The organism is Polycladomyces abyssicola, from assembly GCF_018326425.1.
GTDB classification, from domain to species: domain Bacteria; phylum Bacillota; class Bacilli; order Thermoactinomycetales; family JIR-001; genus Polycladomyces; species Polycladomyces abyssicola.
In genome coordinates this window covers 2,489,512-2,547,182 of record NZ_AP024601.1, presented here as the reverse complement: position 1 = coordinate 2,547,182, position 57,671 = coordinate 2,489,512, and the positions used below count along the sequence as shown (strand labels likewise).

The following is a 57,671-nucleotide window of genomic DNA, read 5'->3' as shown; positions in this document are numbered from 1 at the left end:
CCATCCAACAAGCACGCGATTTGGCCAAACGCTTCTAAGTACAATGGAACAGGGAAATTTGCACACCCCCCTCTCAACCCCCAATTTGGACGACCGCCCAAACGGGCGGTTTTTTCCTTTTATTGTCCACCACATCATTTGTTCCCCCTGATGGGACACTATTTACAGGGGGTGGAAACATGGCTCGAAAACGGAGAAGGCGATTGTTGGTGCCCGAGTCGCGACCGGCCCTGGAGCGGTTGAAAGCCCAAGTGATGAGCAGAGAATTGGATGTAGGACCGCTGTCGCCCGACCAGGTCAAAATGGAAGTGGCCAAACAAGTCGGTGTGCCCCTCAAACCCGGTGACAATGGGGATTTGAAAACGTCGGATGCCGGCAAAATCGGCGGCACCATCGGAGGCCTCATGGTACGGGAAATGGTCAAACTGGCGCAGGAGCAGCTGGCGCGCCAACGATCCCAGCCCTGAGCGACGGCCCAAATGGGCCGTCCAATCTGTTTCATGATTGTTAAAGATCGATCAATTTTTCACGAGATATTGATGAGACACGAGACGGATCGGACCGTTTTTGTCATAATGATAGAGGAGTGGGATTGAGGAGGGCGCCAAATGGAACGTGTGTTGCTACTGTCGATGGGATTTGGTGCCGGGCACAACTCAGCGGCACAAGCATTGTTGCATGTGATGGAAGAGCGAAATGCGCGAGTGATGTACGTCGATTTGTTGGACTGGATACCGACGAAGGCACATCCTCTCCTCCAAACCGGGTATCACCGTATGTTGAACCGGTTCCCGGCAGTGTATCACTATCTGTATGATTGGACACATCAGTCCCGTTGGTTTCGTTATGTTTCCGGTGAAGCGATCAAGCGGGCGGGGTGGATGATCCGGCGCCAACTGGTACGGCGACTGTCCCAATTCCGTCCGACAAAAGTGGTGGCGACTCATCCGTTCGCATTGATGTGGTTGTCTTCCCACTGGCGTCGCATCCCTTCATTCTGCGTGGTGACCGATTATGAACTTCACCCCATTTGGCTGTCGAGTACACCTGATGTGTTGTGTACGGCCAGCGGGATCTCGGTTCCTCCACAGGCGCAACGGCGTTTGTGGCAATCTGCCACCAGGATTATCGAGACAGGTATTCCCGTGAGACGGGAATTTCTCCAAAACGCGCCGAAACAAGAGGCACGACGTTTGTTGGGATTGAGCCCGGATTGTCCGGTAGTGTTGGTGATGGGCGGCGGGGAAGGGATGGGACCGGTTCGCGAAACCGTGCGGGAATTGGAGAACGCAGGCCCCATTTGCCAAGTCGTGGTGCTGACCGGAAAAAATGAGGCCCTGATGTATGAGCTGACCCGTCATTCTCTGCCACCCCACATTCGTGTTGAGGGGTTCCGACCCGATGTTCCCTTGTTCATGGATGCGGCAGACTTGTTGATCACCAAGCCGGGCGGACTCACCATAACGGAAGCGATGGTCAAACGTTTACCCATGTTACTGTTAAACGCATTGCCGGGGCAGGAAGAGGCCAACCGACGATACCTGCTGCGCCATCGAGTGGCGGAAACAGTTCAGTTCGGTCGTTTGTCGCAACAGATGAAGCGTTGGTTGGAGTCACCGGCCCGTCGGGAACATGCTGCCCAAGTCATGTCGAAACTGGCATCCGGAAATGCAGCAGATCGGATCGCTGATGAAGTTTTGCAACCAACACGTCACCGGGCGTTGCGATGATCTTCCCGCAAAATGGATTGCAAGCATCCGTTTTTGATGCATATGCTGGGAGGAGAGGAGTGGTTGGATGCGTTTGGTGACGTATGTGATCAAAGAAGACGTCTTGAACATCCGGTCAGAAGTGCATGGGGATGCCCGGATCGGTTGGGTGCAGGATGGGTACGTTTGGGATATCGGTTTTGCTCAGGAATGGGCCATATTGGAAAAAGGCATTCCGTTCCCCCGTGCGCTTCCGACAGATATGGTCGCGTTCCTGGAAACAGGGGCGAATGGGCTTGTATGGTTGCGTCAAGTGATCGATGCTTGCCGGGGTACACAGCCTGATCAAGTGAAAGTGGAGGGGGAACCGGTGGCATTGTCGCTTGCGGAAGTCCGCTTGCTCCCGCCAGTGCCCAGACCGCCCAGTTTTCGCGATTTCTACGCATTTGAACAACATGTCAAAACGGCGCGGGCGCGACGCGGCCTCGACATGATCCCTGAATGGTATCATTTTCCTGTTTTTTATTTTTCCAATCATCAGACCATATTGGCGCATGAGCAACCTGTTTCCCGCCCGAGCGGCACACAATGTTTGGATTATGAGTTGGAAGTGGCGTGCATCATCGGAAAAAAGGGACGCAACATCCCACGGGAGTCAGCGAGGGAGTATATCGCGGGATTGTGCATTCTCAACGATTGGAGCGCAAGGGATGTTCAGCTTGAGGAAATGAAAGTCGGTTTGGGACCGGCCAAAGGGAAAGATTTTGCCACTTCGTTGGGACCGTGGTTAGTCACCCTTGATGAGCTGGAAGACCGAAGAAACGGTGATCATTGGGATTTGGCGATGACTGCCCGGGTCAACGGGGTTGAATTGTCCCACGGCAATCTCCGGGATTTGCATTTTTCCTTTTCAGAGATGATCGAGCGGGCTTCCCAGGATGTTTTTTTGTATCCTGGAGATGTAATCGGGTCCGGCACAGTCGGAACCGGGTGTATTTTGGAACTGGGTACGGAGGTTCATCGCTGGTTGGAGCCGGGTGATGTGATAGAGCTGGAAGTTGAGCGTTTGGGCGTGCTTCGCAACCGCATCGTGGAGCGGTGTGATTGATGTCCGGTTTCCCGTGGAACCGGACATTTTTCTACTGGTAACGGACAAATTTCGCCTGTATGACGACGTATGTCCGATATTGTTCAAAAAAAAAGGGTTTGACAAACGTATTTTTTTTGTTAGATAATAGTGACTAATTAAATAGGAATCAACCACTGACTCGTTATCGAGAGAGGCGGAGGGACTGGCCCGATGAAGCCCGGCAACCATGTTCGGCCCCTGCGTTGTAGGCAGGGTACGGGCATAAGGTGCCAATTCCTGCAGTACCTTCGGGTGCTGAGAGATAAGGAGCAGGGTGGCGTGGATACATGTCCCCTCTTCTTATCTTTGGAAGAGGGTTTTGAATTTTTAAAGGGGGGAGCAGGCGATGAAGCGTGTCAATGTTGCGTTGTTGGGACTGGGAACGGTGGGAACGGGAACATACAAAATGCTCCAGTCCAATCAGGACGTGATTGCACGCAAAACGGGCACGCTGTTTGAAGTGCGCCGCATTCTGGTGCGGGATCTAACCAAGAAACGAAAGGTGGAAGGCGTGAAACATCTCCTGACCACCCGTTTCGAGGATGTATTGGACGCGGGGGTACAAGTGGTGATTGAAGCGATGGGCGGAATCGAACCCACGCGCACCTATGTGATGAAAGCGATTGAAGCGGGATGTCACGTTGTGACCGCCAATAAGGAGCTGATCGCCAAACACGGAGTAGAGCTGGAGCAGTTGGCGCGAGGAAAGGGCGTTCAATTGTTGTATGAAGCCAGTGTGGGCGGTGGCATCCCCGTTTTGGGTACCTTGCAGCATTTGCTGAAAGCCAACCGCATTCATAAGGTTTCCGGTATTGTCAACGGTACCTGTAATTATATTTTGACGCAAATGTCCGAATATGGGCGTTCGTTTGACTCTGTTCTTGCGGAGGCGCAGGAAAAAGGATACGCTGAAGCCGATCCGACCGCAGATGTGGAAGGCTTCGATTCGGCTCACAAACTGGCGATTCTCTGTCGGTTGGCTTTCGGGGTGGATGTGGCGGTGGATGACATTCCGCGGAAAGGGATCACGGACATCACGGTCGCCGAATTGGAGATCGCCCGTCGATTGGGATATTCGATCAAATTGCTCGCCCAAGCGGAACAATACGGTGAAGAAGGACCGGTAGCATTGCAAGTAGCGCCCACCCTGGTGCCGCTTTCCCATCCGCTTTCCGGCGTTCGCGGTGTATACAACGCCATCCATGTGGAAGGGGATGTCGTGCAGGATGTGACGTTGGTGGGTCAGGGTGCGGGCGAACAACCCACCGGCAGTGCGGTGGTGGAAGACTTGTGTAATGTGTATCGTCTGCCTGCTTTGCGCGCCGCCTCCCTGCGTCGTCCGATGATTTTGCCGGCGGGTGAAGAAAGCGGTATTCAGTTCCTCCTGATCGAGACGGAGGAAGTGTTGGCTGCCGACGTGGCGGACAAGTGGAAAGCGGATCTCCTCGATACAGGCATTCAAGTGCTGGATGCGCTCATCTATCCGGATCATGGCCGTAGCCATGCCGCTTTCCTCGTTCGCAACTGGGAGCCGCGGCTGGTTTCGGTACTGCCGGTAGAATGGGAAGTGTCTATCAAACGGATCATCACACGCCCGGTGTTGGCGGCTTCTGTTGCGCAAGAAGAAAAAGAAGTGGTGAGTGCGGGTTCCGTCAGCTGATGTGAGGGGATAATGCTTCGCATCAGGGCACGATTTCGGAAGCGGGTTTGTGAAATATGATATCAACTTACTGACCGCCTTCCTGCGTTTTCGGGAAGGCGGTTTTTGGTGTCCGGGAAATTCGGGTACAATGAGAGGGATATCGTTTGAACTCGGGTAGGAAGGTATGAATGATGAAAAAGACAGAAACGATGATTCGCTTGAAAAAGGGGGAAACCATCCAGCTCCCCATCCGTCGTTTGGGCATCAACGGAGAGGGAGTCGGATTTTATCAAAAACAAGTGGTGTTCGTCGACGGGGCCATCCCGGGCGAAGTAGTGGTGGCCCGTGTGGAACAAGTGGAACGACGGTTTGCCAAAGCCCGTCTGCTTCGGATTCGGAAACGATCTCCTCACCGGATTCAACCGCCGTGTCCGGTTTATGCCGATTGCGGTGGTTGCCAACTGCAGCATATTGATTATCCGATGCAGTTGAAGTTGAAAAAGGAATTGGTGGAAGAAACGTTTGCCCGCTACACTTCCTTGCGGGAATTGCCGATCGAAGAGACGGTGGGGATGGACGAACCGTGGCGATATCGCAACAAGGCCCAACTGCCGGTGCAGTTACGGGGGAAAAAGGTGGTGATGGGCATGTATTCTGCCCGTTCCCACCGGTTGGTGGATATGAGGGAGTGCGGGGTACAGCATCCCGAGACCAACCGCATCCTGGAAACAGCGCGCAAAACGGTCGAAGAGCTTGGCATCCCCATCTATGATGAAAATAAACATACGGGTGTGTTGCGCCATTTGGTGGCCCGCTTTGGATTTCAGACGGAAGAAGCCCAATTGGTGCTGGTGTGCCGGACCGACGAATTACCGCGAGAGCGAGAGCTGGTGGAACGTCTGGTTCGTCGCTTGCCTCAGGTGAAAAGCATCGTGCTCAACGTCAACCCGAAGCGCACCTCTCTTGTGTTTGGTGAGAAAACCCGCGTCTTGTGGGGCAAGGAAACAGTGGATGAGCAACTGAATAAAAAAGTGTACGCGTTGTCGGCGACGGCATTTTTCCAGCTCAACCCGATCCAGACCGTGAAACTGTACGACTTGGTGAAGGAAGCCGCCGAGCTGACGGGGAGAGAAACTGTCATCGACGCCTATTGCGGGGTAGGGACCATCGGCTTGTGGTTGGCGGATCGTGCCGCCCGCATCATCGGGATGGACACGATTTCGTCGGCTGTCGAGGATGCACGGCGCAATGCGAAGCGGAACGGGATCGACCATGCCGAGTATCATGTCGGCAGGGCGGAAGACTTGTTGCCCCGTTGGGTGAAAGCGGGGTTACGGCCAGATGTAGTCGTGGTCGACCCACCGCGGACCGGTCTGGGTCAGCCATTGATCGACATGCTGAAGGAAGTGCGCGTGCCGCGGTTGGTGTATGTGTCCTGTAATCCGTCCACTCTGGCCAAAGATTGCGCACAATTGCTGCAAGGGGGATACGAACTGAAACTGTTGGTCCCGGTCGATATGTTTCCCCAGACCGCTCACGTGGAAACGGTTTGTACCCTGTCTGGCACCAAAGAAAAGTGATTTGTAGTGGAACATTCATCATCGGATATGGTGAAAGTGATCGCAGTCGCCCGTCCGAGCGACTGCGGGAGGTATTCGCAATGGTAGGCAAGCGGCCCGCAGGGATGTGATTTCCCAATACGGGCCGCTTGTCCACTTTTTATCGTTTTCTCAACGGATCTCCAGCTTATTCGTCCACCGGATATCTCGGTCCTGTTTTAACCGGATGTACGCCGTCCCCTTGGACCCCGGGTCGATTTGTGCGGTCAAGGTGATTTCGGCATGTCCTTTGCTGTCCGACTTCAGTTGGAACGGGGCGCTGTAACCGTAAGTACTCGGCCAAGAACCGTCCGCATTACGGAACTTGGCTACTTGTTTCCCGCCTTCCAAATAGAGGCCGAGTCGGTATCCGTTGGCGGTAGTGCCTGGTTGCAAGCCGTCAGCCATCACGCGGATGGTCACCGTTTTCCCGGCGGGAATGGGGTTGGGATGTTCTGCTATGTACCGTACATCCCCGGAGGGCGGAGAGGGTTCACCCGAATCAGTTGCACCGTAGGAACCCGGTTTGAAGGTGGAGGGATCCCACCATTTGTATCCATTTGCAGGCGGCTCCCATGGCTCTTTCTCCGGTTCGGTGCTCTTGGCCGGTTGTTCCCATTCATACAAACGGGTCGGTTGATCCAGTTTCAATCCCGGTACTTCCGAAAGACGGGTGTAGTTTTCCTTTTTGGCCAACCAATTCACCAGATTGACCAACAACACGGCATCATCTTGTTCGTGGAAACCGTCATGCGTTTTTTTGGGTGCACCTGTCTCTTCGTTGCGGTATTTGGGCGTATCGTCTTCCACGGGAGACGAATCGCCGATAAAGGCGGCCTTTCCTTTCCCTGCTTTGGCTACGGCCACCATCGGACCTTCGGGGATGCCACCCCCGTTATAGACGCCTTGGTCGACAGCATGTGGCCATTTGGCGTTGGTACGGGGCAAATAAACGATCCCCTTTGCTTTTTGCGGATCGAGAATGGCGACGGTTGATCCGGCATGCATCGCAAAGGTCTGAACGTCTTTCGTGATCCCGAATGATTGATCCGGCGGCACGATCTGATTGGCCGTCACATCGCCGATCGCGTTGTAGCGGAAACGGACACCGAAATGCTGGGCCAACCAGTCAGTACTGATGACATTCTGCATCGGGGGAGATTTGGCTTCTTCTGGACTCATCCCCTTTGTCGGGCTGTTCCAGGCGCCGCGTCGGTAACCGTTGAACGCTTCGGACGGATCCCAACGGTTTTTGTTTCTGTCGGCATTGTAATGGTCGGAGATGAACAGGATGCTGCCGCCATTTTGGACATATTGCCACAGGGCGGTCTGCTCCGATTGTTTGTAGGGATTATTGGCTTCTCCGATGACGAATACGTCGTATGGGCGCAAGTCATCGTAGGTGAGCGGGTCTTTTTTGCGCAATTCCTTCACTTCATAGCCTTCATCCGCCAATGCTTGGGCGAAGTCAGAAAAACCCCCGTCGATGACCCAGTCAGCCGATCCGGCTGTTTGTTCATGTGTGTTGTCAAACAACACTTTCTTCCCATTCGGCTTGTCGGGTACGATCACTGGGGCTTCATCCTTGGGTTTCACTTTTGGTTGGTGGCTGCTGCATCCGGTGGCCATCAGTATCCAGGGAACAAACAAGCCCAGCAGGACCATGGTGGAAACGAGCACTTTCGCCATTTTGCTCTTGAGCATGAAGGCACCTCCGAGATGGGGATAATCTCATTTTATCACTTATTTTGGAATTTTTCATGCACTTCTTGTCCATCTGTCTTTCTGCATAAAAAATCCCGCGGTTCAGCTCAAATGATATAGCTGAACCGCGGGATGAGAGAAGAACCTTCCTCCATACGTTCTGTCTACGTTCAAAGAGAGATCAATGGTTTTCCGAGATACGTTCCTGTCTGCTTGATCATCTCATCAGGCCGCTATGCCAACAGTGTCGTATACAGCAGGTATGCGTTCAACCCCGCGATAACGAATGCGATCGTCCACGCAACGAATTTCAACCATGTCGGGTTGGCGAATTCACCCATCTTCTTCTTGTCGCTCGTAAACTGGACCAGCGGAAATACGGCGAAAGAAAGTTGCAGGGACAGGATTACCTGACTCAGAATCAACATTTTCATCGTCCCGTTTTCCCCATACAGCGCGGTGACGATGACGGCAGGTACAATGGCGATCAGACGCGTGATCAGCCGGCGCAGCCACGGGGCAAGACGGATATTCAGAAATCCTTCCATGACGATTTGTCCGGCCAATGTACCGGTCAGTGTGGAGTTTTGTCCCGAAGCCAGCAGTGCCACCCCGAACAGCACACTGGCGATGGAAGTGCCCAACAGCGGTGTAAGCAGGTGATATGCTTGCTCAATTCCGGCCACTTCCACGTTGCCGGAACGGTGGAATGTCGCCGCGGACAAAATCAGAATCGATGCGTTGATCAAAAGTGCAAAAAACAGTGCTACCGTGGAGTCGATCGTTGTGTACTTGATCGCTTCCCGCTTGCCTTTCGTTGTTTGGTCAAACTGACGTGTCTGCACGACCGACGAGTGCAGATACAAGTTGTGAGGCATCACCGTCGCGCCGAGAATGCCGATGGCAATGTACAGCATTTCCGGGTTTTGGATGATTTGCGGATTCGGAACGAATCCTTTTGCCACACCCATCCAATCCGGTTTGGCCATCACCAGTTCCACGGCAAAGCAGATGCCGATGACGACCAACAATGAGATGACGATTGATTCGATATAACGAAATCCTTTACTTTGCAGAAGCAGGATCAACAGCACATCCAATACGGTGATCATCACTCCGTAGAGGAGTGGGATCCCGAACAGCAGGTTCAACGCGATTGCCGAACCGATCACTTCCGCCAGGTCACAGGCGGCGATGGCCAACTCGCACAAGATCCACAAGGTGATGGCCACTGGTTTGCTGTAGTGGTCCCGACACGCTTGGGCCAAGTCGCGACCGGTCACAATGCCCAGCTTCCCGGCCAAAGATTGCAGGATCATCGCCATCACATTGGACATCAGGATGACAGCCAGCAGGGTGTAATTAAACAATGAGCCCCCTGCGATATCGGTAGCCCAGTTTCCGGGGTCCATATATCCGACAGCCACCAGATAACCGGGACCTGCAAACGCAAGGAATTTTCGGAGCCACGATCCCTTTTTCGGGATGGGCAAAGAGCGGTATACTTCAGGTAATGTCGGCTGTTGTCGTGCCCGTCGCCATCCTTCGGCGTCTGTGGTGTGTGGTGCTGTCATGGCCATGATCCGATCACCTCTTTCTCTTAACTAACAAAGATGGTTGAAAGCGATTTTTTTGCACTAGGTCAACTTTTGTCGAAAAAAATATAGGTCCAATCTCATTTCACCATAATATTTGTCATGGGCAATAAAGTTGCCCTGATCTAAATTATATATGATTCTTTGACCATAGGGAAGGGGAAGATGGATGGAATTGATTTTTCTGGGTACGGGAGCCGGTGTCCCGGCCAAGGAACGCAATGTGTCGGCGACAGCGTTGAAATGGACGGAACGAAAAGGAAGAACATGGCTGTTTGACTGCGGGGAAGCGACACAACATCAAATCCTTCATTCACCGGTGAAATTGGGGAAAGTGGATCACATCTGGATTACCCATCTTCACGGGGACCATCTTTTCGGCCTGCCGGGTGTGCTGGGCAGCCGCTCTTTTCAGGAAGCGGAAACACCGCTTACCCTGTTCGGTCCGGAAGGGTTGCGTCGATTTGTGGATACGGTACTGACGGTAAGTCAGACACATTTACGATATGAATGTGAAGTGAGGGAGGTGACATCCGGCGTTGTTTATGAGGATGATGACGTGCGGGTGATCTGTGCGGAGTTGGATCATGGCATCCCTTGTTTCGGCTATCGCATCGAGGAAAAGGATCGTCCGGGTTCGTTGCGGACGGATTTGCTTCAGGCATTGGGTGTTCCGCCGGGTCCGTTGTATCGTAGGCTGAAAGCGGGAGAGGATGTACGGCTGCCCGACGGTCGTATGATACGGGCACGAGAGGTGTTGGGACCACCCAAAAGGGGAAGGATCGTGACGATTCTGGGCGACACCCGTCCGACGGAAGCGGCGGTACGGCTGGCATCGCAGGCGGATGTACTGGTACATGAAGCTACATATCGGGCACGGGAAGCGGCCCTGGCAGTAAAGCACGGGCATGCCACCACAGTGGACGCTGCGCGTACGGCTGAACGTGCGGGTGTCCGCACACTGATTCTCAACCATATCAGCCCACGATACGGTGTGGAGGACGAACCGGAGTTGCTGGCCGAAGCCAGAGCCATCTTCCCGGAGACCTACGTCGCCAGGGACGGTTGGTGCTACTCGGTTATCTCACGCGATTGAAACAGGGGGAAACAGAGAGTCGGGAGACGACTTTGCATCAGGTGACGGAACTCCACTCATGCACCCAAACCTCCATCGAAGGAACCCAACGCATGCCCGGGTGTAACGAGAGGATGTACTCTCGGTAGGCGTCCAGATCCGAAAATCCTTCGGATCGGGCGTCGGTGTCTGTCATCTCCCCCAGTTTCTGACGATATACGGCGGTGATGGAAAATCGCCGCCCCCGCAATTCGAGTATTTCCCCGAGATCGGCGTACCGGCCGTTTCTCCTGGCCGCGCGCTTCTCACCGCTCAGTACTTTTTCAATATCCGCCTCGCGTGTGACCAGTCGATCAATGGAGCAGGTTTTGGGCGGCAGGGGATGGGTCATCCCGGACACTCCTTTCAAAGCTCGTACAGTTCTGTGTACTTCTTTGTTAAATAGTCCATATACGGCTCGATAGACAGCGATTCGCCCGTCACCCGTTGTACCAGTTCGTCCGCGGTGTATTTCTTGCCGTGTTGGTAAATGTTTTCTTTCAACCATTGATGCAACGTGCCGAATTCCCCTCGGGCGATCTCTTCTTCAATGTGGGGGTTCGCCCGTTTGGCCGCTGCATAAAACTGCCCGCTTAAAATGTTGCCCAGCGTGTAACATTGGAATGCACCGCCGATCGTATCCGCATACCAATGAACATCCTGCATGACGCCCATGCTGTCCGTCGCGGGCACGATCCCCAAATCGCTCCGATATCGTTCGCGCCACGCATCCGGTAAATTCCGAACAGCCAACCGTCCTTCCAGCATGGCAAGCTCCAAATCGAATCGCAGTATGACATGCAGGTTATAGGTGACTTCGTCTGCATCCGTCCGGATCAGCGAACGTTCCACTTTGTTGATGGCACGGTAAAATGTTTCTTCGTCCACGTCACCCAGCTGGGAAGGGAACACCTTCTGCAGACGCGGATAAAAATGACGCCAGAAGGGGCGACTCCGACCGACGATGTTTTCCCACAGGCGGGACTGGCTTTCATGAACGCCGGAGGAGGTTCCGTTGGCCAACGGCGTTCCTTCGTATTTTTTTGAGATGCCCAATTCATACATCGCATGTCCGGCCTCGTGAATCGTGCTGAACAGGGCTTCGGTCAGATCGTTTTCTTTGACGCGCGTGGTGATTCGTACATCCCCCAATGAAAATTTGGTCATGAAAGGATGGGGCGATTTGTCTTGGCGCCCCCGGCGGAAATCAAAACCCAACTGACGAATCACGAGTTCGCCGAACGCCAGTTGGTCCCGCTCCGGAAAGTGCTGGCGGACGCAAGTGTCGTTGACGGGCTCTTGCTCCGTGATCGCTTGTACGAGCGGGACGAGCCGTTTGCGGAGTTCCCCGAACAACGCTTGAAGCTTCTTTGCCGTCATCCCTTCGTCCACATAATCGATCAGCGGGTCGGCGATGTGCTCGTAACCGGGGAAGAAGCTGGCCAGTTCTCGGCTGTACTCCAGCGTTTGTTCCAAATACGGGCGGACGAGAGAAAAGTCGTCAGCCGCTTTTGCCTTCACCCACACATTGTACGTGGTGGCTGTATGGTTGGAGAATTTGGCGATGAAAGAAGCGGGAACTTTGACGGCACGTTCATATTCCCGACGGGCGACACGGATCAGAGCGGCGTCGTCGGAATCCGGAGGCAAACTTTGCTCATATGATTTCAAATCGTCCAACAAACGGCCCAAACGGTCGTCGGTCAATTTTTCATGCGCCAATTGGTGCAACGTGGCGATCTGCCGTCCCCGTGCTTCTGCTCCTCCTTCGGGCATGTAGGTCGATTGATCCCATGACAATAAGGCAGCCGCCGCGTGCAAATCGTTGATTTCCGTCAACCTCTTTTTTAGTTCTTGCAGACGTGCTTCCATTTTGTCTCTCCTTTTCTTTCACGTAACATGCAATCAGACCAAAATGTTACAATTGATACGGGAAATCAGAATCGATTATGTACGGGATGCAATGAACCAAGACGGGATTCATTCCTGAATATACCCGCTACTCCTCATTTTAACATGATATTGAAAACGTGAATATAACCGATTGGATTCATCATGGCGCAAGGGAGCGGGAGAAGTGGAAAAAACACTGTTCTTACACGGTCGTGTGATCACCATGGATGCTGGGCGGGAATCGGCAGAAGCTGTCTACGTCGAGAACGGACGGATCGTGGATGTGGGAACCAGTGAGGATTTGCTGTTGCATTGGGGAAGAGCAGATGTACGTCGCGTCGATTGGCAGGGGGCGACGGTCTATCCCGGTTGGGTGGACAGCCATGTGCATCTGGCGGCGTACGGGATGCTGCGCCATCAATTGGATCTGAGCGGAACGACGAGCAAAAGGGAAATGCTTTGTCTGTTGCGTGAAATCGCCTCGCGCACACCTGTGGGGAAGTGGATCGTCGGGGTCAATTGGGATGAGAACAGATGGGAGGAAAAGGAAGTACCGCATCGGGAGGAGTTGGACGCCGTTTCCTTGCGGCATCCCATTTTTTTGACCCGAATCTGTCACCATGCACATGTGTCCAATACGATTGCATTCCAAGTCGCAGGTGTGGGATTGGAGCCGGATGATCCGAAGGAAGGCAAATACGGTCGGTACCCCGACGGCAAGGTAAACGGGATGATCTACGAGAACGCATCACGTCCGTTTTTCGCGGCCATACCGGAACCGACAGTCGAACAAAAGCGTTCCTATATCCGTGAGGCGGTGAAAGAAGCGCTGGCCCTCGGGTTGACCGCTGCCCACACGGAAGATTTGCGTGTGATGGGCAGTGTGTGTGAACTGTTGCGGGAATATCGCGGTCTGGTTGAAGCAGGGGTGTGGTTCCGTACACATCATTTGCTTTATCATCCTCATTTGGACGAAGCGGTGGAGTTGAGGTTCCGAGCCGGGACGGGGGATGAATGGACTGATGTGGGAGCGGTCAAAATCTTTGCCGATGGTGCGATTGGGGCACGAACTGCCTGGTTGTCGGAGCCTTATGCGGATGCTCCAGAGACTGCAGGTGCACCGGTTCACTCGGAAGACGAGTTGGCCGAATGGGTGAGCCGGGCACGCAAAGCCGGCTTTCCTGTCGCCGTCCATGCGATTGGAGACCGGGCTGTTGAACAGGTGATCAACACTTGGGAGCGGCATCCCTCGCCAAAGGAAACGCGATATCGGGATCGGTTGATCCACGCCCAAGTGTTACGGCCTGACTTGTTGTCGCGCATGCGCGGATTGCCGATTGTGGCTGACATCCAACCCCGGTTTGTGGCCAGCGATTTTCCCTGGGTGCAGGAGCGTTTGGGAACGGCACGCCTTTCGTATGCCTATGCGTGGAAGTCGTTGCTTGATGCGGGTGTTGTATGCGCCGGTGGGAGCGATGCACCAATCGAACCCTTGAATCCGTTACTGGGCATCCACGCCGCGGTCACCCGTCGCCATCCGGAGGGGTTCCCACACCCAGGGTATGAACCCGAACAAAGACTCTCCGTCAAGGACGCGTTGCGTCTGTGGACGGAAGGAAGCGCATTTGCCGAGGGAAAGGAAATGGAACGGGGGTCGATCAGACCGGGGAAATGGGCCGATTTTACCGTGTTGGATCGGGCCCTTTCCGATACGGAACCGGATGAGATCCTGAAGGCACGGGTGGTCATGACCGTGGTAAACGGAAAGGTGGCATATCTGGCGGAGTGACTGCTTTGGGTTCTGCTTATTCCCTTGTCCCCAAAAAACGGAGCTAGCAAGACATTTTTCTGCTTACATCGAGCGTTCTATTTGTCTTTGCATTCACATAGAATAACCGCGAGGTGATTGCATGCCGGTTCGAGCCAATAGTGATGAAGTGAAATTGTTGGCGCGTCTGATGCGGGCGGAAGCGGAAGAGGACGGCGAGATGGGAATGTTGTTGGTAGGAAATGTCGGCGTCAACCGGGTGATGGGTGATTGTCTGGATTTTGAGGATCTCCGGTCGATCAGGGCGATGGTGTTCCAATCGCCCGGAGGTTTTGAAGCCGTACAGCGGCCGTACTTTTATCAAGCGGCCAGAGATCGAGACATTCGTCTCGCCCGCAGGGTCATCCGGGGCGAGCGTTATGATCCGGCTTCCCATGCGCTGTGGTTTTTCAAACCGGTCGGTCCATGTCCCCCGCGATGGTTCAACCAGCCCCATAGCGGGAGGTACAAAAGCCATTGCTTTTACATCCCCGTACCCGCGTCTTGTCCGGATGTATACTGAGGAGAGGAGGAAAAGCGGTGTATTGGCCTTATTACAATCCATACGGAAACGGTTCCCTGTCGGTTCAAGGATGGGATGACGTATCGGTATCACAGCAGAGACAACGTGTGTATTCGGAAGACCTGCTCAGCCGCAATATCGGGAAAACAGTGACGGTGTATCTTACTTTTGAAAATAATCCCCAGTGGACCGCAAAAAAAATCACCGGCACGCTGCGCGGTGTCGGCCGGGATTTCATCGTGGTCCGTGATCGGCAAACCGGTAAAGATCACATGTTGCTCAACATCAAAATCGATTTTGTGGTGTTTGACGATCGACCCGCCGCTTTGGCTGGTGAATAGCAAAAAAAGGCGGCCCGATCAGGTGGGCCGACTTTGATCAAGCGGAGTCCGTTTTTCCGGTACTACCAGGGGAAGCGGATTTTTTTTGCAGTTCATTCCAACACGTAAGCAAGTGCGTCCAGTGCTTGGTCCACTGTTTCCACGGTCACTTGTGCCCGCTGGGATAGCTCTTTCAACGGATGATGCAGGCTTTCGGGGCGAACCAAAATGAGCGGTTTTCCCATCTGGATGGCCATGGCCGCGTCCATCGCCGTGTTCCATTGCCGGTATTTCTCACCAAACAGCGCGATGACCACATCCGCTTTCTGCATCCAGATCCGCGTCCGCAGGTTGTTCAGTTCGGATGCGGCATGATCCCGGTACACTGCGTTGGGTTGTTTCCCTTTGATCAGTTCGCCGATCGCGTCCGAGCGGTCATGATCTTCTTGCGGCCCTTTAAAAATGATCGGCAGGCCGCGCTCTTCCGCTTTTTTTCGAAGCTGTTCGCGCCAATCGTCGTGAATTTGCCCCGCGAGATAGACCAAGAGTTCCAATTTCCATCTCCTCCTTTTGAGGTCGTGTCTTGATCCATATCGTGTGTATTGCCTTGACGCCACTGTAGTAGCTTCTCTCCCATTGTATCAAAAAGAGACAAACATGCAGTGGCCGTCTTCCGTACACTCGGAGTTTTCTCACAGGTAGCCTGTTCCTATTAAAAAAATATTTTTGAAAAACGGTTGACAATAACGGCAAATCGGAGTATCATGACAACAAATCAGTTTAGTTTACTAATCAGAGTGGTTAACTCGGTTTTAATCATATTTCTGCTTACCCATCCAGAGAGGTGGAGGGACTCGGCCCTATGAAGCCTCGGCAACCAGTTCTGCCTTTAAGCCCTTATAGCGGAACCCGGTGCCAATTCCGGAGAGAACCACGTGTTCTCGAAGATGGGGAGAAAAAGGCGTTATCGAGAAAAACCGCCCCTTTTCTCCCGCCGGGAAAAGGGGTTTTTTACATCAAAGGGGGAGCGATCATGGCGCAACAACAACAGTGGAAATGGGCGAAAGATGTTGACCGTCTGAATGAAGTGGAAAAGTTGAAATTGGAGAAAGACGGTCTGGATGTCATTTCCGATATCATCGAGAAATACGCCAAAAACGGATTTGAGTCAATCCCGGAGGAGGAATTTGCCCGTTTCAAATGGGCGGGATTATACCTGCAACGCCCCAAATCTGATGGTTATTTCATGATGCGGGTGCGGATTCCGACGGGGATATTGAATTCCCGGCAGGTTCGTGTGTTGGCCGAAGTGGCTCGTGATTACGGGCGAGGTCTCATCGACGTGACCACACGGCAGGCGGTGCAGTATCACTGGCTGCGTATCGAGAATATCCCGGATATTTTCCGCCGGTTGAACGAAGTGGGTTTGTACTCGTACGAAGCATGCGGCGACTGTCCGCGCAACATTGTCGGCAATCCGTTGGCGGGAATCGATCCGTATGAGCTGATCGATACGCGTCCGATCGTTGCAGAACTGGAAAAGACATTCTTGCTGAACAAAGAATTTTCCAATTTGCCGAGGAAATACAAAATATCTGTCTCCGCCAACATTCACAATGCGGGGCACGCACAAATCAATGATGTCGCCTTCACTCCCGCGATCAAGGAGATCGACGGAGAACGGGTAGTCGGATTCCACGTGTGGGTGGGCGGCGGATTGTCCAACCGGCCGCATCTGGCTCAGCAGTTGGATATCTTTGTGCGCCCGGAACAGGTGGTGGATGTGGCGGTCGGCATTACCAAAGTGTTCCGGGATTACGGTTATCGTGAAAAACGGCACCGTGCCCGTCTGAAGTTCTTGGTCGCCGATTGGGGACCGGAGAAGTTTTTGGAAGTGTTGACCGAACTGATCGGTCCCTATCCGTCGCGCGGGGAAGATCAGCTGAAAGAGTGGAACGGCGGGTACTTCACGGGTGTGCATCCGCAAAAACAGGAAGGGCTGTGCTACGTGGGGCTCAATATTCCCGTTGGCCGGACCTCCGCGGAAGAGTTTTTCCAACTGGCCGATCTGGCCGATCAATACGGCTCAGGGTCCGTGCGTACGGTGAACACCCAAAACGTGATCATCCCTGACATACCGCGGGAGCAGGTGGACGCTCTGTTGAAAGAACCATTGTTGGAACGGCTGACACCCTATCCGAAAACATTTGTCGGACATGCCGTTTCCTGCACCGGTAATGAATTCTGCAACTTGGCGCTGACCGAAACCAAACAGTTGATGCACCGTACTGTGGAGTATCTGGATTCCCGTATTGACCTCGATGTGCCGATCCGCTTGCATGTGAACGGTTGCCCCAATTCCTGCGGCCAGCAACAAATCGCCGATATCGGGCTGTTGGGCGGCAAATTGAAAACGTCAGCAGGCATGGTGGAGGCATACACCGTGTCGGTTGGCGGACATTTGAACGGGAAAGGTCGCTTCAACACCCAGCTTAAGGGTCGGGTGGAAGCAAATGATGTTCCGCGTGTGTTGGAATCGTTGGTGCTGTTTTACAAAAACGAACGGCAACCCGGTGAGTTGTTTTCCGAGTTCGTGGACCGCGTAGGGGTGGCTGCCTTCCAAGAGCGACTGGACGAAGCGCTGGCGAAGGCGGGAACGCAATGAGTGTACGTAAGACGAAGCAGCGGAACGACAGTGTGGATCCCGCCCTGTTTTTGTACCGGTTATCGGTTGTGATGGAAGCGGGGGAAACACATACGATTGTCGTGCTGGCAGAAGACGACGAAACGGCCTTTAGCGCTGCCGAAAAGGAATGGGAACGGCATTTTCTCGTTCCGCCAAAGGTTGCGGAATGGGCGTTGGAGGAAAAGCGGCGGGCAAAATCGGGAAGCGGCTATGTGATCAGCGGAAATGAATCGGAAAATTCGTCTAATGTGTGACCAATTGCGTCCGGAATGAATATGCATTGTGCAGGAGGGAACATCAATGGGCAATCAAACTGTACAGACGGAAGAAAAAGTGTGGTCACCGGAAGCGTGCAAAGCGGCGGCGGAAGAATTACGGAATTCTCATCCTTCAGACATTCTGGCATGGGCCGTTCAGCAGTTCGGCCCGTCGGATTTGACTTTGGCGTGCAGCTTCGGTTATGAAGATGTGGCGCTTGTGGACATGTTGGTCAAATTAAACCCCGATGTGGATATTTTCTACTTGGACACCGGTCTCTTGTTCCGGGAAACTTACGAAACCCGGGATCGTCTGGCGGAGAGGTATCAAAAGGATTTCATCCGCGTCGCCACAGATCTTACGTTGGAACAACAGGCGCGGGAGTGGGGGGATCAGTTATGGGCACGCGATCCCAACCAGTGTTGTTACCTTCGGAAAGTGGCACCGCTTGAAAAGCAGTTGAACTCCTATCGTGCGTGGATTACCGGTATCCGCCGGGAACAGTCACCCACCCGTGCCAATGCCGAAGTGGTGGAATGGGACACCAAGTTCCAATTGGTCAAGATTAATCCGTTGGCATTTTGGACTTCCGAGCAAGTGTGGTCATACATCAAAGAAAACGAGGTGCCATACAATCCGCTCCATGATCGCCATTACCCCAGCCTCGGCTGTGAACCGTGCACCCGGCCGGTCAAACCGGGGGAAGATCCGCGAGCCGGTCGCTGGGCGGGATTTATGAAAACGGAGTGCGGATTGCATAAGTAAAATGTTGGAGATCGGTATTGTTTTCACGGGTTTTTTGGTGGGCACGTTGGTGGGGCTGACAGGAATGGGCGGGGGGTTGCTCATGACCCCGCTCCTCATTTTGCTTTACGGCTTTTCGCCCACGATGGCCGTAGGAACGGATTTGGTCTATGCCGCCGTGACCAAGGCTGTCGGAACATTGCAGCACGTCCGTCAGCATACGTGGAACAAGCAGATGGTGTTTCAGTTGTTGAAAGGCAGTGTCCCAGGTGGAATACTAGGGGTTTTAGTAATCCGTGTACTGGATCACTTCGACCTGTCTGTGGAGGATGTGTTGGGTCATCTGTTGGGCATCACGTTTATCCTGGTGGCACTGTTGATGGGCTGGCGATTGATACAAAAGCGTCGCCAGGACAGAACGTTCCGCTCATTGTGGCAGATGCCGCTGAGCGTGATGGGATTGGTGGGCGGTTTTCTGGTCGGCCTGACATCCGTGGGAAGTGGATCAATGTTTATGGCCTTTTTGCTGGCCACTACGACGCTACCTTCTCCGGTGATGGTGGGAACCGACGTGGTTCATGCCTTCTTTCTGACGTTGACCACGGGTGTTGTGCACGCATCTTTCGGTCATGTCGACTGGTCGTTTGTGATGTATCTATTGATCGGATCCATCCCAGGCATTCTCATCGGCGGTCGGTTGACGTTGAAATTACCCGATTTCGCGTTACGGATCGGGTTGATTGTAGTGTTGTTTTTGACAGGTGTCAAGTTGGTGTGAGAGGAGTGGAAAAATGGGGGAAACCATCGCACCGCACGGCGGCGTGTTAATTGATCGCGTTGTCGTCGGGGAAGAAAAGAAAGAATGGATTCAGCGAGCAGAGAAGTTGCCGAAAGTCGAAGTGACCGGTGTGACCCTGTCCGATTTGGAGTGTATCGCAACCGGCATTTTCTCTCCGCTGACCGGTTTCTTAAATGAAGAGGATTACCTTTCTGTAAGGGATACAATGCGGTTGACGGACGGTACGGTATGGAGTCTGCCGATTACGCTTCCGTTACCGGATGAGGTGCAAAAAACGGTTAAACCGGGTGACACGGTGGCGCTAGTCCATCAAGGTGTCGTGTATGCCGTGATGGAAGTGGAGTCCGTCTATCGTGTCGACCAGAAAAAAGAGGCGCGCGAGGTGTTTCGTACTGAAGATGAGCAACATCCAGGTGTGGCCCGACTGTACCGTTCACCGGCGGTTTATGCGGGCGGCCCGATTCGGTTGCTGCGTCGCCCGGATCATGGTCTATTTGCTCAATATTTCCATGATCCCCGCGCTGTCCGTGCTGCTTTCCAAGAGCGTGGCTGGCAGCGGGTGGTCGGATTTCAAACGAGAAATCCCGTGCATCGCGCGCATGAATACATTCAGAAGGCGGCGCTTGAGACGGTGGATGGCTTGTTCCTCAATCCTTTGGTGGGTGAGACCAAGTCGGACGATACCCCGGCAGATGTACGCATTCGCAGTTACGAAGTGATTCTAAAAGAGTATTATCCCAAGGATCGGGTGTATTTTGCGGCATTTCCGGCTGCCATGCGCTATGCGGGGCCGCGTGAGGCGATTTTCCACGCCATCGCCCGTAAAAACTTCGGTTGCACTCATTTCATCGTAGGACGCGATCATGCTGGTGTGGGCGACTATTACGGCACCTATGACGCGCAAAAGATTTTCCGCGAATTCCGCCCCGAAGAGCTGGGGATCACGCCGCTGTTCTTTGAACACAGTTTTTACTGTAAACGGTGCGGGGGAATGGCCTCCTACAAAACATGTCCCCACGACAAGGAGCATCATGTTATCCTTTCGGGGACCAAAGTACGGCAAATGCTGAAAGAGGGAATCATGCCGCCGCCCGAGTTTTCCCGTCCGGAAGTAGTTCAAGTGCTGATTGAAGGCATGCAAGAAAAGGAACGTGTTACGCAGTAGTTCATGTCATCATCAACAACCTGCTTGTCCATACCGGAGGGCAGGTTTTGTTGATAAAGTCCACGGTATCCGGTTTCCCGTCTTCACTCGGCAGCAACAGTTAGGGCGTCTTTTGTTGTGAGGGAGCAAATGCTTTTCCCGACAGCAGTATCCCCGTCCTGTATGGACGAGTTTTTTTTGTCCGCGAATCCCAACCATTCTATGCTATAATTTTGTATATGCATGTAGGTAAGGGATGATATGCAAGGAGGATGGAACCGGATGACACAACCATCGCTGCAACAGGCGATCGATGGAGATCTGAAGACCAAATCGGAAGAGCTCGCCGAAAAATATGGGATGGACTTATCCGAGTTTCTAGCCTTTTGTACATATGATCGTGTCAACCACGGCGAGTTGGAACGGATGCGGGGGCTGCTAGAAAAATTCCGTCAAACGATGTTCGATGTAGTCAATGAGGCGGAAACGCTGGCTGATCTTCCAAACAAAGAATTATTTATCGCCACAATCGATGGCGCATTCAATGCTTTCCAATTTATATTACCCGGTGAGCTGGGCAAGATGCTCCGTAAATCAGTTGTTGAGTATCAAAAACGGCAATCGGAAGAGGCGGCCGGGGAGAAGAAAGCAACAGATTGAGACTAGATACATAGACTTGAGGGAAGGTGCCTCAATCCGTTGTCGACCGGATTAACACATGAAACCCCGGAGTTTTTTGCACTTCCGGGGTGTTGATTATGGCTGATTCGGTGTGTCGCTTTCCCGCAACGCTATTTCCGCTCGATACAGCTCCTCCAAGCAGGAACGGAACCAATCGGGATTCTCATCTCTCAAGCATTGCGCTTGATGGAACAGCGCGTCCCGTTCCCGTTTCCGATCACCATTTTTTCGTGCCCATTTTACTGCTTCCCGGTAATGATCGGCCGCTTCCTTCAATTCACCCTGTTGACGGTAATAATTCCCCATGGCCATCAGGGCATCGGCATACACCGGAATATAGGGATATTGGCGTCCCAATTTGAGCGCCTGATCGAGTTGTTCCCGAGCTTGATCCCATTTTTCCTGTGTCATGTACAACAATCCCAACCGGGTATAGGCTTCCAGGATGGCCTGTTGATCACGGAGACGGTTTTTTAACCGGAGGGCCAAGCAAAAACAAAGTTCTGCATTTTCCCAGTCTCGGTTCTGAAAATATATGTTTCCGAGTAAAGTCCATAAATGAAACGCGCGATCATACTGATGGTTCAAACGAGCAATTTCCAATCCCTCAAGAGCGCACGAAATTGCATCTTCCGACAGGCGTTGTCGAAGAAGCAATTCCGTCCGTAATTCGTAAGTTTTCAAAACGGTGTGAATGTGATGGATCTGGTGCAGGTGATGCCACAGGATTTCCACGGTTTGAAAGGCTTCACCGGTCCGGCCCAGCCGATCCAAGCATGCTGCTTTATTGACCAACAGCAGGTAGCGGAGCTGGCTTCGTTCACCGTCCGGATGGAAGGCAGACAATCCGTTCTCAATATATTGCAAGGCCTGTTCATAACGGTGCTGGGCGAAATAGACCGAGCCCAGCTCACAAAAAGCGGCTGCTTCCAAGTTGTTTTTTCGTTGCTCGGGTTGTTGTCCGGTCAGCCGAATCGCATTGAACAGTAACCGTTCGGCTCTGCGCAAGTAACCTTTGGTTATATAGCATTTTCCCTTGAGGTAATATACAACTGCGGCCAAATCATGGGTATCGTCCAATGATAATTCGTCGATTCGTCTCAATGCTTCGTCAGCATGTCCGAGATCGTGCAATGTTTCGATGGATGCGAGGCGGAAACGCAGACGTTCCAGCTCTTGACGCTCTTCCTGTATCAGTTTGGGTAATGCATCCAAGTCCAAGTCCAGCTTGGAGAGCAGGTAACGGATTTTGTCGGGATGAACGTGCGGAATTCCGCGCTCAATATTGCTGATCGTAGCGGGGGAAATATTGTCGTCGGCCAGATCTTCCAAGCGCAGTCCGCGCTTCTTTCGAATTTTTCTTATTACATCACCGATTTTATCTATTTGTAGGGACTGCAATCCGGTTTCTCCTCCTATCTCTTCCTCTATACCAATCCCCATAGTACAACAGGCGTATTTCCGAGGAAAGATACAGAAGAAATTACCAACCACCATTTGGAATTTTTGGTTGGCATTCGATGGAGATAACCTAAGAAGCATCTGTAGGTGTAGGACGAATTCACATTCATCAAGATTACAGCGATTTTAGTTGAAAGAATTTTCTAAAAGAAATATAGTAGAAGAAAGACGTACCAACCGGTTAGCAGAGTTGGTTGGGAGGGAAATTAATGAAATCTGATGGACTGCTTACTCACAAAACGGAAGTCCATTACAGAACATGTCCTCTTTGTGAAGCCACTTGTGGTCTTGAGATTCATACTGCCAATCAAGACATTCTGACCATTCGCGGCGATTCTGAAGATCCGTTTAGTCGGGGTTATTTGTGTCCAAAGGGATTTAGCTTAAAAGAATTCCATGCAGATCCGGATCGTATTAAAAAGCCTATGGTCCGTAGAGGAACGGAATGGCACGAAGTGACATGGGAAGATGCATTTGCAGAGATTCGCAAACGACTGCTTCCTATCATGAAGGAGCATGGACCGGACTCTGTCGGTATCTATCTGGGTAATCCCTACGCTCATAACCTTTCCGCCCAACTTTATGCTCCTATGTTCATCCGGGCAATAGGTACCCGAAACAGATTTTCCGCCAGTACTGTGGATCAGATACCGAAGCAGCTTTCGACTGAACTGATGTTTGGTGGTAATTTTAACATACCGGTTCCCGATATAGACCGTACAAATTATATGTTGGTGATTGGTGCCAACCCGTTGGTATCGAATGGCTCTCTGTTGACTGCACCCAATATGAGATCGCGAATCAAGGCGTTAAAAAATCGGGGCGGCAAGTTAGTCGTCATTGATCCTGTACGAACTGTTACAGCAAAAGTGGCCGATGAACATCACTTTATCCGTCCGGGAACGGATGCTTTATTTCTCTTTGCGCTTGTTCATACTCTTTTTGAAGATGGTTTGGTAAATTCAGGAAGGCTGACAGAACACTTGATCGGTTTGGACGAAGTGCGAGCGTTGGCTCAGGAATTCTCTCCCGAGGCAGTCTCCCCCTTATGTGGAATCCCTGCTGACACCATCCGACGTTTGGCCCGTGAGGTTGCTTCGGCACCAACAGCCGCGGTTTACGGTCGAATGGGGACATGTACACAGGCTTATGGGACAATCAACAGTTGGCTGGTTGATGTGTTGAATATCTTAACCGGAAACTTGGATCGTCCAGGCGGTGTGATGTTTCCAAAACCTGCTGCAGCAACCAGCTCCGGCAAGAGGCGCAGAATCCGTTACGGCCGGTTTCACAGCCGTGTTCGAAACATGCCTGAAGTGATCGGGGAATTGCCAGCTGTCTGTATGGCCGAAGAAATGGAAGTACCTGGCCCCGGGCAAATCAAAGCGTTTATTACAATTGCCGGGAATCCGGCTCTCTCAACTCCAAATGGCAACCGGCTTCAGAAAGCTTTCGAGAATCTGGAGTTCATGATCAGTATTGATTGTTATATTAATGAAACAACCAGACATGCACACGTGTTCCTGCCAGCGCCATCACCACTGGAACGTTCTCATTATGATCTGATATTTTATCAACTGTCGGTAAGAAATATGGCACACTATTCCCCACCAGTCTTCGAATTGCCAGCTGATCAACTGGACGAGTGGGAAATCTTGCTTAACCTGACGGCCATTCTTAGCGAAAAAGAACTTGGCAGTGATCCGGTAAAGGCTTTGGACGATTTCGCCATTATGCAGTTGATCCAACAAGAGGTGAAAAATCCAAATTCAACGATTGCCGGCCGTGAACCGAAGGAAATTATGTCTCAACTGAATGCGGAACGGGGTCCAGAACGAATGCTTGATTTCTTACTGCGGGTGGGACCGTATGGCGACCACTTCGGATCCAACCCGGAAGGCTTAAGCCTGGCTGTCTTGAAAGCCAACCCGCACGGCGTCGACCTAGGGCCGCTTGTACCCCGCATACCGGAAATTTTGGCTACACCATCGGGAAAAATTGAGTTGGCTCCAGATTTGCTGGTTGAGGATGAAAAGAGGCTTCGGAAAACGCTTCGGGCATCTCCGAGGGAGAATATGGTTTTGGTGGGAAGACGGAATTTGCGCTCCAACAACTCGTGGTTCCATAACATAGAAACATTGGTAAACGGGGATAATCAATGTACACTGTGGATTCATCCTGATGATGCGGCCCGACTGGGTCTGTCAAACGGAGACGAAGCGGTAGTCACTTCTCGTACGGGTAAGATTCAGGTTCCGGTTAAGGTCACGGAAGATGTGATGCCTGGTGTTATCAGTCTTCCGCATGGCTGGGGACATCATCTTCCGGGTATTCGTCTCGAAACTGCTAATCGACATGCCGGAGTCAACTCCAACATACTGTCTGATGAACTAGCCGTAGACGAACTATCCGGGAATGCGATTTTGAATGGAATTCCTGTGGTTGTGATGAAATCTCACCCCGAAACGGTGAAGAGGATCAGCAAAAGTTAGGACACCACATTGTCATTTTTGCCCAGCTAAACTTGCTGGGTTTTTTCTGCTGTTGATGGGCTGTTGGAGTTTGTCACAATGTTGTTTTGTAAAACTAGTGAATCGGGTTGAACAAGATTTTTGCAACCAGGGGTTGCAGCCTATTAAGAAAAAGTGAGTAATAACTCACTTTCTTGTTGACTACCCATGAAAGCCCGTCATACACTGTAAGTGAGTAATTACTTACCTTATGGGGAGGGCTTCATCGTGTGGAAACGGATTGGAGCGCTGATTGTCAAGGAGTTTATCCAGCTGAAACGTGATCGGCGCACGCTGGCGATGATGATTATGCTTCCGGTCATCTGGCTGGTTGCGTTCGGGTACGCTGTCAATTTTGATGTGAATCATTTCCGGGTTTTTGTCGTTGACCAAGCGAAAAGCGAAGACAGCCGCCAAGTGATCCATGAAGTGGAAGCGAATGAGGAGATGAGCGTGGTGGATCGGGGCACGGAACAAGAAGCGCGTGATGCATTGAAATACGGCAAGGCCGACGTGGCCATCTTGTTCCCCAAAGAGTATGATTCCATCGCGAAAAGCAAAGAACAGCAACTGAATATCTTGGTAGACGGAAGCCGCCTGTTCACGGCCCAATCAGCGGTGCGCGAAGTGAGTGAGGTTTTGGGTGACATTCAAAAAGCTAACATGAAAGAGCTCCGGCAAAACGTCGAAGAACGTTTCAAGGGCGATGAAGCGCCGGAGGTGAAACTGGAGCTTCCCCCCGACTCACCGCTTGCCGAACTTCCGCCGAATGTGACGAAGGATTTGCAAAACCAAATCAAGTCCCAGATCCGGGCGGTGATGAAAGAGCAGATGGAGGAGCAGAAAAAGGAATTGGAAGATCAGTTCCCGGACCCCGAGTATATGGCTGCCAAGGTGGAAGTATTGTACAACAAGGACTTGAAGAGCGTGTACTACATGATTCCTGGTTTGATGGGATTGGTGCTGATCTTCATCACCACTTTCATGACGGCACTCGGCGTGGTTCGGGAGAAGGAAAGGGGCACCCTGGAGCAACTGATCGTCTCGCCGCTCCGTTCGGTCGAATTAATCCTGGGGAAACTGCTTCCCTACATGATCATCGCCACTGTTGATTTCCTTTTGGTGCTTGCGGTCGGCATCGGAGTGTTTGACGTTCCGTTCACGGGAGATTTGGTGTCTTACCTCTTGATGGCGCTCATTTTCTTGTTCGCGTCGCTGGGCATCGGTTTGTTCATTTCGACGGTATCGCAAAACCAGCAACAAGCGATGCAGCTCGCCATGATGACGTTGCTGCCGCAATTCATCCTGTCCGGCTTTGTCTTCCCGTTGGAAGCGATGCCCGAGTGGATCCGCTGGTTGTCTTATTTCATGCCGCTCACCTATTTCTTGCCGATCAGCCGTGACGTGGCCCTCAAAGGCATGAGTGCATGGGATCACCCGGTGGCGATGGCAATGCTGGCTTTCTTCGCCGTGTTGTTCTTGTTGGTAGCGACAGTTCGCTTCAGACGCAGCTTGACTTAAGGGGGGAAGCCGGATGATCTCGTTTCAGGATGTTTCATTTCGTTACGGCAAAGAAGAAGTGCTGAGAAATCTTTCGTTTCAAATTGGGAAAGGCGAAATCGTGGGGATCGTCGGTCCCGATGGTGCCGGAAAATCCACGCTGTTGAAGTTGCTCGTGGGGCTTTTGAAGCCGAAGAAAGGCAGCATTCAATATCGCGAGTCGTTTTCATCGGGATTTGTGGCGGAGCACTTTGGATTGTATGAGGATATGAGCATTGAGGAGAATCTGCTGTTTTACGGCCGCTTATACGGCTTGTCCAGGGAAGAGGCGAAACAGCGGAGCGAACAGCTCTTGGAATGGACAAAACTCTCCGCGTTCAAGGATCGTTTGGCGGGAAACCTTTCCGGCGGGATGAAACGGAAAATGGCTATCAGCGCCGCATTTCTCCATCGCCCGTCATGCGTGATTCTGGATGAGCCGACGCATGGGGTGGATCCGGTATCGCGGCGCGAGATTTGGCAACTGATCCGGGAAGTGAAAGGCGAAGGGGCCACCGTCATCGTCTCGACGCAATACCTGGATGAGGTGCCCCACTGCGACGAGGTGCTGCTTCTGTACCGGGGAGAGCTGATGAAAAAAGCGTCCCCGCAGGCTCTCATCGATGAGTTTCCTTATGCGGTGTATCGCATCCCCGATTTGCGCCACATGTCCCTGAGGGAATTGCTGAAGCTAAAAAACATCCCCCATGTCGCCGATGCGTTTCCGCGTGGGGTTGATTGGGTTTTTCTCGTCGGCCGGGAAGAAGGGGTTCATGCCTTGCGCGACTGGATTCGGGAAAAAGGGCTTTCGCGTGAAGTGGAGCGCATACAGCCCACGTTTGAAGATGTGTTCATCAATTGGATGAGGAAAGGGGGGAGCCAGAGATGATCGAACTCCACCGGATCACCAAACAATTTGGTACCTTTCGCGCGGTGAATCAGGTATCATTAACAGTATCAAAAGGGAGTGTTTTTGGACTGCTCGGTGCCAACGGAGCCGGCAAAACAACCCTCATCCGGATCATGTGCGGAATTTTGCCCCCCACGAGCGGCAGAGGGCAGGTTTTGGGACATGACATTGTCAAAGAACGGGCACAGATTAAAAAGCGGATCGGGTACATGTCGCAAAAATTTTCCCTGTATCCTGATTTGACCGTCGAGGAAAATATCCGATTCTATGCGCAGTTGTATGGTGTGGATCAGATCAAAAAGCGAGTGGAGGAACTGATCGAGCAGTTTTCTCTCCAAGATGTGGCCAAGAAGAGAATGGCGGCGCTCGGGGGCGGAGTTCGACAGCGGGTTGCTTTCGCTTCCGCGATCGTACACATGCCACCGCTCTTGTTTCTTGATGAGCCGACCAGTGGTGTCGACCCTTTGACCCGACGCCTGTTCTGGGAACGGTTGTATGAGCTGACCGAAAAAGGGATGACCATTTTGGTGACCACGCACTACATGGATGAGGCGGAGCGATGCGACCAAGTTGCGCTCATGAATAAAGGGCAGATCGTGGCAAAAGGAAAAGTGGACGAATTGAAAGAGCGTTACGCCGCTGAATTGGGGACGGCACGGCCAACGTTGGAAGAAATCTTTGTACATGTGATCAGCCAAGGAGGAGAAGATGTCCAAGAAAAGTTGGGATGAATGGGTTCATGATATTGCGGAGCAATACGATTTAAACCTGAAAACGGACAAAGAAACACAAAAACAGAAAAAGATTTTGGAAGCGGCCATTCATGTGTTTGCGGAAAAAGGCTTCAGCGGTGCCTCGACCAGCGAGATCGCCGAACGGGCCGGCGTGGCTGAAGCCACCATTTTCAAGCATTACCGTACCAAAAAAGGATTGCTTTTACGCTTGGTCATCCCGGCGATTGCCCGGGTGGCCAGTTCTTATATTGCCACTCCCGTGCTCAACATCCTCGACCAGGACAAGCCGATGGAGGAAATTTTACGCGAACTGGTCATCGACCGGAAGGAACTTCTGGAAAAGAACCGGAAAACGATTCGCATCATTTTGGTGGAGAGTTTGTTCCATCCGGAGATTCGCGAAGCCCTGAAAAACCATGTCGCCAAAAATGTGTTCCATATGGCGTCTGATAAGATCGAGGAGCTGAAAACCATGGGCAAACTGCGCGCCGACCTCCCCAACCATGTCATTTTGCGGGCAGTCATGTCACAAATTGGGGCATACTTGTTAGCGCGCAACGTGGTTCCCGAATTATTGGCCCAAGGGGAAGAGGATGAGGAAATTGACTGGATCGTCAATGTGTTGATGAACGGCATTACTCCCAAAAAGCAGTCCAAAACCGAATCCGACACGCACGAAGAAAGCCATTGACAGTTGATGTCAATGGCTTTTTCCTTTTGTGTACAGACGGTTTTAACTCATATATTTCCGGATCCACGGCTTGATGTCGTCAATCGGAATCGCAAATCCGATGCTCTGCGACGGATAGATGATCAAGGTGTTGATACCGATGACTTCACCCAGTATGTTGATGAGCGGACCGCCGCTGTTCCCCGGATTGATGGCCGCATCCGTTTGAATGACGTTCCCGTAATAGCGATTGGCTACCTGCAGTGGCCGGTTTTTTCCGCTGATGACGCCCACGGTGACGGTATGGTTCAGTCCCATCGGATTACCGACTGCAATCACCCACTCACCCACTTCCACCGTTTCAGCACTCCCCAAGCGGAGAGGTTTCAACGGATGGGGTGGTTGTACCTTGATCACCGCCAAATCGCGTTCTTCATCGGACCAGACTCTCTGAGCTGGTAGAAAGCGCGTGTACCCGTCCAACTTGACCGCGATTTTGTCGGCGTCTCGGATGACGTGTTCATTGGTGACCAAATAGCCGTCTGGATGAATGACAAACCCCGTTCCGAAATGACGAGGAGGCGGATCGCTGGTGGAGGAGGACCAGCCCGGAATCAGCATGCTCAGGATATGCTCTTCGAGATTGCGCGGTTTCTCTTCGGTGATGATCGATACGATGCCTTTGCGCACCCGTTTCACCACTCTTACAAAATGATTGGCCGGGTGCGTCGCCGAAGAGGAGATCGGTTCCGAACGATGCAATCGGATTTTGCGTTGCATGCATTCCAGCTCCTGTTCGTCCACTTTCCGGTGGATTGTGGTATATAATATGAAAAGACAGGGCAGACGTGCAGGGGCAAATCCCCATTTTTTGTTGAGATGAGGAGGAAGCGATGAAACAGACAGGATTGAAAGGCTATGTGGATTGGAATGGAGAAATGTGGCTGGCCGACTCCGAAGAAAAAGACGGTTTCAGCTCGATTTGGAAGGTGAAGCAAGTCCTGCACAAGGAGCAATCCGAATTCCAGGAAGTGTCGGTGATCGAAACCGTGGGATTCGGTCGTGCTTTGGTGCTGGACGGCATCATTCAGACAACGGAGCGGGACGCCTATATCTATAATGAAATGATCACACACGTGCCGTTGGCGACCCATCCCCAGCCCAAGACGGTGTGCATCATCGGTGGCGGGGACTGCGGGGCGGCCAGGGAAGTTGTCAAATATCCGACGGTGGAACGGGTGGACATGGTGGAAATTGATCCCAAAGTGGTCGAAGTCAGCAGGAAATACTTGCCCGCCGTGGCCGGGGAAGGAGAACCGGACCCGCGCATTCGTTTTGTCTATGACGATGGAGCCGCCTTCATCCGTGCACACAAGGATGAATACGATGTCATCATTGTCGATTCATCTGATCCAGTTGGGCCGGCGGCGGTATTGTTCGAAGAGCCGTTTTACCGCGATGTGTACGCTGCTTTGAAACCGGACGGGTTGATGGTATGCCAGAGCGAATCGCCGGTCTTCTATCCCCATATCTTGAAACGCGTCCGGGATACGCTGCAATCGATGTATCCGGTGGTTCGCACGTATTTGGCAACGGTACCGACGTATCCGGGCGGAATCTGGAGCTTCACACTGGCGTCGAAACAGGCCGATCCGTTGCAAACCCAACCCGACCGGTTGCGTGATCAGGACACGAAGTACGTTAACCGGGATATTTTCCGCAGTTGTTTCGTCTTGCCGAACGACGTCCGGAAAATTGTGCAGACCGGTTGATCATATCCATCCTCCCCTGTCTATATACATGAAGCAGATGGTACAGGCAGGGGAGGAAGCCGTATGAACGATTGGTGGAAGCGATGGTTTCGCTCTGTGCTGACTTATCTGATCATCGCTGTGGTGACGGTCTTGTTGATGATCTATTACGAACAGGCCCAAACCAAAAACTACATTGACGATTACCGACGATTGGGCGGCAGCAAAGTGATCAATGACATCTCGGATACTTACAAGCTGATCATCGAGCAATACTCCAACTACAAGTTGAACCGGGAACTGAAGATCAAAATCGTCGACAGGCTGAAGCGGTTGAGTGCCCAACTGCAGGAAGTGGACGAGCGGATCAACACACGGGAAGTAGACCGTCGCGTGGATTTTTCGTTTGTTTACCACGATATCAAATTGGTGAATCTCGCCTTATCTGATTCGTCGAAAGACGATATCGTGCCGGTGATCGTCTTGCACGCGATGGAAGGGCTGGGAGAATTGAAAAGGGAGATCATCTATATCCGCTACCATTGATGGGGGCCGGAGAATAACCGTCAACCTTTCAAATATAGCCAGTTGACATTAGTCAACGGCTTTTTTTATGCTTAAAACCGTGACAAATGATCATGGAATGACGAGGTGTTCAACGTGTCCAAACGTGTGTTGAACGTTCGCAATATGGTGTTGGCGGCGATGTTTGCCGCCCTGCTGGCCATCGGCGGGCAAATCCGCATTCCGCTGGAACCCGTTCCGATCACCTTACAGACATTGGTGGTGATGTTGACCGGTTCCATCCTGGGAGCACAGATCGGCGCGATCAGCATGATGGTGTTCATCCTGCTGGTGGCGTTCGGTGCCCCGATTTTGTCCGGTGGTGCTGGAGGATTGGGGGCTCTGTTAGGTCCGACCGGCGGATATGTGCTCAGCTGGCCTTTGGCCGTGTGGGTGATCGGTTGGTTGACGGAGCGTGCGCAGCAGTTGCGGGTGTGGAATCTCACCTTGTATCACCTGCTGGGCGGCGTATTGCTGGTATATGCGGCAGGAGTGACATGGTTGGCGTATGTGGCCGGTTTGGGATGGAAAGTGGCTGTATTACAAGGAGCGCTGCCGTTTATTGCGGGGGATGTCGTCAAGGCGGTAGTCGCTTCCATTGTCACGCTGGGCGTGATCCGTGCATATCCAGCCATTCGGCCCCGGAAATAAAAACGTCCGCAGGAAAGCGGACGTTCAGACCTGAACCGGCAGCGTCGTAAAGCCGGCATAACGTTCGACAAATCGTATAAAACGCTCATCCAGAGGTACAATGAGGTCGGTGGCACCCCGATCGTATTTGCCGTTTCGGTTGATTACACGCAATTGCTTCACTGTGATTTTGTAGTATTGCGTGGAAAAATCGGCGTTGACGATCGTGTCACCGGCCTTTTCTTTTGTTTGGCGGTAAGCGGTCAATCGAAACGGCACCATCCCGAGGATGTTTTCCAACAGCACGTGGTAAGAGGTATGCGGTTTTTGAAAGATCAGTTCCTTGGTCGTAATCGTGCATCCAAAATCATAGCGTTTTTGAGAAAGGAGGAGTTCTCCCTCCATTTTTTTGATATTTATAAAATTTGAGTGTCGCAATGGATTCACATCCTTTGAGATCGTGTTTCCATCTTTTTTATTGTACCATATATCGGTGAAGAATGCCGTGAAAGGAGGAGATTGGATGGAGTCATCCATCCGGACAATGACCGATGTGCGTGCATTGCTCAAACGGTTCGGAACCATTATCTATACGGGGGACGAGTTGGGGGATCTGGATTTGATGGAGGAAGAGCTGGCCGAGTTGCACCGCTGGGGGATAATCGAAACGGCGGAATACATAGCCGCCTGTATGGTCATTCGTCGGCGGAGAATGGAATTGGATAATTGAAAGAAGGATAAATATACAAATTATGTAATCGAGAAATGTATTTCTTTTTTTAAGTCAATTATGGTATATTGTTTCTAGATATTTGATCAATTTGTGACATCATATTTATGCAGCCAACACCGCAATATTGCTTTTTTATTTTGTCTAATCAAGGGGGCCAGAGCCATGAATCCGTGGTTGCGCAAAAAATCCATCGAACAGCTGCAAGCGGATGGATTGAAGGAAACCGGCCTCAAACGAGTGCTGGGACTGGGAACGCTGACCGCCATCGGGCTCGGTGGCATCATCGGTGTGGGCATTTTCGTGTTGACGGGGGTGGCGGCAGCCACGCATGCCGGACCGGCCGTGTTGCTGTCCTTCATCATCGCTGGTTTGGCCAGTGCGGCGGCGGCATTGTGCTACGCGGAGTTTTCCGGATTGATACCCGTTTCCGGAAGCGCTTACACTTACAGCTATGCCGTATTGGGTGAATTTGCCGCTTGGATGATCGGCTGGGACCTGTTGTTGGAATACTCACTAGTGGTGTCTGTTGTCGCCATCGGTTGGTCAGGCTATTTGCAGTCCATTTTGGGGCAGATCGGTATACATCTGCCGGTATGGGCCCAGGGTGCGCCCGGCACGGGTGAGGGACATGTCGTGGACCTGATGGCGGTATTGGGCAGCTTGGCGATTGCCGGCCTGCTTACGATCGGGTTGGAGTGGGGTTCCCGGTTCAACTCGCTCATGGTGGCCATCAAAATCGGGATCATTCTTGTGATCATTGGCGTCGGCAGCTTCTATGTCAATCCGGATAACTGGACTCCGTTCATGCCGTTCGGTTTCGACGGCGTGTTGCATGGGGCGGCGCTCGTCTTCTTCGCGGTATTCGGTTACGATACGCTGACAACAGCTGCGGAAGAAGCGAAAAACCCGCAGCGTGATCTGCCGCGGGCAGTGGTTTTGTCGCTGGTGATCGCCATGATCCTGTATGTGGGGATGTCGCTCGTCCTGACGGGTATTGCGCATTACACGACCTTGAACAATCCGGCGCCGGTGTCGAAAGCTTTTACGGACCTCGGATTGAAATGGATTCCTGCAATTATTTCCGCCGCGGCCGTGGCAGGGATCACCAGCGTATTGTTCTCCTTCATGCTGGCGGCAGCTCGCGTGTGGTTTGCCATGAGTCGTGACGGTTTGCTGCCGAAATGGTTCTCCGGTATCCATCCGAAGTTTCGCACACCGCACCGCCCGACGCTGATCATCGGTGTGGTGACGGCACTGGTGGCAGGATTTACGCCGATTTCCGAAGTGGCGGAGCTGGTGAACATCGGTACTTTGTCGGCATTCATCCTGATCTGTGCTTCGATCATGATTTTGCGGGTAAAACGTCCCGACTTGAAGCGTTCATTCCGCACACCGTGGGTGCCGTTCGTGCCTTTGATCGGAATTGGGTTCTCCGTCTGGTTGATCATCAGCTTGCCACCCATTACCTGGATCCGGTTTTTGGTGTGGCTTGTAATCGGTATCGTTTTGTACTTGGGTTACGGGATGAGAAAAAGCAATTTGGCACAGCAATCGACACAAGAAACATGAGGAAGGGGCGCCGAAAAGCGCCCCTTGTTTCATGTCAACGGGAGACGGCCGAGCTGACCCGGTAATATGCCGGCACAGTCTCCTCGTAACGTGTGATCTGCTCTTCATATTGCAGTGTGACATCAATGTCGTCCAAGCCGTTGATCAGACAGTGACGGCGATACTCGTCCACCTGGAACGAGGTGGAAAAGCCGTCTTCATCCGTAATGACACATTTCTCCAGATCGACCGTGAGGGAATACCCTTCTTTGGCTTCCGTACGTTGGAAGAGTTCCTCCACGGTCTCTTCAGGCAATGTCACCGGCAGCATCCCATTTTTGAAACAGTTGTTGTAAAAGATATCGGCGAAAGACGGGGCGATGACCACGCGGAATCCGTAGTCCAAAAGTGCCCACGGCGCATGTTCACGCGAAGAGCCGCAACCGAAGTTGTTTCGCGCGAGCAGAATGGATGCTCCTTGATAACGCGGCTGATTCAGTACAAAGTCCGGCCGCGGCTGCCCGTCATCGTCAAAACGCCAGTCATAAAACAGGAATTGACCGAATCCGGTTCGTTCGATTCGCTTGAGAAACTGTTTGGGGATGATCTGATCGGTATCGACGTTGGCCTGATCCAGCGGTGCCACGATTCCCGTATGGCGGATGAGCGGTTTCATTGTGTTACCTCCTTTTGCCGGATATCTTCAGTTTCCCATTCCCTGATATCAACAAAGTGGCCGGCAATCGCTGCTGCAGCAGCCATCATCGGGCTGACCAAGTGAGTACGTCCGCCCCGACCCTGTCTTCCTTCGAAGTTGCGGTTGGAGGTGGATGCACAGCGTTCGCCCGGTTGCAGTACGTCGGGGTTCATTGCCAGGCACATGCTGCATCCCGCTTCACGCCATTCAAAACCAGCCTCGGTGAAAATCTTATCCAATCCTTCCGCCTCAGCTTGCCGCTTCACTTGTTGCGATCCCGGCACCACCATCGCATGAACGTGGGGTGCTACTTTTTTCCCTTTCACCACGCTGGCGGCGGCGCGCAGATCCTCGATCCGGGAGTTGGTACAGGATCCGATGAACACCCGGTCGATCCGAATGTCGGTGATGGGCGTTCCCGGTTTGAGTCCCATGTATTCCAACGCGCGACGTGCCGATTTGCGCTCCGTTTCCGTTGGGAAGGAGTCCGGATCCGGTACCGTGCCGGTAACGTCAACACCCATGCCGGGACTGGTTCCCCATGTGACTTGCGGTGCAATGGTGCTGGCATCGATTTCGACCCTGCGATCGTAAACGGCACCTTCATCGGTCCGCAATTCTTTCCACTCCGCCACGGCCCGTTCCCACTCTTCCCCTTTGGGGGCCAGGGGTTTGTCTTTTAGATAGGCAAACGTCGTTTCATCGGGGGCAATCATGCCAGCTCGTGCACCGGCCTCGATGGACATATTGCACACGGTCATCCGTTCTTCCATGGTCAATGCACGGATGGCTTCACCGGTGTACTCGATGACCGTTCCCGTCGCACCGTCGGTACCGATGCGGGCTATAATGGCCAGGATCAGGTCTTTGGCGGTTACGCCGGGTTGCAGTTTTCCCTTGACGTGAATCTCCATCGTCAACGGTTTCGCTTGGGGCAAACACTGTGTAGCCAGCACATGCTCCACTTCGCTGGTTCCAATCCCGAACGCCAGTGCGCCGAAAGCGCCGTGGGTGGACGTATGGCTGTCCCCGCAGACGATGGTTTTACCGGGGAGTGTCAGCCCCAGCTCGGGCCCGATCACATGGACGATGCCTTGTTGCGGGCTGTGCAAATCATAAAGGGAGATGCCGAACTCCTGACAGTTTTTGGCCAGTGTCTCCATTTGTTTGGCGGAGATGGGATCGGTGACAGGAAGCGAGCGGTCTGTTGTGGGCACATTGTGATCCATCGTGGCTACGGTCAAGTCGGGTCTTCTCACTTTCCGACCGGACAAGCGCAAACCCTCAAACGCTTGTGGTGACGTAACCTCGTGGATCAGATGAAGATCGATGTACAACAGTGCGGGTTTGCCCGGTTCTTGGTGAATCACATGTCGATCCCATACTTTTTCAAACAGTGTTCGTGGCTTCATAACCCTACACCTCATTTCATGAAAAGTGTGGATAAAGTCAGGGGGACGCGTTCTTCCCCTGCCCGCTGTCGTGACGGGACAATAAACTCCGCAGGGAATCGGTCCCTGTCGACCGATTGTTTGACTGCTGATATTGTTCCTATTTTAACAAAGTTTCTCACAATGACAAGCACCGTTTCACGGTTGTTCACGATTTTTTGAAAAAAACGCTTTCCATACAAAAAAAGGAAACCGCCTCCCGGCTGACGCTTGTGTGAAGGCGGGAAACGGTTTTCCTTGGTTACACACGAAACAGTCTTGTCTTTCGTCAAGGTCACGAATGGGTGAAACCATTACTGGCGGTCGGCGGATTTTGACGCTTTTTGCGAATACGCCACACGATCAACAAAATCACGGCGATGAGGATGATTGCACCCCAGCCCAATGGATTGGGAACCTCTACTTCCATGAAGATGGGGTTGTCTTGTCCCGGCTTCAGATCCCACGTCAAGGTTTTACCGCCGTCGGTGACATTGTTGGCATTGTGGTGATCCGGTGCGATGGGCAATGTCAGCATCAATTTCAAGTGAAGGAGGTCACCCAGCGAGTCACCCAAAAACGCGCCTCCCAAATCTTTCATCGAGCGAAGATCGACATGGGTGTCGACACGGAATTTCAGTGTGAAAAACCCCGGATCAAAGTGAAAAACGGGTTGGCCGGAACTGCCGCTCTGCGGTGCGGCATCGGTGGAAACGGCCGCCAAACTGGCGGACGGTTTATTGGGCAACAAGTCTTTGAACATGTTTTGATCCGGTGGTTCCTTCAATACGTTGTCGACATGCTTTTCTGCTACCCAACCCGTTTGATCTCCTTCATTCACCGTTTTGACCTGGTATCCTTTTTCTTGGAGACGATCTTTGATCGGGGCCATTTGTTCGGCCAACAATGGGTTGGACAGCAGCTTCAGTTGATAAACACCGGAACCGTCGGAGTGAACAGTGATGTGCATGGTGGCGTTCACACAACCGGTCAACATCATGATGCAGACAATCGTCACCATCATCCACACATAGCGCGAACGTTTTGGTTTCATCGGTTCCTCCCTTTCTCCTTGATGCCGAAGACAGTACAATAGAAAAAGACCGAGAACATGAACATCTTAACATAAAAACGGACCAACCGTAGGGAGGTCCCTGTCAGATTCGCAAAAATCTCAGAAAAGGAGCAAAAAGAAAGTGCAACAGCTGAATTCATCCCATCACCTGCAATTGGAGTCGTTGACGAGATTGATTTCACTTCCTGACGAGACATTGGAGCAACAAGCGAGAGACCGTATCGACCAATTAACCAAACCGCCGGGTAGTTTGGGATTGTTGGAGGAGATGGCGATCCGCTTGGCGGGCATCACAGGTGAACAGACCCCTGACATGAGCAAAAAAGCGATTGTTGTCTGTTGTGGAGACCACGGCGTGGTGGAAGAGGGGGTAACAGCTTATCCCTCCGAAGTGACGGAAAAAATGATGGCCAACTTCGCGGCGGGAGGAGCGGCGATCAATGTGATCGCCCGGCAGACCAAGGCAGATGTCTATGTGTTAGACGTGGGCAGTCGGGCGAGGACGGTTCCCGACGGCGTCATTGACTGCAAGGTGCGTCCGGGTACGGACAATATGGCATCTGGCCCCGCCATGTCCCGCGATGAAGCGGTTCAGGCCGTGATGACCGGGGTGGAAATGGCCCGTCGGTTGAAACAGGAAGGCGTCCGCGTTATTGGCGTCGGGGAAATGGGCATCGGTAACACAACGCCGGCCACGGCCATTGCCGCGGTGATAACTGGCAGTCCGGTTGATCAGTTGACGGGACGCGGCGCCGGAGTGGACGACGCGGGAATGCTTCGAAAGATTCGCGTCATCGAGCAGGCGATCCGCGTCAACCAACCGGATCCGCAGGATCCTGTGGATGTGCTGGCCAAAGTGGGAGGGTTGGAGATTGCTGCGATGGCGGGGGTGATGTTGGGAGGTGCGCTGGAGCGCATGCCGGTCGTGATCGACGGGCTCATTTCCACCTCTGCCGCGATGATCGCTGTAGGTTTGAGCGAACGTGTGAAGCCGTATTTGTTTGCCTCCCATTTGTCTGAGGAACCGGCACATCGCATCTTATTGGAGAAGTTGGGATTAACGCCGCTGATTCATGCCCGGATGCGACTGGGAGAGGGAACCGGAGCGGCGCTGTTGTTTCCGATGATGGAGGCAGCCGTGGCATTGATGCGGGAAATGGCCACCTTTGCCGATTTGGGACTGGAGGGACCTTAATCCACTTTCTTTGGTGGATTTGTCATGTAAATGGTGATATTGTAGGGAACCCTTGTCCCTGGGGTGACTTCACCAGGTGGAAACAAGTCGGGGAAAGGGTTCCCGAATGAATCACTGAAGGGGGCTTAAACAACTTTTTTCAATACTTGACTTAACACTTGTGCCGAATGATGCAGTTTTTCCAGTTCCTCCTCTTGCAAATTCAACTCGATCACTTCGCGTATGCCTGAACGATTCACAACTGCTGGAACACCGATATAAATATCCTTTAACCCATATTCGCCACGGAGTAGCGTGGAAACAGTTAACACTGAGTTTTCATCGTTTAAGATGGCGCGAGTTAAACGAGCCAGTCCCATTGCGATTCCATAGTAAGTGGCTCCTTTGCGTTCAATGATATGGTAGGCTGCATCGCGTACATTGACAAAAATTTGCTCCAGTTCATCCTGGTTCGGACCGCTTCCTTCTCTTAAATAGTCCGAAATCGGACGGGTTCCAATATGGGCATGACTCCATACGGGCAATTCCGTATCCCCGTGTTCCCCGATGATATAGGCATGTACATTCTGTGGATTCACTTGATAAGCTTCACCGAGTAGATAGCGCAAGCGAGCTGTATCGAGGATGGTACCCGATCCAATCACACGGTGAGCGGGCATGCCGGAATACTTCCATGTCGCATAAGATAGGATATCAACCGGGTTTGTCGCAACCAAGAACAATCCATCAAAACCGCTTTTCATCACTTCGCCGATAATGGATTGAAAGATTTTCGCGTTCTTATCCACAAGATCGAGACGGGTTTCTCCAGGCTGCTGGTTGGCACCGGCGGTGATCACCACGAGGTCCGCATCTCTACAATCACTATAATCTCCAGCCCAGATGCGCATCGGTGAACCAAATGGCAAGGCATGATTCAGATCCATCGCGTCCCCTTCCGCTTTTTTCTTGTTAATGTCAATCAACACCAATTCGTTAGCCAAACCTTGGTTCAATACCGCATATGCATAGCTCGATCCAACAAAACCTGTTCCAATTAAAGCGATTTTGGTTACTTTCGACACTTTCATATGGGACAACTCCTTTATTCTGAATATAAGATTTGGCTAGTACCTGCCATAGATCACAGGAGAAAGCGGAATATATATGCCAGCAGATAGGTAAAGATGCAGGTGATGAATAGTAAAGCCAAACTATATTTCAAAGTGGAGCGGAACAAACTGGATTCCTTGCCGGCTTCACCCACTGCTGCCGAAGCAATCGCTACCGATTGTGGACTGAGCAATTTCCCCATCACCCCCCCACTGGTATTGGCAGAGACGAGCAAGCTCGGTGATGTCCCGATCTGTTGTGCCGTCACCAGTTGCAGGTGAGCAAACAGAGCGTTGTTGGCGACAACCGATCCCGTCAGGAATACGCCGATCCAACCCAGAACAGGTGAGAAGAATGGGAATAACTTACCGGTTTTCGATAAAGCTAAGCCTAAGGTGGACGAAATGCCCGAGTAGTTGGCAATATAAGCAAAAGCGAGTACGAAACCGATGGTGACAATGGGTTTCCACAGTTCAAGCAATGTTTCTTTGATCAATTGAACTGTTGTTCGCATATTGACTCGGAACAACAGGAGGGTCAGGATCACAGAGAGCAAGATCGCTGTACCTGTCGAAGATAACCAGTCCAGTTTGAAAACCGCATCATATGGCGTCAGCTCCTTGGCGATCGGCGGGGCAATCAACACATGTTGATGCAGTCCGGGAATTTTTATCTTGGTGACAAGAGATTCCAATGGCCCTCCTTGGTCGAATAAATGTTTAAAGGCTTTGCTGCTCCAGATGCTGACCATGACCGTCAGGATGTAAAACGGGGACCATGCCTTGATGATCTGTCCCATTGTCACACGCCTAGAGCGGACAGTTTGTGTACCATTGTCAAGATGGAAAATGTTTTTTGGTTTCCAGAACTTCGAGAACAGTGTTAAAGCACCCATACTGATTAGAGAGGAAGTTATGTTAGCCAACTCGGGACCGATAAAAGTGACGGTCAAGTATTGTGCCGCTGCATACGATCCTCCGACAACGAGCAGTGCGGGAAATACTTCTCTGACACCGCGAAATCCATCCAAAATCCAAACCATCAAAAACGGAACAAAGAAAGAAATGATAGGTAATTGGATCCCCAGAATTTTAGACAACACGAGTTTATCGATGCCGGAGACTTGACCGGCCACAATGACCGGAATCCCCATTGCCCCAAAAGCTCCAGATGCGGCATTGGCAATCAAGCAAAGCGAGGCTGCTTGCAATGGTTGAAAGCCCAGTTCGACGAGCAATGCGGCAGAGATGGCAATCGGAACCCCAAATCCCGCCGCGCCTTCCAGAAATGCGTTAAACGAAAATCCGATCAACAAAAGTTGCAACCGTTGATCGTCGGAGATCGAGATGATACTGGATCGAATCACATCGAAATTGCCCGTTTTTACCGTGATCTTATACAGTAAAACAGCTGTAACCACGATCCAGGCGATTGGCCATAAACTATAGGCAAAACCAAAACCAACTGCACCCAGTGTCATAGAAATTGGCATGCGATAAACGAAGATGGCAATCACGAAGGCGATGAACGTTGTATAGAAAGCGGCTATATATCCTTTCAGACGTAAGATTGTTAAAGATATCACAAAGAAGAGTATCGGAATGGCAGATACGAATGCTGACAGCCATAACTGGTGAAGAGGATCATAAGTTTGTGTCCACATGTCCATAGGGAACACCCCTTCAAGCAGATCAGGGGATGAGCTCATCCATTCACTGCGAAACAGTATTGATTGTTCAGCTTCATTATACTCCCAGACGTAGATCAATGGGATGAATAATTTGTGAATAATTTCACGTAAATGCATGATAGAGAATAATAAACGATTCCGATTAACGCTATTAATCCTTGTAATTAAAGGATTTTTGCGATATGTGATGTGGGGGATGGAACAATAATTATGTGATATATTGAACAAATAGATCTGTGTGTATGAGACACTGGCACTTCCCAATTGGCGTTCGGTACCTTTCCCACAGGAGTTTGGCTTGATGTGGGGTGACCCGGATCGCACAAAAAAGGCCCTTTTCAGGGGCCCTTGTCAATAATCCAGGTGACCACCTGGACGCAGACGGTGTCGAAATACCCAATAAGTCCAAGCTTGATACGCCAAAACAAACGGTAACACAATGACAGTGATGATCGTCATCACGCGCAACGAATAGGGTCCCGATGCAGCGTTGTAGATCGTGAGACTCCAGTCGGGATTGAGGGAGCTGATCATGACGCGCGGAAACAAATGGAGAAAAACTGTGATTGATGAGAATACGATTGTCAGGCTGGTCATTAAAAACGCCCATCCGTCGCGTTTGGCGTATATGAAAAAGGGCACAGACAATAACGTCATGGCTGCCAGCACAGGTACTCCACCGGGGTCGATACCGGTTTTGCTGAACAGGTCAGTATTATAGAAACATATGACGGCAAACAAGAACATCACCAGACTGGTAAGCGCCCCGATACCCCTTGCGGTTTCCCTCGCCCTTGCCTGCATCTCGCCTACTGTGCGAAGGGAGATGTACAGCGCACCGCTTAACGTTGAAAGCAGCAGCAAACTTAATCCACCCATGATACTGAAAGGCGTAATGAGGCTCCAGAAAGTACCGACATAGTTCATGTGGGAGTCGATGGGTACACCACGTATAAAGTTGGCGATCGCTACACCCCATAGAAAGGGCGGCAGAACACTTCCCACAAACAGAAGCCAGTCCCAAGTGGAACGCCATCGCGGATTACTGATTTTACTGCGAAACTCAAAGGCCACTGCACGTACAATCAGCGCCACCAATAGCAGGAAAAGCGCGATGTAAAACCCGCTGAATAAAGTCGCGTACCAGTGTGGGAAAGCTGCGAACATCGCTCCGGCTGCGGTGATGAGCCAGACTTCATTCGCATCCCAGAACGGACCAATCGTGTTAATAATCAGTCGGCGTTGTTCATCCGTCCGTCCAAGAAAAGGGGTTAATATGCCAACGCCATAATCAAACCCTTCCAATACAAAAAATCCGGTAAATAATATGGCAATCAGAATGAACCAGACGATGTTAAGAATCAATGATCCTCACCTCGTTATCCATAATCTTTTTTACATATGCCGGTTTCTAAGTTGCCGGATGGGGGAGTTTGGCATCCATTTCTGACGGGTCCTTTTCGAAATCCGGCCCCTGACGGATAATGCGAACAAATAAATACACGTCGACAATCCCCAAAACAAGATACAGGATTCCAAACCCGAGCAACGTCGTCCATATCATGGGTGTGGTGACCGTAGAGGAAACACCGTCAATCGTTTTTTGAAGGCCCATGACCACCCATGGCTGCCTGCCCATCTCCGTCATAATCCATCCAGTGCTGTGTGCGATGGGCGGTAGGAATATCGCCCCAATCATCGCTCGCAAAAAGGTGGGATGCTGTCTCAACCGATTTTTCAGTACCAGATATACACCGTAAAGGGCCAATAGCAACATCAATACACCGGCCAGTACCATCACGCGAAAACTCCAGTAGGTTACCCATACGCTCGGGATGTAATTTCCCGGACCATATGTTCGTTCATACTGTTTCTGCAGCTGATTGATCCCTTCGACCTTACCGTAGGTGTGATTATAGGCAAGGATACTCAGCAAATAAGGAATTTCCACATTCAACGTGTTACGGTGATGTTCTTCATCGATGAGCGCGAACACGGACCAAGGGGCATGTTCCGAGCTGGTGTCCCATTGCGCTTCTGATGCCGCCATCTTCATGGGTTGTGCCTTCATTAAATGTTGAGCCTGCGAATGTCCCAGCACGATTGTCAGTACGCTGGAGACCAAAGCCACGACGATACCGATTTGAAAAGAACGCGTAAACTCCTTCAGGTGCCGCTTTTTCAGTAAATACCAAGCACTGACACCAGTGATAAAGAAAGCACCTGTAGAAATAGCACCGAACCAAACATGTGGAAACTCCACCCATAATTGAGGGTTGCCAAGCAGTGACCAAAAATTGCTCATCTCCGCCCGGCCGTTATGGATCACATAGCCCCTTGGCTCCTGCATAAAGGCATTCGCTGTCAAAATCCAAAGTGCGGATATCGACACCCCGGCGGCTGTAAGCCAAATTGCGAGCAGATGCACACGTTTGGACAACCGGTCCCATCCGAACAGCCATACCGCGACGAAAGTCGATTCGAGAAAGAAGGCAGCCAGTGCTTCGATCGCCAAGGGCGGCCCGAATACATCGCCGACGAAGCGGGAATAGGCGGACCAGTTCATGCCAAACTGGAATTCCTGCATGATTCCGGTGGCTACGCCCAGGGCGAAGTTGACAAGAAACATTTTGCCCCAAAATTTCGCCATCCGTTTATACGTTTCATCGCCTGTTCGAACATAAATCGTCTCCATCAAGGCAATCAAAACGGCCAACCCGATGGTGAGAGGCACGAAGAGAAAGTGGTAGATCGTTAAGATCCCAAACTGCCAACGGGCTAACAAAACATTCAGCATGCCAGTTCCCCTTTCACATACCGAGCGGTTTCAACATCAGGTAGGTGAAACCCTAGCCTGCGGTCAATTTGTAGGATATCCCATTAATGGGGAATTTATCTGTTACTTTCCACATTTGCGTGCAGACGGTCCCTCTCAACCTCCCACATCGCACGGTAAATGCCGCGCAGATTGAGTAATTCCATGTGTGTCCCTCTTTCTGCAATGCGGCCATCTTTCAGGACCAGAATCTCGTCAAAGGATTCCAGCCCGCTTATACGGTGGGTAATGAGCAGAACAGAGCGACCGGCAGCCACCATCCGAAGTGTCTTCATAAACCTTTGCTCAACGATTGCGTCCAAACCGGTTGTGGGCTCATCCAATAGAAGAATGGGCGCTTCCTTCAGTAATGCCCGTGCTAAGGCCAAGCGTTGCCGTTCCCCTCCAGATAAACGCGCACCGAGTTCACCAAGAAGCGTATCGTATCCATCCGGCAATTTCAGCAACACCTGATCGATCTGTGATTTTGAGGCGGCATCTTGCAGTTCCGTCAAGGTCGCTGTGGGGTGTCCCAAGCGTAAATTATCGGCCGCCGACTCATGGAATAAATAGGTTTTTTGTTCAATCAATGAAAACCAACGGCGGACCGCTTCCGGCTCCACATCTCGAAGATTGACCCCGCCAAGCTCAATCTGTCCGTTCGTTGGCTCCCAGAGACGCAATAAGAGGCGAAAGAGCGTGCTTTTTCCAGCGCCACTGGCTCCGACCAAGGCCATGTGTTTGCCCTGTGGCAAATCGAAAGAAATGCCTGTCAAGATTTTGCGTTCCGAACCGTGGTAGAGAAATGATACGTTACGTACACGCAAATCCGCTGAACGGGGAAGTTGTGAACAATGCTGTTCCAACACCGGAGGGGTTTGGTCTGTCAAACGAAACATCCTCCGCCCGGCCTCGATGCACTCCCCCAGTTGCTTGAACGCTGTCGGCAAGGGCATCACCGCTTCAAACACCGCTAACGCAGTCAGTACCAGCATGGCTAAGTAAACTCCGTCCATGCGTCCGCTTTGCACGTGCTCAATACCAAGCCACAACACAACCCACATAGTGAAATGACTGGAAATGAACAATAGCCCGTTGCCCAGGCCATCCACATGGGCCAGCCTTAATTGACGTCGGGTCCATATCCGTTGTTCCCTTTCCCATTCCTGCATCACTTTCGTTTCCAGGTTATAGGCCAACACATCAGCCATCCCCTGAATAGTGTCTACCAGCTTCGTTTGCATACGCGCCCGTGCTTGGACCGATTCCGCCCCTGCTCGCCGTGCCAGGAAATGTGTAAGCAAAGGAATACCTGCTGCGGCGGTAACAAGTCCCGCAAACAAAGCCAGAACCAAATCGCCGCCAAAGGGGGCCATTAGCACGAAGCCTAATCCCATCACGAGCAATGCCACCAACAGTGGCGCTATTGCCCGCAAATAAAAATTTTGCAGTGTATCAATGTCTCCAATTGCCGACGCCAGTACATCACCGCTGTACCGCCCTTGCCACATCATCGGTACCAACGGCTCAATGCGCCGGTACAGCCACACACGGATCTGCCGGAGGATGCGAAAGGTCAAGTCATGGGAGAAATATCGTTCAGTGTAACGGAACACGGCACGGGACAAGCCAAAAAAACGGACCCCTACAATGGGCATCCACAGCAACAAAATGGTGGCAGGGTGAAGAGCCGCTTTGGAAATCAGGTAACCGGAAGTTGCCATCAGCCCAATGTTTGCTCCTACAGTACAAAAACGAAGCAGGATGGACAGGGTAAAGCGCCAGGGAAATGGCCGTTGAAATTGAAACAAACGGACGATCACTCTCCAGAGCGACAACTGTACCTGTCTATTTTTCGGTGTCATTCTCTGTATCACCGGTCTGCTCATGCTTCTTCACCTCCTGCATACGCGGTGCGCAATCGCCGATACATTCCTTGAACAGCCATCAATTCCGATTGACTTCCTTGTTCAACAATCTTACCGTCTTCCATTACAATGATCCGATTCGCCCGATTCACTGTGCTCAGACGATGAGCAACCACAATCACCGTGCGCCCCGCAAGAAGCCGCGTGATCCCTTCCTGCATCGAAGATTCGGTTTCCGGGTCAAGGTGGGCGGTAGGTTCATCGAGCAGCACCAGCGGAGCGTCCTTGAGCAAAGCCCGTGCCACCGCTAATCTTTGGATCTGCCCCCCGCTTAAACCGTATCCGCCTTCACCCAAGGGAGTGTTGTACCCTTGGGGCAAAGAGACAATCCAATCATGTGCCTTTGCCGTACGCGCAGCCGAAATAACCTCCTCCATTGAAGCGTTGGGTCGAGCCAGGCGCAAATTATCCATAACGGTGCCGGCAAAGATATGCGTGTGTTGACGTAACACCGCCATTCGTCTTCGCCATTCGTCGATTGGCCAATCGCTTAACGCTTGACCATTGATAAGGATCTCCCCAGCCGTTGGGCGCAAAAAACCCTGCAATAGGTCGAGGAGTGTGCTTTTACCCGCTCCACTGGGCCCGACCAGCGCCAGTGTTTCACCTGGGCGAACAGTTAGATTGATATCATGTAATATAGGTGGCAATCCGGGATCATATGAAAAAGTGACATCGACGAAATCAATTGTGAACGGTTCATTCCGCGATCCATGATGAGTTGGTATCCACGGTTCCCTCTTTGCCCCTTGTTTGGGTTGCAAATCCCTGTGGATATCATTGTAAGATGCACAGGATACACGCATATCCTTTTGGATCTTCCAACCATCCTGAACCAGGCCGGGCGACTTGGCTTCGAGAATCTCGAATATTCTTCCGGCAGCCGTCACTCCGTTGAGACCTGCATGAAACTCGCTCCCCAGTGCCCGAAGGGGCTGAAAAAATTCAGGTGTCAACAACAGGATCAAAAAGGCCGTGAAAAAGGGCATACGATCAGCAACCAAGCGTAAGCCGAGTGTAACGGCGACAACTGCTGTACTCAGTGTGGCAAATAATTCCAGTAAAAAAGAAGACAAAAAAGCAACCCGAAGGGTACGCATCGTCGCCAGGCGATAGGCTTCACTGGCTCGGCCCATCCACTCCGCCCGAGCCTTGCTGCGTCCAAAAATCTTCAGCGTGGTCAAGCCCTCCAGGACATCGAGAAACCGTGCTGCGAGCAAGCTCAATTGTTGCCATTGACGTGAGCTGGCCGATTCCGCCGCCTTGCCGATCAAAATCATAAAGAATACGATCAACGGCGCAGCCACTGCAAGAATGAATGCCGTTAAACTGTCGCGTGTCAGCACGAAACCGAAAATGGCCAACGGCATCAACGCCGACAGTGCCATTTGCGGAAGATATCGGGATAAAAAGCTTTCCAATTGTTCAATCCCGGTCATCGCCGTGTTGACCAACTCGCCGCGTTGCTCTTGGGCTGACCAAACCGGTCCAAGACGCAGCAGATGTGCGATCAGCCGACGACGCAAATCCGTTTTCACACGCACGGCCAGATGCGCGGCGACCGCCTGATCCAGCCAAGTGAGAACACCGCGGGTGATGATGAGCCCGAATAAGATCCAGAGCCACGGACTTACCTGATGCAATGGAGCGTGTTCCAAAAACACAGCGTTGACCACGCGGGCCAGATAATAGGCCTGAAGGATCAACAGCACTCCGCTCGTCAACCCCACTCCCACGGTAACGGCCAGGAGCACGCGAACCATTGGTATTTGTCGTACAAGCTGCTTGATATGTATACGAATCTCCTTCAATTGTCGAAGCCCCTCCACCCGCGAATCAACTGCGGCAAAATTGATCATTGGCCACTATTGAACAGTTTTGCCGTTCACAATGGTCATATACCATTAGGATTTTTCATTGTGACTTCTAGCAATTTGGGTGCTATCTGTGCCATCGTTTGGAATCTTGATTCGCGGTAGACAACTTGTCATGAGACGAGTAGTTGCTCCTTACTAACCGCGGAGAGGACCATCATGGCATTCAATACGGTTTCATCAAGATGCATAAGCGAGTTTGTAAATCATTTCACGTGGTTTCCATTCGCCCATGCTTTAAACTTTTAAGATTAGTCAAGTGATAAAACGTTTACCGTAATACTGATTTTCTGTGAACACCCCCTTTTTTGTGAAATTTATCACATTAACTTTGTCTCATATGGCTTATGCTATTTACACAGACAAAATTTCAATTTCACTTCGGGAGTGTGAAACCTTTGGATAAATAGGCAAAAATAGCCATCATTACACCGTCTTTGAAGGGGTGTCATCTGGACATCAAGGTTCATGGAAACACGTTGATAAAGCGAAAAGGGGGGTTCGCTTCATGAATTATGTCATTCGTGGCAACAACTTCGACGTGACGGATGCTTTGCGGAGTTTTATCGAAAAAAAGATCAGCCGTCTGGAAAAGTATTTCGACCCCCCTCCTTCCGCCGATGCACACATTGCCCTCAGCGTGATTCACGATGATCACAAGGTAGAAGTGACGATTCCTTTTCCGGGCGTGCTGGTTCGCGCGGAGGAAAAAAGCGCGGACATGTATGCGTCCATTGATCTGGTCGTGGAAAAATTGGAACGGCAGATACGGAAGTATAAAACCAAGATCAACCGCAAACTCCGTCAGGAAGGAAGCCTCCGTTCGCAGCTTGTTGAAAACGGAAACACCGCTAACGCTTTGGTGGATGAGGAAGCCGAACCCAAAGTGGTGCGCACGAAGCGTTTTCAATTAAAACCGATGGACGTGGAAGAAGCCATCATCCAGATGGAACTGCTCGGACATCACTTCTTTGTGTTCTTCAACGCAGAGACTGATGAAGTGAACGTAGTATACCGCAGAAAAGACGGGCGTTACGGTTTGATCGAGCCCGAGTGAGGATATGCAAATACTTCTGAGAAACAAAAGGGTGAAGCCGGAAAACACCCTCTGCCCTCAAAAGCAGCGCTCTCCGACAAAGAATGACCTTGACAAGCTTGGGGGACCACGAACGATATCCATGGTATGGATAAAACAAATCAATAGATAAGAGTCATTTATGTGGCTGACACAGAGTTTCTGCAATAGCTTGGATGGATTCACGTGAGTTATGTGAGAAGGAGGAAGGGAAATATGTTTTGTCACCAATGTGAGCAGACACCAATGGGTGGATGTAAAATTATCGGAGTTTGTGGAAAAAACGAAGTGATCGCTAGTTTGCAAGATATTTTGGTTTTTGGGTTAAAAGGGATCGCTGCATATCGTACACATGCTTATCAGCTCGGATATACCGACCCGTTTGTAGATGCTACCACACATGAAGCACTTTACATGACACTGACCAATTCCAACTTTAATGAGCAAGAGCATTTTGAGATGGCGATGAAAGTTGGGCAAGCAGCGATCCGGGTTATGGAATTGCTAGATCGTGCTCATACAGAACGCTTTGGGATTCCACAGCCCGTTCGTGTTAGCCAAAATAAAATAGAAGGAAAAGCAATTTTGGTAACAGGGCATAATTTGCTTGCACTTGAAAAATTATTAGAGCAAACGATGGATAAAGGGATTAACATTTATACACATTCCGAAATGTTACCAGCACATGGTTATCCTCAACTGAAAAAGTATCCTCATTTAAAAGGGAACATCGGTAAATCATGGTTTGATCAAAGAAGGCTGTTTGAAAAATTCCCGGGCGCTATTTTAGCAACAACGAACTGTGTCATGCCCATTAAAGGTACGTATGCAGACCGCTTCTTCTCTTACGATGTAGCAGGGCTTGAAGGAGTACAAAAAATTGAAAATGATGATTTTACACCATTGATCAAGCGTGCTTTAGAGCTTCCAGAAGTGAATATAGAGTCTGATCAAGAGCTCGTTACAGGCTTCCACCATGAGACAGTACTAGGAATGGCACCGGAAATTATCCAGGCTGTGAAAGATGGAAAAATTAAGCGCTTCTTTGTCATTGCAGGTTGTGACGCTCCAGGGAAAGGTGGGGAATATTATCGAAAATTAGCCACATCCTTGCCACCTGAAACGGTTATTCTAACCACTTCTTGCGGCAAGTTCCGCTTTAACGATGTAGATTACGGAGTAGTACCAGGTACAGATATTCCACGCTATATTGATTTAGGGCAATGTAATAATTCGATTTCCACTGTGAAGATTGCGGCTGCACTAGCCGAAGCATTTGGATGTGAGGTAAACGAACTGCCAGTCAGTATCGTGTTATCTTGGTTTGAGCAAAAAGCAGTTGCCATCCTATTGGGGTTGTTAAGCTTAGGTATTCAAGATATCCGTATTGGACCGAAAGCTCCTGAGTTTATTTCGCCAGGCGTGTTGCAAGTATTACAAGAGAGATTTGGCTTAAAATTGATTGGGGATGTACAAGCAGATATGCAAGTCATGTTAACGTAGAGCTCTACACACCTGACCATCTCATCTTTAAAGGGAGCGCTATAGGATTAAGCCGTTTATGTTTGAAGGCCATAAGGGCTCTTGTCCCGCTGCCGGTCACAATGTGGGATCTCACTTGCTGTAAGTGGGATCTTATATTTTTACATCAGTATCCTCTCCACGGAGAAGTAAGTGGAGGAATTGGATCTGCCATTGACGAGGATCATGAAACTCACGGCAAGCGGCCGTTAAAAAAAGACACCCCTGAGGTAGAAAAGGAGATCCGCGTCAACACCACGTTTTTCTATCTGACGACAGTGTCATAATACGAAAACACGAATTCAGATACAATAACATCAAGCAATAGCATCAAACTAAATGGACCAGGAGGAAAGAACATGAATGATATGCCTTTTCATTGTGGTCAGAGGATAGGAGAGGACATTTCTTTGTGCCCTGCTCTAACCCAACTGAAGCAAGAACATATTCCGTTAAGGGAACAAATGGAGCAAACTGATAGGTATAAACATTGCTCCGTAAACCTTTAACTTTAGGAGTATGTGTCCCAAAAATACGGTGTATTTAAAAATTGGAATGGACAGAAAAGCAAATTGGCATATTAACGATAGACAGTCATCGTTCGACTAATTCAAGAAAGGAGTCCCATATAAGACGGCAATAGATTGATCCCCGTTAGATTCGGACGAATGACCTTAAGACGACCTTAAATTGAGTAGCTTGACAGCGAAAAAATGAGGGGGCACACAGAATAATGAAAGCGCTTGTATTCCGTGGTCCGGGAAAGTTTGAGTGGGTAGAAAAAGACAAGCCGACGATTCAAAATCCGACGGATGCCATCATCAAAATCACCAAAACGACGATTTGCGGCACAGATTTACATATCTTGGGCGGTGATGTGCCGGCGGTAACCGACGGCCGAACCTTGGGACACGAAGGGGTTGGAATAGTAGAAGGAGTCGGCTCGGGTGTCAACAATTTCAAACCCGGAGACAGAGTCCTGATTTCTTGTGTCACTTCCTGTGGAAGATGCGATTATTGCAAAAAAGCGATGTACGCCCACTGTGAAGACGGCGGTTGGATTCTGGGACACCTGATCGACGGTACCCAGGCGGAATACGTTCGGATCCCTTATGCCGATACGAGCTTGTATCACATTCCTCCGGGAACCGATGAGGAAGCACTTGTCATGCTGAGTGACATTTTCCCGACGAGTTTGGAAATCGGGGTGATCAACGGCGAAGTTCAGCCGGGGGATGTGGTTGCGATCGTCGGGGCTGGTCCGGTTGGGATGGCGTCACTCTTGACAGCGCAACTTTATTCACCTGCGGAGATCATCATGGTCGACCTCGACGATTATCGATTGGAGATGTCCAAAAAGTTCGGGGCCACCAAGACAGTAAACAGCTCCAAGGGAAATGCGGTTGAGCAAGTGATGGAATTAACGGACGGAAAGGGTGTTGACGTAGCGATTGAGGCCGTCGGATTTCCGGTGACCTTCGACATCTGTCAGCAAATCCTGAAGCCCGGTGGACGGCTGGCCAATGTCGGTGTACACGGCAAGCCTGTCGATTTGCACTTGGAACAATTGTGGATTCGCAATGTCAAGATCACCACCGGGCTAGTTAGTACGAGCACGACACCGATGCTGATCAAAACGGTGCAGTCCGGGAAGATCAAACCACAACAGTTGGTCACCCACCGTTTTCCGCTGGACCAGATCATGCAGGCGTACGAGGTATTTCGCAATGCAGCCAAAGAAAAAGCGATGAAAGTGATTTTATACAATGATTGACATGATTGACCCTGGTAAAGAAATGGTTTGTCCGCTTTTGCCACACCCGCTCATTTCCGAAGATGGCGTGCCGTTTTGTAAGAATGCAGTTTGTTGATAAAGTGATGCGGGCCTGATTTTCCGTCTGATGCTCCGCATTCGACGAGAAAATCAGGCCCGCTCCTTAAAAAAGGTCGCCGTTTTCCCACGACGTCCTTTGAGTGTTTGCAAAACAGGATCGAGAGGGAAAACGGCGTACCCGGTTTCACGCACGAATATTGCATCCGGTTTGGGAACCTGTTTTTATAACGAGCAAGCTGGAATCTTGTATCGCTTCAATATCATGTTCTTCAAACGGGTTCATATGGAGTAAGGAACCCGTTTTTAAGTGAAATCGCTGCTCAGATACGCCAAACCATACTTCCCCGCTGACTACATAAACGAGCACATGGCAGTTCGCATGGTGTCGGGGAATCTTTTTCCCCGCTTTTACTTGCAGGTTCACGACGACTCCCTGGTCAAAATCCAGCACTTGGGTACGGGAAATCCCTTTTTCCCCGGTAATTTCTTGTTTTATCTCCACAACTGTCATTGAAATCATCCCTTTCTGGTTGATGTATGAAGATGGACATCATGGGCGATCGCCGCTTTTTCCTCTTGAGTCAAAATCACGCTAAACAGTGGGAAAAGGTAATGATCCTCCTTCTCAATATGCTTTTTTAACAGATAGGCAAGCAGCCCCATCTTTTGTACGAGTTCCTGTGAAGGGTTTTCGGGATCATGATTTTGAAACAGGACCATCGCTTCCTGATAATGTTTTCGAATGATGTTGTGTTCGTTTTTTAATTTAGCAATGGGGCCCACTTCCGTCTCTGTGATATGATTTGCCAAACGAGAAAGAATATATTTTTCTTCGTACAAAAAATGATGCTCCAATTCATGAGCGATTGTATCCAAAGCCTTGTGATAAAGCTCGGTATGATAGCCTTCCCTCACCTGATCCATCAACTGACTTAAAGCAGCGTGTTCTTCGATAAAAGAATGCAGTTCGGGTGCCACGATCGATCGGATTTTTTCGAACTCCTGTGTATTTGTTTTTTTCCAATCCGTTAAATCGAGTTTGGGTTGATAGCTGGGTCTCGCCATATTGATTCTCCTCTCACGGAAAAATGGATACCAGTTGTATCACTGTGTACGATACCAACCTTCCATCTCGTTGCCCCGTGGCTCAATACAAATGTACATGAGTTGGATCAATCTCATTGTGATTTTTTGCATAAAAAAAGCCCCTGTTTTTTGTCATTCTTTAACAGGGGAGAGTGTACGTTGCAGTGCATCCGGATCGTAAATCAAGATGCCTTTTCGATTGATGTCAAGCAACTGATCTTTTTTTAGCTGATTGAGCACACGGTTGACCGATTCCCGTGACATTCCCAACATATTGGCAAAATCTTGATGGGTTAACGGAATGGAAACAAAAACACCATCCTCCCTCTGAGTCCCGTATTCCTCCACCAACCGTAACAAGGTGATCACAACTTTTCGATGGACATCGCCCGAAATCACCTCTTGCAAGCGTCTTTGCAAGTAAAGAAGCCTTTGATCCATCATTTTCATGACCGATTTTGCGATGAGCGGATTTGAATCCAACAATCGATCGAAATCGTCCATCGATATCGCTAACAATTGGCAGTCCGTAACAGTTACGGCTGTTCCGGGATACGGTGAATCGCCGAAAAATCCCACGTGGGGAAACATATCTCCTTTGTGCAGAAGACCCATGACCTGCTCGTTTCCGTTTTTCTCGACCCTTGTGACCTTGACAATTCCCGATTGAATGAAGTAAACCGTGCGAAACGGTTGTCCCTCCACAAAGATCGTTGAATGCTTTCGATAGTGTCGTAAAACCGTAATATGAGAGATTTTCTCCAATTCATCATTTGTCAATCCACTGAACAAAGGAACACGTTTGAGAATCTCGAAATTGCGGTCCATCCATACCGCCTCCACATTTTTTATGCGGTAGTGGCAGCAAAGCTGCAATCAGATATTGTTCTCCCAATCAAATTGTGCCCAAAAAATGCAATACGATATCCCTTTGCGTAGTCAATGACAAAACTCCAACCGTAATATTGACTTTCTGTGAACGAACTATTTTTTGTGATATCCATCACAATTACTTTGTCCGATACCGCTTACACTTATTTACATAAACAAAGCTACACTGGAAACACTGTGTAACATCAATGCTTATCAAAATGACGAGCATCAAGTATAGCGTGAAAAAAAGGAAATCTTATTATTGATCTCTTACTATGAAGGGGGATATTTTGAAATGATTGAGACCCATAGCATAGAAATCGTCAAATCAACAGCTCCGGTACTTCAAAAAAACAGTGAGGCAATCGGTAAACGTTTTTATCAATTACTGTTTGAAAGTCACCCGGAGTTGTACAATATCTTTAATCAGACAAACCAAAAACGAGGTGTACAGCAGCGAGCTCTTGCTCATTCTGTTTACATATGCGGAGAACACATGGATCATTTAGATGCGATCAAACCGATCATCTTAAGGATTTGTCATAAGCATCGGGCCATTGGTATTGTGCCAGAGCATTATCCCATTGTAGGTAAACATCTGATTCAAGCAGTGAAGGATGTATTGGGCAATCAAGTAACGGAAGAGATCATTCAGGCTTGGGAAAAAGCTTATCAATACATCGCCGACATATTCATAGAGATTGAACAAGAATTGTATGATCAAGCTAGGGCACAAGAAGGCGGTTGGGAAGGTTTTCGGGAATTTGTGGTGGTGAAAAAGGTAAAAGAAAGTGACGTGATCAATTCGTTCTATTTAAAACCTGCGGATGGAAAAGCAATCGCGCAATTTCAACCTGGGCAATACTTAACCTTAAAGGCAAAAATACCAGGCGAAAAATATACGCATATTCGCCACTACAGTTTATCAGATGCTCCCGGTAAGGATTATTACCGTATCAGTGTCAAACGCGAAGATGCGCGTAATGGGAACCCTGCTGGGATTGTATCCAATTACCTGCATCGGAATATTCAAGAGGGTGGCATTTTAGAATTTAGCTCCCCTGCTGGGGATTTTATTCTGAATACCAAATCAATGAATCCAGTTGTGTTGATCAGCGGAGGCGTAGGCCTAACGCCAATGATTAGCATGTTAAACACGATTATCGAAAAACAGCCCGGTCGAAAAGTGACTTACATTCATGCAGCGATCAATGGAAGACATCACGCCATGAAGGAACACGTTGCCCGTTTGGCATCCCAAAATAGCAATATCCGATCATATGTCTGTTATGAATCACCAACCGAAGAAGACCGGAGGACTGAATCCTTCGATAAAGAAGGGTTTATTGATCAGGCGTGGTTAGAGTCCATTTTGGATAATACTCAAGGAGAGTTTTATCTATGCGGGCCCATTCCATTTATGCAAGTCATTTACCGGGCGCTTAGACAAATGGATATTCCCAAAGAGCGGATCCACTATGAAGCCTTTGGCCCAATGAGTACATTGGGTGAGGATTAAGAGTACCGCTACATCTCTGATGTGAGGATAATATAGAAAAATATGGATTTTATCTTGGCTTGAGCTTCTTCTCAAGCCATTCTCCATTTTCGGGAAGATGAAAAGAACCGATTGCAACAACGGGTGTCAGGGAGGTCTTCCGGTATAATAAAGTACTGTATCCGGTATTTCTGGTATGATGACAAGGTGATGATAGATGAAATGGGTCATTCCGCACGAACACGGCGGTTGGGTGATGTTGACCGCTCCGTTCCTGTTGGGAACACTGTTGGGACAACCCCGGCCGGAGCATCTGCTTCTCTTTTCTGCTTGGTTTTTCTTTTATTTGGCCTCATACGCTGTTACGCAATGGGTGAAAAGGAAAGAAAAACGTTACTTGGTCTGGGGAAGTGCTTATTGGCTGATCGGTTTTTTGTCGGTACTTCTTCCTCTATGGAAAGAGCCGGTTTTGTGGCTGTTTGCCCCGTTATTTTGTACGGTTTACGCCATTAATCTTTATTTTGTTACACGGCGGCGTGAGCGCGCTATGCTGAATGATATTTGTGCCATCCTGGGTTTTGCCGCGGGCGGGGTTGCCGCTTATGTATTTGGCACTGGTAAGTGGGATGCGACAGCATTTTGGCTTTTCTTTTATACTGTGCTTTATTTTGTCGGAACCGTTTTCTTCGTGAAGTCGGTGATTCGCGAAAGAAAGAACCCCCACTGGATGAAATATGCCAAACTCTATAGTTCTTTATCCGTTTTGATGCCGCTGATACTGGGACAGGCTAAACTTGCTTTGGTTTTTATATTTCCACTGATCCGCCTGTGGATCTGGGGTGGAAAAGAGATCACCCCAAAACAAGCGGGAATCATAGAATTTGCCAATGCGTTACAATTTGTTGCCTTAACTGTCGTGCTCATGGTAATGTGAATCGTTTTTGTGAGTGGCGAGGGGGGATATTTTTCCCATACGACGATTTGACACATTTTTGGACACAAAAAATGAACCGGCATCCTGAATACTGAAGCTCAAGGTGCCAGTTCCCGTGAAAAGGAGGGGAGTTTCCATATGATACGGCTGAAACGGATATACGATTCTCCGAATGAAACCGATGGCTTTCGCATATTGGTTGATCGGCTGTGGCCGCGCGGCGTTAAAAAAGTTACGGCGGCGATCGATTGTTGGGCCCGAGAGTTGGCCCCTTCTGACGATTTGCGTAAAAAGTACCACCGCGACCGTGATTTTGGAGAATTCCGGGAAGCGTATCTGCACGAACTCGATACACCGGAAAAAGTCGAAGCATGGCGCCGCATTTTGAATAAAGCCGCTGGTAAATTGATCACATTTCTCTATGCGAGTAAGGAAAGGGAAAGAAATAATGCCGTGGTCTTGAAGGAATGGGTCGAAAAACAAGTCAAATGTGACGCTTAACACACTTTGTGGTAGTGGTAATGCCCGGTGTAACAATGAGTAAGTCTTCTGAAAAAAATCACGATCCACTCTGTGTGCCTCCAAAACAATAGGTAAATATGTTAACCAGATTGACATCAGTTACTTGAGTACGGGAAATCCCTTTTTACCCGGTAAT

General features: G+C 50.7%; 53 protein-coding genes and 2 riboswitches (1 of these 55 running past the window's edge). Of the genes, 33 read left to right on the top strand and 20 right to left on the bottom strand.

Annotation, left to right across the window (positions count from 1 at the left end; translation table 11 throughout):
• The 6 genes from KI215_RS12780 to rlmD all read left to right on the top strand — a co-directional run.
• Nucleotides 1-38 carry the 3' portion of an FMN-dependent NADH-azoreductase gene (locus KI215_RS12780; protein WP_212773100.1) on the top strand. Its footprint begins 598 nt before the window's first position, so the window shows 38 of its 636 coding nt (coding positions 599-636); its start codon lies off the left edge, out of view; it ends in the stop codon at nucleotides 36-38.
• A gap of 141 nt (nucleotides 39-179) precedes the next feature.
• Nucleotides 180-467, top strand: coding sequence for an alpha/beta-type small acid-soluble spore protein (locus tag KI215_RS12775; RefSeq protein ID WP_212773099.1), 288 nt, complete (start codon nucleotides 180-182; stop codon nucleotides 465-467).
• Between the two features lie 141 nt (nucleotides 468-608).
• A complete protein-coding gene (locus tag KI215_RS12770) occupies nucleotides 609-1,730 on the top strand; it encodes an MGDG synthase family glycosyltransferase (RefSeq protein WP_212773098.1) in 1,122 nt (373 codons plus the stop codon).
• Nucleotides 1,731-1,797: 67 nt separating this feature from the next.
• Complete coding sequence (locus KI215_RS12765; protein ID WP_212773097.1) at nucleotides 1,798-2,817, top strand: fumarylacetoacetate hydrolase family protein; 1,020 nt, start codon at nucleotides 1,798-1,800, stop codon at nucleotides 2,815-2,817.
• A 160-nt stretch (nucleotides 2,818-2,977) separates the two neighbouring features.
• A riboswitch (SAM riboswitch) is annotated at nucleotides 2,978-3,107 on the top strand.
• Nucleotides 3,108-3,184: 77 nt separating this feature from the next.
• Nucleotides 3,185-4,498: a homoserine dehydrogenase gene (locus KI215_RS12760; RefSeq protein ID WP_212773096.1), complete on the top strand. Its 1,314-nt coding sequence runs from the start codon at nucleotides 3,185-3,187 to the stop codon at nucleotides 4,496-4,498.
• A 170-nt stretch (nucleotides 4,499-4,668) separates the two neighbouring features.
• Nucleotides 4,669-6,060 carry a 23S rRNA (uracil(1939)-C(5))-methyltransferase RlmD gene (gene rlmD, locus KI215_RS12755; RefSeq protein WP_212773095.1) on the top strand — a complete coding sequence of 464 codons (1,392 nt, stop codon included), beginning with the start codon at nucleotides 4,669-4,671 and terminating at the stop codon, nucleotides 6,058-6,060.
• 150 nt (nucleotides 6,061-6,210) lie between these two features.
• Here rlmD and KI215_RS12750 read toward each other — a convergent pair whose 3' ends face one another.
• Both KI215_RS12750 and KI215_RS12745 read right to left on the bottom strand, forming a co-directional pair.
• Nucleotides 6,211-7,782: a motility-associated ABC transporter substrate-binding family protein gene (locus KI215_RS12750; RefSeq protein WP_212773094.1), complete on the bottom strand. Its 1,572-nt coding sequence runs from the start codon at nucleotides 7,780-7,782 to the stop codon at nucleotides 6,211-6,213.
• Nucleotides 7,783-8,015: 233 nt separating this feature from the next.
• Nucleotides 8,016-9,362 carry an Nramp family divalent metal transporter gene (locus KI215_RS12745; protein WP_420830134.1) on the bottom strand — a complete coding sequence of 449 codons (1,347 nt, stop codon included), beginning with the start codon at nucleotides 9,360-9,362 and terminating at the stop codon, nucleotides 8,016-8,018.
• Nucleotides 9,363-9,546: 184 nt separating this feature from the next.
• On the opposite strand from KI215_RS12745, the gene rnz reads away from it, so the two are divergent.
• Nucleotides 9,547-10,473 carry a ribonuclease Z gene (gene rnz, locus KI215_RS12740; RefSeq protein WP_212773093.1) on the top strand — a complete coding sequence of 309 codons (927 nt, stop codon included), beginning with the start codon at nucleotides 9,547-9,549 and terminating at the stop codon, nucleotides 10,471-10,473.
• A 37-nt stretch (nucleotides 10,474-10,510) separates the two neighbouring features.
• Here rnz and KI215_RS12735 read toward each other — a convergent pair whose 3' ends face one another.
• Both KI215_RS12735 and KI215_RS12730 read right to left on the bottom strand, forming a co-directional pair.
• Nucleotides 10,511-10,843 carry an ASCH domain-containing protein gene (locus tag KI215_RS12735; RefSeq protein ID WP_212773092.1) on the bottom strand — a complete coding sequence of 111 codons (333 nt, stop codon included), beginning with the start codon at nucleotides 10,841-10,843 and terminating at the stop codon, nucleotides 10,511-10,513.
• Nucleotides 10,844-10,857: 14 nt separating this feature from the next.
• Complete coding sequence (locus KI215_RS12730) at nucleotides 10,858-12,363, bottom strand: carboxypeptidase M32 (RefSeq protein ID WP_212773091.1); 1,506 nt, start codon at nucleotides 12,361-12,363, stop codon at nucleotides 10,858-10,860.
• Between the two features lie 244 nt (nucleotides 12,364-12,607).
• Between KI215_RS12730 and KI215_RS12725 the strand changes: the two genes are divergently transcribed.
• From KI215_RS12725 to KI215_RS12715, 3 genes are all read left to right on the top strand, one after another.
• Nucleotides 12,608-14,173, top strand: a complete 1,566-nt coding sequence (locus KI215_RS12725; RefSeq protein ID WP_212775193.1) for an amidohydrolase — start codon at nucleotides 12,608-12,610, stop codon at nucleotides 14,171-14,173.
• A gap of 121 nt (nucleotides 14,174-14,294) precedes the next feature.
• The gene (locus KI215_RS12720) at nucleotides 14,295-14,714 is read left to right on the top strand and encodes a cell wall hydrolase (protein ID WP_212773090.1); all 420 of its coding nucleotides are present in this window, start codon (nucleotides 14,295-14,297) and stop codon (nucleotides 14,712-14,714) included.
• Between the two features lie 17 nt (nucleotides 14,715-14,731).
• A complete protein-coding gene (locus KI215_RS12715; RefSeq protein ID WP_212773089.1) occupies nucleotides 14,732-15,055 on the top strand; it encodes a spore coat protein GerQ in 324 nt (107 codons plus the stop codon).
• 92 nt (nucleotides 15,056-15,147) lie between these two features.
• Here the strand turns inward: KI215_RS12715 and KI215_RS12710 are convergent, their stop codons facing one another.
• Nucleotides 15,148-15,588, bottom strand: a complete 441-nt coding sequence (locus KI215_RS12710) for a YtoQ family protein (protein WP_205493377.1) — start codon at nucleotides 15,586-15,588, stop codon at nucleotides 15,148-15,150.
• 275 nt (nucleotides 15,589-15,863) lie between these two features.
• Nucleotides 15,864-15,988, top strand: a riboswitch (SAM riboswitch).
• 79 nt (nucleotides 15,989-16,067) lie between these two features.
• On the opposite strand from KI215_RS12710, the gene KI215_RS12705 reads away from it, so the two are divergent.
• The 6 genes from KI215_RS12705 (at nucleotide 16,068) to KI215_RS12680 (ending at nucleotide 21,325) form a co-directional block, all read left to right on the top strand.
• Entirely contained in the window at nucleotides 16,068-17,699 is a 1,632-nt protein-coding gene (locus KI215_RS12705; protein WP_212773088.1) for a nitrite/sulfite reductase, read from the top strand.
• Nucleotides 17,696-17,974 carry a DUF3906 family protein gene (locus KI215_RS12700; protein ID WP_212773087.1) on the top strand — a complete coding sequence of 93 codons (279 nt, stop codon included), beginning with the start codon at nucleotides 17,696-17,698 and terminating at the stop codon, nucleotides 17,972-17,974. The genes KI215_RS12705 and KI215_RS12700 overlap by 4 nt, the downstream gene beginning before the upstream one ends.
• A gap of 46 nt (nucleotides 17,975-18,020) precedes the next feature.
• Nucleotides 18,021-18,743 carry a phosphoadenylyl-sulfate reductase gene (locus tag KI215_RS12695; protein ID WP_212773086.1) on the top strand — a complete coding sequence of 241 codons (723 nt, stop codon included), beginning with the start codon at nucleotides 18,021-18,023 and terminating at the stop codon, nucleotides 18,741-18,743.
• A gap of 1 nt (nucleotide 18,744) precedes the next feature.
• Entirely contained in the window at nucleotides 18,745-19,500 is a 756-nt protein-coding gene (locus KI215_RS12690) for a sulfite exporter TauE/SafE family protein (RefSeq protein WP_212773085.1), read from the top strand.
• Between the two features lie 13 nt (nucleotides 19,501-19,513).
• Nucleotides 19,514-20,686 (top strand): sulfate adenylyltransferase, encoded by a 1,173-nt coding sequence (gene sat, locus KI215_RS12685; RefSeq protein ID WP_212773084.1) that lies wholly within the window; start codon nucleotides 19,514-19,516, stop codon nucleotides 20,684-20,686.
• Between the two features lie 261 nt (nucleotides 20,687-20,947).
• Nucleotides 20,948-21,325, top strand: a complete 378-nt coding sequence (locus KI215_RS12680) for a hypothetical protein (RefSeq protein WP_212773083.1) — start codon at nucleotides 20,948-20,950, stop codon at nucleotides 21,323-21,325.
• A 96-nt stretch (nucleotides 21,326-21,421) separates the two neighbouring features.
• Here KI215_RS12680 and KI215_RS12675 read toward each other — a convergent pair whose 3' ends face one another.
• The gene (locus tag KI215_RS12675; RefSeq protein ID WP_212773082.1) at nucleotides 21,422-22,747 is read right to left on the bottom strand and encodes a helix-turn-helix domain-containing protein; all 1,326 of its coding nucleotides are present in this window, start codon (nucleotides 22,745-22,747) and stop codon (nucleotides 21,422-21,424) included.
• 269 nt (nucleotides 22,748-23,016) lie between these two features.
• Here KI215_RS12675 and KI215_RS12670 point away from each other — a divergent pair, with 269 nt between their 5' ends.
• The 5 genes from KI215_RS12670 to KI215_RS12650 all read left to right on the top strand — a co-directional run bounded on the left by KI215_RS12670 (nucleotide 23,017) and on the right by KI215_RS12650 (nucleotide 29,191).
• Nucleotides 23,017-25,299 carry a molybdopterin-dependent oxidoreductase gene (locus tag KI215_RS12670; RefSeq protein WP_212773081.1) on the top strand — a complete coding sequence of 761 codons (2,283 nt, stop codon included), beginning with the start codon at nucleotides 23,017-23,019 and terminating at the stop codon, nucleotides 25,297-25,299.
• Nucleotides 25,300-25,545: 246 nt separating this feature from the next.
• Nucleotides 25,546-26,838 (top strand): ABC transporter permease, encoded by a 1,293-nt coding sequence (locus KI215_RS12665; RefSeq protein WP_212773080.1) that lies wholly within the window; start codon nucleotides 25,546-25,548, stop codon nucleotides 26,836-26,838.
• A 13-nt stretch (nucleotides 26,839-26,851) separates the two neighbouring features.
• Entirely contained in the window at nucleotides 26,852-27,745 is an 894-nt protein-coding gene (locus tag KI215_RS12660; protein WP_212773079.1) for an ABC transporter ATP-binding protein, read from the top strand.
• Nucleotides 27,742-28,497 carry an ABC transporter ATP-binding protein gene (locus KI215_RS12655; protein WP_212773078.1) on the top strand — a complete coding sequence of 252 codons (756 nt, stop codon included), beginning with the start codon at nucleotides 27,742-27,744 and terminating at the stop codon, nucleotides 28,495-28,497. Before KI215_RS12660 ends, KI215_RS12655 begins: the two co-directional genes overlap by 4 nt.
• Nucleotides 28,475-29,191, top strand: a complete 717-nt coding sequence (locus KI215_RS12650) for a TetR/AcrR family transcriptional regulator (RefSeq protein WP_212773077.1) — start codon at nucleotides 28,475-28,477, stop codon at nucleotides 29,189-29,191. The genes KI215_RS12655 and KI215_RS12650 overlap by 23 nt, the downstream gene beginning before the upstream one ends.
• Before the next feature lie 42 nt (nucleotides 29,192-29,233).
• Here the strand turns inward: KI215_RS12650 and KI215_RS12645 are convergent, their stop codons facing one another.
• On the bottom strand, nucleotides 29,234-29,950 hold the full coding sequence (locus KI215_RS12645; RefSeq protein ID WP_212773076.1) for a S1C family serine protease: 717 nt from the start codon (nucleotides 29,948-29,950) through the stop codon (nucleotides 29,234-29,236).
• 113 nt (nucleotides 29,951-30,063) lie between these two features.
• Between KI215_RS12645 and speE the strand changes: the two genes are divergently transcribed.
• The 3 genes from speE (at nucleotide 30,064) to KI215_RS12630 (ending at nucleotide 32,136) form a co-directional block, all read left to right on the top strand.
• On the top strand, nucleotides 30,064-30,942 hold the full coding sequence (gene speE, locus KI215_RS12640) for a polyamine aminopropyltransferase (RefSeq protein ID WP_212773075.1): 879 nt from the start codon (nucleotides 30,064-30,066) through the stop codon (nucleotides 30,940-30,942).
• Between the two features lie 63 nt (nucleotides 30,943-31,005).
• Nucleotides 31,006-31,467: a hypothetical protein gene (locus tag KI215_RS12635; protein ID WP_212773074.1), complete on the top strand. Its 462-nt coding sequence runs from the start codon at nucleotides 31,006-31,008 to the stop codon at nucleotides 31,465-31,467.
• A gap of 114 nt (nucleotides 31,468-31,581) precedes the next feature.
• Nucleotides 31,582-32,136, top strand: coding sequence for a biotin transporter BioY (locus tag KI215_RS12630; RefSeq protein WP_212773073.1), 555 nt, complete (start codon nucleotides 31,582-31,584; stop codon nucleotides 32,134-32,136).
• A 24-nt stretch (nucleotides 32,137-32,160) separates the two neighbouring features.
• On the opposite strand, the gene KI215_RS12625 is transcribed toward KI215_RS12630, so the two are convergent.
• Complete coding sequence (locus tag KI215_RS12625; protein ID WP_212773072.1) at nucleotides 32,161-32,553, bottom strand: hypothetical protein; 393 nt, start codon at nucleotides 32,551-32,553, stop codon at nucleotides 32,161-32,163.
• An 85-nt stretch (nucleotides 32,554-32,638) separates the two neighbouring features.
• On the opposite strand from KI215_RS12625, the gene KI215_RS12620 reads away from it, so the two are divergent.
• The gene (locus KI215_RS12620) at nucleotides 32,639-32,845 is read left to right on the top strand and encodes a YqgQ family protein (RefSeq protein ID WP_246512113.1); all 207 of its coding nucleotides are present in this window, start codon (nucleotides 32,639-32,641) and stop codon (nucleotides 32,843-32,845) included.
• Nucleotides 32,846-33,010: 165 nt separating this feature from the next.
• Nucleotides 33,011-34,417: an amino acid permease gene (locus tag KI215_RS12615; protein ID WP_212773071.1), complete on the top strand. Its 1,407-nt coding sequence runs from the start codon at nucleotides 33,011-33,013 to the stop codon at nucleotides 34,415-34,417.
• A gap of 34 nt (nucleotides 34,418-34,451) precedes the next feature.
• Here the strand turns inward: KI215_RS12615 and leuD are convergent, their stop codons facing one another.
• From leuD to KI215_RS12600, 3 genes are all read right to left on the bottom strand, one after another.
• Nucleotides 34,452-35,072, bottom strand: coding sequence for a 3-isopropylmalate dehydratase small subunit (gene leuD, locus KI215_RS12610; protein ID WP_212773070.1), 621 nt, complete (start codon nucleotides 35,070-35,072; stop codon nucleotides 34,452-34,454).
• Nucleotides 35,069-36,505 carry a 3-isopropylmalate dehydratase large subunit gene (gene leuC / locus KI215_RS12605; RefSeq protein ID WP_212773069.1) on the bottom strand — a complete coding sequence of 479 codons (1,437 nt, stop codon included), beginning with the start codon at nucleotides 36,503-36,505 and terminating at the stop codon, nucleotides 35,069-35,071. The genes leuD and leuC overlap by 4 nt, the downstream gene beginning before the upstream one ends.
• 313 nt (nucleotides 36,506-36,818) lie before the next feature.
• The gene (locus KI215_RS12600) at nucleotides 36,819-37,577 is read right to left on the bottom strand and encodes a DUF3153 domain-containing protein (RefSeq protein WP_212773068.1); all 759 of its coding nucleotides are present in this window, start codon (nucleotides 37,575-37,577) and stop codon (nucleotides 36,819-36,821) included.
• A 142-nt stretch (nucleotides 37,578-37,719) separates the two neighbouring features.
• On the opposite strand from KI215_RS12600, the gene cobT reads away from it, so the two are divergent.
• Complete coding sequence (gene cobT / locus KI215_RS12595) at nucleotides 37,720-38,793, top strand: nicotinate-nucleotide--dimethylbenzimidazole phosphoribosyltransferase (protein ID WP_246512112.1); 1,074 nt, start codon at nucleotides 37,720-37,722, stop codon at nucleotides 38,791-38,793.
• A gap of 125 nt (nucleotides 38,794-38,918) precedes the next feature.
• On the opposite strand, the gene KI215_RS12590 is transcribed toward cobT, so the two are convergent.
• The 6 genes from KI215_RS12590 to cydD all read right to left on the bottom strand — a co-directional run bounded on the left by KI215_RS12590 (nucleotide 38,919) and on the right by cydD (nucleotide 48,129).
• On the bottom strand, nucleotides 38,919-39,863 hold the full coding sequence (locus tag KI215_RS12590) for an L-lactate dehydrogenase (protein ID WP_212773067.1): 945 nt from the start codon (nucleotides 39,861-39,863) through the stop codon (nucleotides 38,919-38,921).
• A gap of 53 nt (nucleotides 39,864-39,916) precedes the next feature.
• Nucleotides 39,917-41,554, bottom strand: a complete 1,638-nt coding sequence (locus KI215_RS12585; RefSeq protein WP_212775190.1) for a lactate permease LctP family transporter — start codon at nucleotides 41,552-41,554, stop codon at nucleotides 39,917-39,919.
• Between the two features lie 372 nt (nucleotides 41,555-41,926).
• Entirely contained in the window at nucleotides 41,927-42,940 is a 1,014-nt protein-coding gene (gene cydB / locus KI215_RS12580) for a cytochrome d ubiquinol oxidase subunit II (RefSeq protein WP_212773066.1), read from the bottom strand.
• Nucleotides 42,941-42,986: 46 nt separating this feature from the next.
• Nucleotides 42,987-44,372: a cytochrome ubiquinol oxidase subunit I gene (locus KI215_RS12575; protein ID WP_212773065.1), complete on the bottom strand. Its 1,386-nt coding sequence runs from the start codon at nucleotides 44,370-44,372 to the stop codon at nucleotides 42,987-42,989.
• A 95-nt stretch (nucleotides 44,373-44,467) separates the two neighbouring features.
• The gene (gene cydC, locus KI215_RS12570) at nucleotides 44,468-46,279 is read right to left on the bottom strand and encodes a thiol reductant ABC exporter subunit CydC (RefSeq protein WP_212773064.1); all 1,812 of its coding nucleotides are present in this window, start codon (nucleotides 46,277-46,279) and stop codon (nucleotides 44,468-44,470) included.
• Nucleotides 46,276-48,129 (bottom strand): thiol reductant ABC exporter subunit CydD, encoded by a 1,854-nt coding sequence (cydD, locus tag KI215_RS12565; RefSeq protein WP_212773063.1) that lies wholly within the window; start codon nucleotides 48,127-48,129, stop codon nucleotides 46,276-46,278. Before cydD ends, cydC begins: the two co-directional genes overlap by 4 nt.
• A gap of 571 nt (nucleotides 48,130-48,700) precedes the next feature.
• Here cydD and hpf point away from each other — a divergent pair.
• From hpf to KI215_RS12550, 3 genes are all read left to right on the top strand, one after another.
• Nucleotides 48,701-49,249 carry a ribosome hibernation-promoting factor, HPF/YfiA family gene (gene hpf / locus KI215_RS12560; RefSeq protein WP_212773062.1) on the top strand — a complete coding sequence of 183 codons (549 nt, stop codon included), beginning with the start codon at nucleotides 48,701-48,703 and terminating at the stop codon, nucleotides 49,247-49,249.
• 234 nt (nucleotides 49,250-49,483) lie between these two features.
• Nucleotides 49,484-50,770 (top strand): hydroxylamine reductase, encoded by a 1,287-nt coding sequence (gene hcp, locus KI215_RS12555; protein WP_212773061.1) that lies wholly within the window; start codon nucleotides 49,484-49,486, stop codon nucleotides 50,768-50,770.
• A gap of 751 nt (nucleotides 50,771-51,521) precedes the next feature.
• Nucleotides 51,522-52,562 carry a zinc-dependent alcohol dehydrogenase family protein gene (locus KI215_RS12550; RefSeq protein WP_212773060.1) on the top strand — a complete coding sequence of 347 codons (1,041 nt, stop codon included), beginning with the start codon at nucleotides 51,522-51,524 and terminating at the stop codon, nucleotides 52,560-52,562.
• A gap of 244 nt (nucleotides 52,563-52,806) precedes the next feature.
• Here KI215_RS12550 and KI215_RS12545 read toward each other — a convergent pair whose 3' ends face one another.
• The 3 genes from KI215_RS12545 to KI215_RS12535 form a co-directional block, all read right to left on the bottom strand.
• Nucleotides 52,807-53,133: a cupin domain-containing protein gene (locus tag KI215_RS12545; protein ID WP_212773059.1), complete on the bottom strand. Its 327-nt coding sequence runs from the start codon at nucleotides 53,131-53,133 to the stop codon at nucleotides 52,807-52,809.
• Between the two features lie 5 nt (nucleotides 53,134-53,138).
• Nucleotides 53,139-53,600 (bottom strand): hemerythrin domain-containing protein, encoded by a 462-nt coding sequence (locus tag KI215_RS12540; protein ID WP_246512111.1) that lies wholly within the window; start codon nucleotides 53,598-53,600, stop codon nucleotides 53,139-53,141.
• Nucleotides 53,601-53,840: 240 nt separating this feature from the next.
• On the bottom strand, nucleotides 53,841-54,536 hold the full coding sequence (locus KI215_RS12535; protein ID WP_212773057.1) for a Crp/Fnr family transcriptional regulator: 696 nt from the start codon (nucleotides 54,534-54,536) through the stop codon (nucleotides 53,841-53,843).
• A gap of 340 nt (nucleotides 54,537-54,876) precedes the next feature.
• Here KI215_RS12535 and hmpA point away from each other — a divergent pair, with 340 nt between their 5' ends.
• The 3 genes from hmpA (at nucleotide 54,877) to KI215_RS12520 (ending at nucleotide 57,514) form a co-directional block, all read left to right on the top strand.
• Nucleotides 54,877-56,100: an NO-inducible flavohemoprotein gene (gene hmpA, locus KI215_RS12530; protein WP_212773056.1), complete on the top strand. Its 1,224-nt coding sequence runs from the start codon at nucleotides 54,877-54,879 to the stop codon at nucleotides 56,098-56,100.
• Between the two features lie 196 nt (nucleotides 56,101-56,296).
• On the top strand, nucleotides 56,297-57,013 hold the full coding sequence (locus tag KI215_RS12525) for a YwiC-like family protein (RefSeq protein WP_212773055.1): 717 nt from the start codon (nucleotides 56,297-56,299) through the stop codon (nucleotides 57,011-57,013).
• 138 nt (nucleotides 57,014-57,151) lie between these two features.
• On the top strand, nucleotides 57,152-57,514 hold the full coding sequence (locus tag KI215_RS12520) for a DUF488 domain-containing protein (RefSeq protein WP_212773054.1): 363 nt from the start codon (nucleotides 57,152-57,154) through the stop codon (nucleotides 57,512-57,514).
• Nucleotides 57,515-57,671: the final 157 nt, after the last annotated feature.

What these genes read in the sequence shown, in the direction of transcription:
- KI215_RS12700 (WP_212773087.1), top strand. Translation starts at nt 17,696, where the DNA reads ATGAGTGTACGTAAGACGAAGCAGCGGAACGACAGTGTGGATCCCGCC.
- KI215_RS12660 (WP_212773079.1), top strand. Translation starts at nt 26,852, where the DNA reads ATGATCTCGTTTCAGGATGTTTCATTTCGTTACGGCAAAGAAGAAGTG.
- KI215_RS12520 (WP_212773054.1), top strand. Translation starts at nt 57,152, where the DNA reads ATGATACGGCTGAAACGGATATACGATTCTCCGAATGAAACCGATGGC.
- KI215_RS12635 (WP_212773074.1), top strand. Translation starts at nt 31,006, where the DNA reads ATGAACGATTGGTGGAAGCGATGGTTTCGCTCTGTGCTGACTTATCTG.
- KI215_RS12525 (WP_212773055.1), top strand. Translation starts at nt 56,297, where the DNA reads ATGAAATGGGTCATTCCGCACGAACACGGCGGTTGGGTGATGTTGACC.
- KI215_RS12750 (WP_212773094.1), bottom strand. Translation starts at nt 7,782, where the DNA reads ATGCTCAAGAGCAAAATGGCGAAAGTGCTCGTTTCCACCATGGTCCTG.
- KI215_RS12655 (WP_212773078.1), top strand. Translation starts at nt 27,742, where the DNA reads ATGATCGAACTCCACCGGATCACCAAACAATTTGGTACCTTTCGCGCG.
- KI215_RS12730 (WP_212773091.1), bottom strand. Translation starts at nt 12,363, where the DNA reads ATGGAAGCACGTCTGCAAGAACTAAAAAAGAGGTTGACGGAAATCAAC.
- KI215_RS12770 (WP_212773098.1), top strand. Translation starts at nt 609, where the DNA reads ATGGAACGTGTGTTGCTACTGTCGATGGGATTTGGTGCCGGGCACAAC.
- KI215_RS12765 (WP_212773097.1), top strand. Translation starts at nt 1,798, where the DNA reads ATGCGTTTGGTGACGTATGTGATCAAAGAAGACGTCTTGAACATCCGG.
- KI215_RS12615 (WP_212773071.1), top strand. Translation starts at nt 33,011, where the DNA reads ATGAATCCGTGGTTGCGCAAAAAATCCATCGAACAGCTGCAAGCGGAT.
- leuC (WP_212773069.1), bottom strand. Translation starts at nt 36,505, where the DNA reads ATGAAGCCACGAACACTGTTTGAAAAAGTATGGGATCGACATGTGATT.
- KI215_RS12575 (WP_212773065.1), bottom strand. Translation starts at nt 44,372, where the DNA reads ATGCTGAATGTTTTGTTAGCCCGTTGGCAGTTTGGGATCTTAACGATC.
- hpf (WP_212773062.1), top strand. Translation starts at nt 48,701, where the DNA reads ATGAATTATGTCATTCGTGGCAACAACTTCGACGTGACGGATGCTTTG.
- KI215_RS12760 (WP_212773096.1), top strand. Translation starts at nt 3,185, where the DNA reads ATGAAGCGTGTCAATGTTGCGTTGTTGGGACTGGGAACGGTGGGAACG.
- KI215_RS12550 (WP_212773060.1), top strand. Translation starts at nt 51,522, where the DNA reads ATGAAAGCGCTTGTATTCCGTGGTCCGGGAAAGTTTGAGTGGGTAGAA.
- KI215_RS12720 (WP_212773090.1), top strand. Translation starts at nt 14,295, where the DNA reads ATGCCGGTTCGAGCCAATAGTGATGAAGTGAAATTGTTGGCGCGTCTG.
- hmpA (WP_212773056.1), top strand. Translation starts at nt 54,877, where the DNA reads ATGATTGAGACCCATAGCATAGAAATCGTCAAATCAACAGCTCCGGTA.
- KI215_RS12645 (WP_212773076.1), bottom strand. Translation starts at nt 29,950, where the DNA reads ATGCAACGCAAAATCCGATTGCATCGTTCGGAACCGATCTCCTCTTCG.
- KI215_RS12775 (WP_212773099.1), top strand. Translation starts at nt 180, where the DNA reads ATGGCTCGAAAACGGAGAAGGCGATTGTTGGTGCCCGAGTCGCGACCG.
- hcp (WP_212773061.1), top strand. Translation starts at nt 49,484, where the DNA reads ATGTTTTGTCACCAATGTGAGCAGACACCAATGGGTGGATGTAAAATT.
- leuD (WP_212773070.1), bottom strand. Translation starts at nt 35,072, where the DNA reads ATGAAACCGCTCATCCGCCATACGGGAATCGTGGCACCGCTGGATCAG.
- KI215_RS12535 (WP_212773057.1), bottom strand. Translation starts at nt 54,536, where the DNA reads ATGGACCGCAATTTCGAGATTCTCAAACGTGTTCCTTTGTTCAGTGGA.
- KI215_RS12705 (WP_212773088.1), top strand. Translation starts at nt 16,068, where the DNA reads ATGGCGCAACAACAACAGTGGAAATGGGCGAAAGATGTTGACCGTCTG.
- sat (WP_212773084.1), top strand. Translation starts at nt 19,514, where the DNA reads ATGGGGGAAACCATCGCACCGCACGGCGGCGTGTTAATTGATCGCGTT.
- KI215_RS12545 (WP_212773059.1), bottom strand. Translation starts at nt 53,133, where the DNA reads ATGACAGTTGTGGAGATAAAACAAGAAATTACCGGGGAAAAAGGGATT.
- KI215_RS12690 (WP_212773085.1), top strand. Translation starts at nt 18,745, where the DNA reads ATGTTGGAGATCGGTATTGTTTTCACGGGTTTTTTGGTGGGCACGTTG.
- KI215_RS12745 (WP_420830134.1), bottom strand. Translation starts at nt 9,362, where the DNA reads ATGGCCATGACAGCACCACACACCACAGACGCCGAAGGATGGCGACGG.
- KI215_RS12620 (WP_246512113.1), top strand. Translation starts at nt 32,639, where the DNA reads ATGGAGTCATCCATCCGGACAATGACCGATGTGCGTGCATTGCTCAAA.
- KI215_RS12695 (WP_212773086.1), top strand. Translation starts at nt 18,021, where the DNA reads ATGGGCAATCAAACTGTACAGACGGAAGAAAAAGTGTGGTCACCGGAA.
- cydC (WP_212773064.1), bottom strand. Translation starts at nt 46,279, where the DNA reads ATGAGCAGACCGGTGATACAGAGAATGACACCGAAAAATAGACAGGTA.
- KI215_RS12680 (WP_212773083.1), top strand. Translation starts at nt 20,948, where the DNA reads ATGACACAACCATCGCTGCAACAGGCGATCGATGGAGATCTGAAGACC.
- KI215_RS12600 (WP_212773068.1), bottom strand. Translation starts at nt 37,577, where the DNA reads ATGAAACCAAAACGTTCGCGCTATGTGTGGATGATGGTGACGATTGTC.
- speE (WP_212773075.1), top strand. Translation starts at nt 30,064, where the DNA reads ATGAAACAGACAGGATTGAAAGGCTATGTGGATTGGAATGGAGAAATG.
- KI215_RS12590 (WP_212773067.1), bottom strand. Translation starts at nt 39,863, where the DNA reads ATGAAAGTGTCGAAAGTAACCAAAATCGCTTTAATTGGAACAGGTTTT.
- rlmD (WP_212773095.1), top strand. Translation starts at nt 4,669, where the DNA reads ATGATGAAAAAGACAGAAACGATGATTCGCTTGAAAAAGGGGGAAACC.
- KI215_RS12670 (WP_212773081.1), top strand. Translation starts at nt 23,017, where the DNA reads ATGAAATCTGATGGACTGCTTACTCACAAAACGGAAGTCCATTACAGA.
- KI215_RS12650 (WP_212773077.1), top strand. Translation starts at nt 28,475, where the DNA reads ATGTCCAAGAAAAGTTGGGATGAATGGGTTCATGATATTGCGGAGCAA.
- rnz (WP_212773093.1), top strand. Translation starts at nt 9,547, where the DNA reads ATGGAATTGATTTTTCTGGGTACGGGAGCCGGTGTCCCGGCCAAGGAA.
- KI215_RS12725 (WP_212775193.1), top strand. Translation starts at nt 12,608, where the DNA reads ATGGATGCTGGGCGGGAATCGGCAGAAGCTGTCTACGTCGAGAACGGA.
- KI215_RS12735 (WP_212773092.1), bottom strand. Translation starts at nt 10,843, where the DNA reads ATGACCCATCCCCTGCCGCCCAAAACCTGCTCCATTGATCGACTGGTC.
- KI215_RS12585 (WP_212775190.1), bottom strand. Translation starts at nt 41,554, where the DNA reads ATGGACATGTGGACACAAACTTATGATCCTCTTCACCAGTTATGGCTG.